General features: G+C 37.5%; 59 protein-coding genes and 1 riboswitch (2 of these 60 running past the window's edge). Of the genes, 9 read left to right on the top strand and 50 right to left on the bottom strand.

All coding sequences use genetic code 11. The features are described 5' to 3' along the window. The 4 genes from JF53_RS01330 to JF53_RS01345 form a co-directional block, all read right to left on the bottom strand. A protein-coding gene (locus JF53_RS01330) for a replication initiation and membrane attachment family protein (protein ID WP_047981627.1) crosses the window boundary here: on the bottom strand, positions 1-772 show its 5' portion. The gene continues 587 nt to the left of window position 1, outside the view; 772 of the gene's 1,359 nt are visible here — the first part of the coding sequence; it begins with the start codon at positions 770-772; its stop codon lies beyond the left edge, outside the window. 40 nt (positions 773-812) lie between these two features. Further along, a complete protein-coding gene (gene nrdR / locus JF53_RS01335) occupies positions 813-1,280 on the bottom strand; it encodes a transcriptional regulator NrdR (protein WP_047981626.1) in 468 nt (155 codons plus the stop codon). A 25-nt stretch (positions 1,281-1,305) separates the two neighbouring features. Continuing rightward, positions 1,306-1,695, bottom strand: coding sequence for a hypothetical protein (locus JF53_RS01340; RefSeq protein ID WP_047981625.1), 390 nt, complete (start codon positions 1,693-1,695; stop codon positions 1,306-1,308). A gap of 135 nt (positions 1,696-1,830) precedes the next feature. After that, a complete protein-coding gene (locus JF53_RS01345; protein WP_047981624.1) occupies positions 1,831-2,199 on the bottom strand; it encodes a winged helix-turn-helix transcriptional regulator in 369 nt (122 codons plus the stop codon). Positions 2,200-2,317: 118 nt separating this feature from the next. Between JF53_RS01345 and JF53_RS01350 the strand changes: the two genes are divergently transcribed. Beyond that, the gene (locus tag JF53_RS01350) at positions 2,318-2,668 is read left to right on the top strand and encodes a DoxX family protein (protein ID WP_047981623.1); all 351 of its coding nucleotides are present in this window, start codon (positions 2,318-2,320) and stop codon (positions 2,666-2,668) included. 169 nt (positions 2,669-2,837) lie between these two features. Here JF53_RS01350 and JF53_RS01355 read toward each other — a convergent pair whose 3' ends face one another. The 9 genes from JF53_RS01355 to citZ form a co-directional block, all read right to left on the bottom strand. Then, positions 2,838-3,866: a glyceraldehyde-3-phosphate dehydrogenase gene (locus JF53_RS01355; protein WP_047981622.1), complete on the bottom strand. Its 1,029-nt coding sequence runs from the start codon at positions 3,864-3,866 to the stop codon at positions 2,838-2,840. 119 nt (positions 3,867-3,985) lie between these two features. After that, positions 3,986-4,591 carry a dephospho-CoA kinase gene (gene coaE, locus JF53_RS01360; RefSeq protein WP_047981621.1) on the bottom strand — a complete coding sequence of 202 codons (606 nt, stop codon included), beginning with the start codon at positions 4,589-4,591 and terminating at the stop codon, positions 3,986-3,988. Positions 4,592-4,604: 13 nt separating this feature from the next. Next, the gene (gene mutM, locus JF53_RS01365; RefSeq protein ID WP_047981620.1) at positions 4,605-5,432 is read right to left on the bottom strand and encodes a DNA-formamidopyrimidine glycosylase; all 828 of its coding nucleotides are present in this window, start codon (positions 5,430-5,432) and stop codon (positions 4,605-4,607) included. 12 nt (positions 5,433-5,444) lie between these two features. Next, entirely contained in the window at positions 5,445-8,084 is a 2,640-nt protein-coding gene (gene polA / locus JF53_RS01370) for a DNA polymerase I (protein ID WP_047981619.1), read from the bottom strand. A 241-nt stretch (positions 8,085-8,325) separates the two neighbouring features. Then, positions 8,326-9,690 (bottom strand): two-component system histidine kinase PnpS, encoded by a 1,365-nt coding sequence (gene pnpS, locus JF53_RS01375; protein ID WP_047981618.1) that lies wholly within the window; start codon positions 9,688-9,690, stop codon positions 8,326-8,328. Further along, entirely contained in the window at positions 9,687-10,379 is a 693-nt protein-coding gene (locus JF53_RS01380) for a response regulator transcription factor (protein WP_047981617.1), read from the bottom strand. The genes pnpS and JF53_RS01380 overlap by 4 nt, the downstream gene beginning before the upstream one ends. Before the next feature lie 182 nt (positions 10,380-10,561). Then, positions 10,562-11,500, bottom strand: a complete 939-nt coding sequence (gene mdh / locus JF53_RS01385; protein WP_047981616.1) for a malate dehydrogenase — start codon at positions 11,498-11,500, stop codon at positions 10,562-10,564. A 19-nt stretch (positions 11,501-11,519) separates the two neighbouring features. Further along, on the bottom strand, positions 11,520-12,791 hold the full coding sequence (gene icd, locus JF53_RS01390; RefSeq protein ID WP_047981615.1) for an NADP-dependent isocitrate dehydrogenase: 1,272 nt from the start codon (positions 12,789-12,791) through the stop codon (positions 11,520-11,522). A gap of 80 nt (positions 12,792-12,871) precedes the next feature. Next, positions 12,872-13,987 (bottom strand): citrate synthase, encoded by a 1,116-nt coding sequence (citZ, locus tag JF53_RS01395; protein WP_047981614.1) that lies wholly within the window; start codon positions 13,985-13,987, stop codon positions 12,872-12,874. Between the two features lie 330 nt (positions 13,988-14,317). Between citZ and ytvI the strand changes: the two genes are divergently transcribed. Beyond that, on the top strand, positions 14,318-15,424 hold the full coding sequence (gene ytvI / locus JF53_RS01400; RefSeq protein ID WP_047981613.1) for a sporulation integral membrane protein YtvI: 1,107 nt from the start codon (positions 14,318-14,320) through the stop codon (positions 15,422-15,424). Positions 15,425-15,430: 6 nt separating this feature from the next. Here ytvI and JF53_RS01405 read toward each other — a convergent pair whose 3' ends face one another. The 8 genes from JF53_RS01405 to dnaE form a co-directional block, all read right to left on the bottom strand. Beyond that, positions 15,431-15,820: an FxsA family protein gene (locus JF53_RS01405; RefSeq protein WP_047981612.1), complete on the bottom strand. Its 390-nt coding sequence runs from the start codon at positions 15,818-15,820 to the stop codon at positions 15,431-15,433. 88 nt (positions 15,821-15,908) lie between these two features. Further along, positions 15,909-17,669, bottom strand: coding sequence for a pyruvate kinase (pyk, locus tag JF53_RS01410; RefSeq protein WP_047981611.1), 1,761 nt, complete (start codon positions 17,667-17,669; stop codon positions 15,909-15,911). A 169-nt stretch (positions 17,670-17,838) separates the two neighbouring features. Further along, positions 17,839-18,798, bottom strand: coding sequence for a 6-phosphofructokinase (gene pfkA / locus JF53_RS01415; protein WP_047981610.1), 960 nt, complete (start codon positions 18,796-18,798; stop codon positions 17,839-17,841). Between the two features lie 414 nt (positions 18,799-19,212). Then, positions 19,213-20,169 (bottom strand): acetyl-CoA carboxylase carboxyl transferase subunit alpha, encoded by a 957-nt coding sequence (gene accA / locus JF53_RS01420; protein WP_047981609.1) that lies wholly within the window; start codon positions 20,167-20,169, stop codon positions 19,213-19,215. Then, positions 20,166-21,026: an acetyl-CoA carboxylase, carboxyltransferase subunit beta gene (gene accD / locus JF53_RS01425; RefSeq protein WP_047981608.1), complete on the bottom strand. Its 861-nt coding sequence runs from the start codon at positions 21,024-21,026 to the stop codon at positions 20,166-20,168. The genes accA and accD overlap by 4 nt, the downstream gene beginning before the upstream one ends. A gap of 174 nt (positions 21,027-21,200) precedes the next feature. Next, positions 21,201-21,830 carry a FadR/GntR family transcriptional regulator gene (locus tag JF53_RS01430; protein ID WP_236686891.1) on the bottom strand — a complete coding sequence of 210 codons (630 nt, stop codon included), beginning with the start codon at positions 21,828-21,830 and terminating at the stop codon, positions 21,201-21,203. A 55-nt stretch (positions 21,831-21,885) separates the two neighbouring features. Further along, a complete protein-coding gene (locus JF53_RS01435) occupies positions 21,886-23,112 on the bottom strand; it encodes an NAD(P)-dependent malic enzyme (protein ID WP_169750776.1) in 1,227 nt (408 codons plus the stop codon). A gap of 100 nt (positions 23,113-23,212) precedes the next feature. Then, positions 23,213-26,566, bottom strand: coding sequence for a DNA polymerase III subunit alpha (dnaE, locus tag JF53_RS01440; protein ID WP_047981606.1), 3,354 nt, complete (start codon positions 26,564-26,566; stop codon positions 23,213-23,215). 131 nt (positions 26,567-26,697) lie between these two features. On the opposite strand from dnaE, the gene JF53_RS01445 reads away from it, so the two are divergent. The 3 genes from JF53_RS01445 (at position 26,698) to JF53_RS01455 (ending at position 27,975) form a co-directional block, all read left to right on the top strand. Continuing rightward, entirely contained in the window at positions 26,698-27,030 is a 333-nt protein-coding gene (locus tag JF53_RS01445) for a YtrH family sporulation protein (protein ID WP_047981605.1), read from the top strand. After that, on the top strand, positions 27,030-27,533 hold the full coding sequence (gene ytrI, locus JF53_RS01450; RefSeq protein WP_047981604.1) for a sporulation membrane protein YtrI: 504 nt from the start codon (positions 27,030-27,032) through the stop codon (positions 27,531-27,533). The genes JF53_RS01445 and ytrI overlap by 1 nt, the downstream gene beginning before the upstream one ends. Before the next feature lie 241 nt (positions 27,534-27,774). Then, positions 27,775-27,975, top strand: a complete 201-nt coding sequence (locus JF53_RS01455; protein ID WP_047981603.1) for a hypothetical protein — start codon at positions 27,775-27,777, stop codon at positions 27,973-27,975. Positions 27,976-28,174: 199 nt separating this feature from the next. Here the strand turns inward: JF53_RS01455 and JF53_RS01460 are convergent, their stop codons facing one another. Continuing rightward, the gene (locus tag JF53_RS01460) at positions 28,175-29,116 is read right to left on the bottom strand and encodes a DHH family phosphoesterase (RefSeq protein ID WP_047981602.1); all 942 of its coding nucleotides are present in this window, start codon (positions 29,114-29,116) and stop codon (positions 28,175-28,177) included. Positions 29,117-29,230: 114 nt separating this feature from the next. On the opposite strand from JF53_RS01460, the gene JF53_RS01465 reads away from it, so the two are divergent. Next, entirely contained in the window at positions 29,231-29,527 is a 297-nt protein-coding gene (locus JF53_RS01465) for a YtpI family protein (RefSeq protein WP_047981601.1), read from the top strand. Positions 29,528-29,572: 45 nt separating this feature from the next. Here the strand turns inward: JF53_RS01465 and JF53_RS01470 are convergent, their stop codons facing one another. From JF53_RS01470 to JF53_RS01540, 15 genes are all read right to left on the bottom strand, one after another. Continuing rightward, on the bottom strand, positions 29,573-30,880 hold the full coding sequence (locus JF53_RS01470) for a DRTGG domain-containing protein (RefSeq protein WP_047981600.1): 1,308 nt from the start codon (positions 30,878-30,880) through the stop codon (positions 29,573-29,575). Between the two features lie 76 nt (positions 30,881-30,956). Continuing rightward, on the bottom strand, positions 30,957-31,181 hold the full coding sequence (locus JF53_RS01475) for a hypothetical protein (protein WP_047981599.1): 225 nt from the start codon (positions 31,179-31,181) through the stop codon (positions 30,957-30,959). An 82-nt stretch (positions 31,182-31,263) separates the two neighbouring features. After that, positions 31,264-31,779: a hypothetical protein gene (locus JF53_RS01480; RefSeq protein WP_047981598.1), complete on the bottom strand. Its 516-nt coding sequence runs from the start codon at positions 31,777-31,779 to the stop codon at positions 31,264-31,266. Continuing rightward, a complete protein-coding gene (locus JF53_RS01485) occupies positions 31,760-32,308 on the bottom strand; it encodes a hypothetical protein (protein ID WP_047981597.1) in 549 nt (182 codons plus the stop codon). The genes JF53_RS01480 and JF53_RS01485 overlap by 20 nt, the downstream gene beginning before the upstream one ends. Positions 32,309-32,323: 15 nt before the next feature. Next, on the bottom strand, positions 32,324-33,238 hold the full coding sequence (pilM, locus tag JF53_RS01490) for a type IV pilus biogenesis protein PilM (RefSeq protein WP_047981596.1): 915 nt from the start codon (positions 33,236-33,238) through the stop codon (positions 32,324-32,326). Between the two features lie 12 nt (positions 33,239-33,250). Next, entirely contained in the window at positions 33,251-33,997 is a 747-nt protein-coding gene (locus JF53_RS01495; protein ID WP_047981595.1) for a prepilin peptidase, read from the bottom strand. 84 nt (positions 33,998-34,081) lie between these two features. Beyond that, positions 34,082-34,432 (bottom strand): prepilin-type N-terminal cleavage/methylation domain-containing protein, encoded by a 351-nt coding sequence (locus tag JF53_RS01500; protein ID WP_047981594.1) that lies wholly within the window; start codon positions 34,430-34,432, stop codon positions 34,082-34,084. Positions 34,433-34,469: 37 nt separating this feature from the next. Beyond that, positions 34,470-34,553: riboswitch (cyclic di-GMP riboswitch) on the bottom strand. Positions 34,554-34,598: 45 nt separating this feature from the next. After that, entirely contained in the window at positions 34,599-35,798 is a 1,200-nt protein-coding gene (locus tag JF53_RS01505; protein WP_053071933.1) for a type II secretion system F family protein, read from the bottom strand. Between the two features lie 3 nt (positions 35,799-35,801). Further along, positions 35,802-36,842, bottom strand: a complete 1,041-nt coding sequence (locus JF53_RS01510) for a type IV pilus twitching motility protein PilT (protein WP_047981593.1) — start codon at positions 36,840-36,842, stop codon at positions 35,802-35,804. Between the two features lie 12 nt (positions 36,843-36,854). Beyond that, on the bottom strand, positions 36,855-38,480 hold the full coding sequence (locus tag JF53_RS01515; RefSeq protein WP_047981592.1) for a GspE/PulE family protein: 1,626 nt from the start codon (positions 38,478-38,480) through the stop codon (positions 36,855-36,857). A 1-nt stretch (position 38,481) separates the two neighbouring features. Beyond that, a complete protein-coding gene (locus tag JF53_RS01520) occupies positions 38,482-38,916 on the bottom strand; it encodes a hypothetical protein (RefSeq protein WP_047981591.1) in 435 nt (144 codons plus the stop codon). Beyond that, positions 38,913-39,323, bottom strand: a complete 411-nt coding sequence (locus JF53_RS01525) for a type II secretion system protein (protein ID WP_047981590.1) — start codon at positions 39,321-39,323, stop codon at positions 38,913-38,915. Before JF53_RS01525 ends, JF53_RS01520 begins: the two co-directional genes overlap by 4 nt. Before the next feature lie 108 nt (positions 39,324-39,431). Continuing rightward, a complete protein-coding gene (locus tag JF53_RS01530; RefSeq protein ID WP_047981589.1) occupies positions 39,432-40,769 on the bottom strand; it encodes a prepilin-type N-terminal cleavage/methylation domain-containing protein in 1,338 nt (445 codons plus the stop codon). 202 nt (positions 40,770-40,971) lie between these two features. After that, on the bottom strand, positions 40,972-41,655 hold the full coding sequence (locus JF53_RS01535) for a metal-dependent hydrolase (protein WP_053351191.1): 684 nt from the start codon (positions 41,653-41,655) through the stop codon (positions 40,972-40,974). A 123-nt stretch (positions 41,656-41,778) separates the two neighbouring features. Further along, positions 41,779-42,444, bottom strand: a complete 666-nt coding sequence (locus tag JF53_RS01540; protein ID WP_047981588.1) for a PspA/IM30 family protein — start codon at positions 42,442-42,444, stop codon at positions 41,779-41,781. A 153-nt stretch (positions 42,445-42,597) separates the two neighbouring features. Between JF53_RS01540 and JF53_RS01545 the strand changes: the two genes are divergently transcribed. Further along, complete coding sequence (locus tag JF53_RS01545; RefSeq protein ID WP_047981587.1) at positions 42,598-43,698, top strand: M24 family metallopeptidase; 1,101 nt, start codon at positions 42,598-42,600, stop codon at positions 43,696-43,698. A 47-nt stretch (positions 43,699-43,745) separates the two neighbouring features. On the opposite strand, the gene ald is transcribed toward JF53_RS01545, so the two are convergent. Together ald and JF53_RS17665 are read right to left on the bottom strand one after the other, a co-directional pair. Next, positions 43,746-44,864, bottom strand: a complete 1,119-nt coding sequence (gene ald, locus JF53_RS01550) for an alanine dehydrogenase (protein WP_047981586.1) — start codon at positions 44,862-44,864, stop codon at positions 43,746-43,748. Between the two features lie 145 nt (positions 44,865-45,009). Continuing rightward, on the bottom strand, positions 45,010-45,165 hold the full coding sequence (locus JF53_RS17665) for a hypothetical protein (protein ID WP_169750777.1): 156 nt from the start codon (positions 45,163-45,165) through the stop codon (positions 45,010-45,012). 118 nt (positions 45,166-45,283) lie between these two features. Here JF53_RS17665 and JF53_RS01555 point away from each other — a divergent pair, with 118 nt between their 5' ends. Next, positions 45,284-45,718 carry a universal stress protein gene (locus tag JF53_RS01555; protein ID WP_047981585.1) on the top strand — a complete coding sequence of 145 codons (435 nt, stop codon included), beginning with the start codon at positions 45,284-45,286 and terminating at the stop codon, positions 45,716-45,718. 52 nt (positions 45,719-45,770) lie between these two features. Here the strand turns inward: JF53_RS01555 and JF53_RS01560 are convergent, their stop codons facing one another. The 10 genes from JF53_RS01560 to refZ all read right to left on the bottom strand — a co-directional run bounded on the left by JF53_RS01560 (position 45,771) and on the right by refZ (position 55,404). After that, complete coding sequence (locus JF53_RS01560) at positions 45,771-46,958, bottom strand: acetate kinase (RefSeq protein WP_047981584.1); 1,188 nt, start codon at positions 46,956-46,958, stop codon at positions 45,771-45,773. A 20-nt stretch (positions 46,959-46,978) separates the two neighbouring features. Continuing rightward, positions 46,979-47,965 carry a class I SAM-dependent methyltransferase gene (locus JF53_RS01565; protein ID WP_047981583.1) on the bottom strand — a complete coding sequence of 329 codons (987 nt, stop codon included), beginning with the start codon at positions 47,963-47,965 and terminating at the stop codon, positions 46,979-46,981. Between the two features lie 137 nt (positions 47,966-48,102). Then, complete coding sequence (gene tpx, locus JF53_RS01570) at positions 48,103-48,603, bottom strand: thiol peroxidase (RefSeq protein ID WP_047981582.1); 501 nt, start codon at positions 48,601-48,603, stop codon at positions 48,103-48,105. A gap of 87 nt (positions 48,604-48,690) precedes the next feature. Continuing rightward, positions 48,691-49,224 (bottom strand): GerW family sporulation protein, encoded by a 534-nt coding sequence (gene ytfJ, locus JF53_RS01575; protein ID WP_047981581.1) that lies wholly within the window; start codon positions 49,222-49,224, stop codon positions 48,691-48,693. A 26-nt stretch (positions 49,225-49,250) separates the two neighbouring features. Continuing rightward, a complete protein-coding gene (locus tag JF53_RS01580; protein WP_047981580.1) occupies positions 49,251-49,865 on the bottom strand; it encodes a DUF2953 domain-containing protein in 615 nt (204 codons plus the stop codon). A 130-nt stretch (positions 49,866-49,995) separates the two neighbouring features. Further along, on the bottom strand, positions 49,996-50,199 hold the full coding sequence (locus JF53_RS01585; protein WP_047981579.1) for an alpha/beta-type small acid-soluble spore protein: 204 nt from the start codon (positions 50,197-50,199) through the stop codon (positions 49,996-49,998). A 90-nt stretch (positions 50,200-50,289) separates the two neighbouring features. Continuing rightward, the gene (thiI, locus tag JF53_RS01590; RefSeq protein ID WP_047981578.1) at positions 50,290-51,492 is read right to left on the bottom strand and encodes a tRNA uracil 4-sulfurtransferase ThiI; all 1,203 of its coding nucleotides are present in this window, start codon (positions 51,490-51,492) and stop codon (positions 50,290-50,292) included. A 2-nt stretch (positions 51,493-51,494) separates the two neighbouring features. After that, positions 51,495-52,637, bottom strand: coding sequence for a cysteine desulfurase family protein (locus tag JF53_RS01595; RefSeq protein ID WP_047981577.1), 1,143 nt, complete (start codon positions 52,635-52,637; stop codon positions 51,495-51,497). Between the two features lie 120 nt (positions 52,638-52,757). Further along, positions 52,758-54,446 (bottom strand): septation ring formation regulator EzrA, encoded by a 1,689-nt coding sequence (ezrA, locus tag JF53_RS01600; protein WP_047981576.1) that lies wholly within the window; start codon positions 54,444-54,446, stop codon positions 52,758-52,760. Between the two features lie 346 nt (positions 54,447-54,792). Continuing rightward, entirely contained in the window at positions 54,793-55,404 is a 612-nt protein-coding gene (gene refZ / locus JF53_RS01605) for a forespore capture DNA-binding protein RefZ (protein WP_047981575.1), read from the bottom strand. Between the two features lie 130 nt (positions 55,405-55,534). Between refZ and JF53_RS01610 the strand changes: the two genes are divergently transcribed. Continuing rightward, on the top strand, positions 55,535-56,014 hold the full coding sequence (locus tag JF53_RS01610) for a GAF domain-containing protein (protein ID WP_047981574.1): 480 nt from the start codon (positions 55,535-55,537) through the stop codon (positions 56,012-56,014). A 66-nt stretch (positions 56,015-56,080) separates the two neighbouring features. Here JF53_RS01610 and JF53_RS01615 read toward each other — a convergent pair whose 3' ends face one another. Continuing rightward, a protein-coding gene (locus JF53_RS01615) for a sensor domain-containing diguanylate cyclase (RefSeq protein WP_053071931.1) crosses the window boundary here: on the bottom strand, positions 56,081-57,671 show its 3' portion. Its footprint extends 329 nt past the window's final position; 1,591 of the gene's 1,920 nt are visible here — the last part of the coding sequence; its start codon lies beyond the right edge, outside the window; it ends in the stop codon at positions 56,081-56,083.

Consider the following 57,671-nt stretch of genomic DNA (forward strand, 5'->3'; position numbering starts at 1 on the left):
ACACATCATGACAAGCGTCTTTAAACTCATCAATGTCAAGTGTATTCTCATCTGTCAGTGCCCATAATACACATTTTTCTACTTCGTATTCCGCTAATCCATATAGCTGCATCATTTGAGTAATAAGACGTTTATTATCCTTCGAAAGTACTCGTTTGTACGGAATCATTCGAGATTTCAACGCTTGCTCCATCCAAGAAAAATCGATTGAATCGAGTTGGGGGCCAGCGTTCTCTGTTACACGTTGAATCGATCTATCTTGCTGTAGATCTGGTTGTACCGTATGAAACACATCACCAAACGTTGCTGTAATATTTTGACCTAGTGGTTGTGTATTTGCTTTTGAATTAACATAGTGCGCTTTAATCTGCTTATACTTTTCATTACCAATATGATGGTAAAGTAGCTGTGATAGCATAGCATCTTGGAAAAAGTTACGAGGTGAAAACGGACATTGAAGTACATAATGATATAAAGTTTGTTCTGCTGTTTTATGCTCATAGGTTTTTAAAAGACCTATTGCTTCTAGCTTTAAGCGTGCTTCATAGATTTCATCTAATGGTATATTTAAATAGTTCATTAAGGTATGATGCGTTTGAATATCAGAATCCATATCCATTTCATGTAACAATGTTTGATAAAGCATAACAGCCTTCATACCTAGCAATGGTTGATACAGATGGGTTAACGATTTTGGATAATCAACAGGTAGATTACCATATAATATAACTGTATAACCATCAACGGGCAATATTTTCCCAATGTAATTCATCGTAACCCTTCCTTCTTAAATTACCTTCCACGAGAACTTGCTATGAGTTCTTTTTATCGGTATGAATGAGATCCTTTAATTCATCAAGAAATACATTGATGTCTTTAAACTGACGATAAACGGAAGCGAAACGCACATAAGCAACATCATCTACCTTCGAAAGTCGTTCCATCACCATTTCTCCAATTTCATCACTGTCAATTTCAGATGCACCAGTATTTCGTAATTCCTTTTCCACTTCTAACGCAATGGATTCAATTTGTTCAATTGAAACCGGTCTTTTTTCACATGCCTTGATTAAGCCTCTAATAAGCTTTTCACGACTATATTCCTGTCTTGTCCCATCTTTTTTCACGACAATTAATGGAACTTCTTCTATCCGCTCAAAGGTTGTGAAGCGATAGCCGCATTTTTCACATTCCCGTCTTCTGCGAATAGAGCGCCCTTCTTCGGTAGGCCGCGAATCCAATACCTTAGTATTTTTATATTGACAATTTGAACATCTCATTTATTAAACTCCATTCACTAAGCAACTATTTAATCTTCTCAACCAGTTGTAATGATTGATCTATTTTTTCATATAACCGTTTGATTAGTTTTGAACTATAGCCAAAATCAAATGGGATAAGTGATTCCGTTGTAACGGTAAAATCAATCGCCGTTTGATATGGGCGAACCATAATAACTGTTCCAATGATAAACGCTTTTTTCCCTTTTTGGACATGGAAACTAATTTCACCATGCTCCTGTGAAATAGAATTAATTTGAAATTGGTTAGATCCTTTGATTAGTTCTTCTAATGTAGCTAAGCCCTTATCTTTTGTTGTTTTATAATAATGGGTTCGTAGTTCGTTATCCCAATGATTCTCCGCTGTTTCGGCTTGATTATTTAAAAGCAGTGCTACTTTATTGCGAAACCCCATGATAATTCAACTCCCATTTACATACACGATACAATTAACTGTATTTATTTTAACATGTTTTATAGAATTACCCTAGTATAAATTTAATTGAAGACAGTAGAGATACGTGATAGCTACAAAAAATATCCGCCAGTACTATTGACGGATATTTTTTTCTTTATATTGATAGTTCTCTCCATATAACTCATGTAAATGTTGTAGATGACTTAACCCCCACTTATGCATGGTTGAAAGTAATGGGAGTAGGCTTTTGCCATATTCCGTAATGGAATATTCAACCTTAGGTGGAACTTGTGGATAAACTTTTCGGTGGACAATATCATGATACTCCAACTCTCGTAATTGGGAGGTTAACATTTTCTTTGTAATTTCCGGTATTAACCGTTGTAATTCACTAAAACGAAGAACGTCATTTTCAATGATATGAAAGAGTATCACAGGCTTCCATTTTCCAATTAGAATATCAAGTGCTGTTTCAATTCCGCCATTACAGTTATCTGCCATATATATCCCCCTAGGTTTCATTTTGTATACTATGTCACATTAATGTGCCTACTTCTTTTTATTTATCCTAGGGTATATTATAACCTTAGTCTTCAAAATGAAACAAGGAGGAAATACGATGAATATTGTACTATGGGTATTACAAGCATTATTAGCATTGATGTTTATTAGTGCAGGTTCCACTAAATTGCAGTATGAAAAAGCGGGAAAATCCTTACCATGGGTAAAGGATTATTCTAAAGGCTATATTGCATTTATTGGATTGGCAGAAGTTCTTGGAGGTATTGGTCTGATTATTCCACTTGCTTTGGGCATTGCACCAATTTTAACTCCAATCGCAGCATTAGGTCTTGCTTTGATTATGGTTCTTGCCATTATTTTTCATATTAAACGCGGTGAATTCAAAGCACTTGGCATGAATATCATTATTCTTGCAATAGCACTGTTTATTGCAATTAATCGTTTTTAATTTATAGTATGAACTAAAAAGCCGGGACTCAAGACTCGTAGGGAATGATATAAGTAAAGTTGCCGCACATAACCTATTGGAAACTATGCTTTAACTTCTTATACGACACGAATATCCTGACGTCCCGAGCTTTTTAAAGTTTCATCTACTACACTGCTGCAGGTTATCCTCAAACCGAAATTTTTTTCTTCGCTAGGAAAGAACCAACATAGTTAACTAGATCAATCACTCTGGCAGAATATCCCCATTCATTGTCGTACCATGCAAGTACTTTAATTTTATGATCATCCATTACCATCGTAGACAATCCATCAACAATCGCCGAGTAATCCGTTGTCGTATAATCAATAGAGACTAGTGGTTCTTCACTATACTTAAGAATTCCCATTAACTCGTTAGTGGCAGCCGTTTTAAATGCTTGATTCACTAGTTCCTCTGTTACTGACTGTTCTACATCCACCACTAAATCTACTAAAGAAACATTTGGAGTAGGCACTCGTAATGCCATTCCGTGCAATTTACCAGTTAAATGTGGCATTACTTCGCCCAATGCTTTCGCAGCTCCTGTTGTAGTCGGAATGATGGATTGTGTACATCCTCTTGCACGACGCAGGTCCTTGTGTGGATTATCCAAATTCTTTTGATCGTTAGTAAAAGCGTGTACCGTTGTCATGAGACCGTTTACAATTTTAAAGTTATCATCCAGTATCTTAACAACAGGCGCAAGGCAATTTGTCGTACAGGATGCATTGGAAATGACGTCATCTACTTCTTCCACATACGTATCATGATTCACACCCATTACAATCGTTCTATCGACCTGTCTTCCTGGAGCCGTAATCACAACCTTTTTTGCACCTGCGATTAGATGTAAGCCTGCATCTTGTTTTGTTTTAAATTTTCCCGTTGCATCAATGACAACATCAACATCAAGTTGCTTCCATGGTAATTTATCCGGTTCCCGAAAGTTCACTAATTCAATATAAGTACCATCTACCTCTATGCCATTTCGAAGCGCTCTCACTTCGCTGTCATAAATTCCATGAATACTATCATACTTAATTAAGTGAACCAATGTTTCTGGTGGGTAACTTGCATTAATTGCCACAACCTCTAAGTGTTGATTTTTCATAGCCTGCCTAAACACCATTCGTCCAATTCGGCCAAATCCACTAATGGCAATTCGCGTAGCTCGCATGAATCTTCCTCCTAAATGTGATATACTAATTATCATTAATTTACATAAAGTATAACACATTTAAAGAAAAATGTAACTAAATAATTAAAAAACTCAAAGGAAATAAAAATCCTTTGAGTCTAAACGTAGCTAATATTCCACTGTTTGAGTATGTCCTTTAATTGTTGATAGCTGTCTTGTATTGTTCCATTATTATTTATGACTGCGTCAGCCTGCTTCACCTTTTCCTTCACAGGAATTTGGGAATCAATTCGTTCCATTGCCGCTTCTATTGTTGATCCATCTCGATTCATTAAACGTTCTAGTTGGACAGATTCATCCACATACACGACTAGCACTTTATCAACTAAATGTGTCAGGTTACTTTCATATAATAGCGGGATATCCATGACAATACATGTCTTATTTGCAGCAAGGTATTGCTCCTTTTCATACAGCATTTGACTGCGAACTACTGGATGGACGATTGCATTGAGAGCCTCTCGCTTTTCCTTGTCAGCAAAAATAATCGAACCGAGCTTTTTTCGATCAATCGTTTTGTCAGCAAGTAGAATGTCTTCTCCGAATTCGGCTACGATTTGGTGATAAGCAGCTTCACCTGGTACAACAACATCTCTAGCAATCTGGTCTGCATCGATAACCGGAATGTTTAGCTTCTTAAACATTCCAGAAACGGTGCTTTTGCCACTCGCTATACTTCCTGTTAATCCAATCACAACTCCCATTCTTGTATCACCCTTACAGCTTCTGACATTTCAAGCAGACATGTGTACCCCGACCGCCAACCTTCATTTTGGTAATTGGGGCACCACAATTTTTACACTCCTTGTTTTCTTGTCCGTAAACGGATAGCTCTTGTTGAAACATTCCCATTTCGCCTTGACTATTCACATAGGACCGAATCGTTGTTCCACCTTGTGCTACCGCTTCCTCCAAGGTTAAAATCGCCTGTTTGCGTATTTCTTGTACTTCTTTTTTTGTTAACTTATCTGCTTTCCTCAAAGGGTGTACACGGGCTTTAAACAATGTCTCATCTACATAAATATTGCCTAAACCAGCGACAATCGTTTGATCAAGCAGTACGGATTTAATAAATCGATTCGTGCTTTTTAATTTCTTATAGAAGTAATCCAACGTGAATTCCTTATCAAACGGATCCGGTCCGAGTTGATTTAAAGGTTTCTGTTGAAATTCCTCCCCCTTCTTGACGATGTGCATCGTACCAAATTTCCGCACATCGTTATAGCGTAATTGTTCGTCGGTAGTAAAGGAAAAAATAACATGGGTATGTTTTTTTACTGGTTCATCCTTATAATGAACACTATATTTTCCTTCCATCCGTAAATGGGAAATCATTGTATAGTCATCGAGTTCAAATAAGAGAAATTTTCCTTTTCGTTTAATATCATGGATTGTTTGGCCAATCAATAGCTGTTTAAAATGCTCTACATCATCCGGTTGCTTGATGATTTTCCCCCAATATACGGATACATCATTTATCGTACGATTTAACACAAATCGCTTCAATGTATTTCGTATTGTTTCTACTTCTGGTAATTCTGGCATTCTTTTGACTCCTTATTTGGCATCATACCAGCTATCGCCATAGGCATACTCCGCCTTTAGCGGTACACTCAATTCTACTGTGTTTTCCATCATTGCTGGTACAATTTCAATTAATTTATCCAACTCTTCTTTCGGTGCTTCGATAATCAATTCATCGTGTACTTGAAGTAGCATACGTGCTGAAAGCTTTTCTTCTTTCAACTTCTCATATAAATCAATCATTGCTTTCTTGATGATATCTGCAGCGGTACCTTGAATCGGTGTATTCATTGCTGTTCTTTCTGCAAAGCTTCTTAGGTTAAAGTTTCTACTCGTAATATCTGGTAAATAGCGTCTTCGATTCATCAATGTCGTAACATAGCCAAGCTGCTTCGCTTCCTGAACGATATCGTCCATATAAGCTTTTACCCCTGGGTAGCTATCCAAATAACGGTCAATGAATTTCTTTGCTTCCTTCCGCGTGATACCTAGATTTTGTGAAAGCCCATAATCACTAATACCATAGACAATACCAAAGTTTACTGCTTTAGCTTGCCTACGCATATTCGATGTAACTTCCTCTGCCTCTACATGGAAAACATCCATCGCTGTTTGGGTATGAATATCAAGTCCGTTATTAAAAGCAGCAATTAACTTCTCATCATTCGCAATATGTGCTAAGACACGTAGTTCAATTTGCGAATAATCCGCTGCAAACATAATCCAATCTTTTTCAGCAGGAACAAATGCTTGTCTTATTTTACGTCCTTCTTCCAAACGGATTGGGATATTTTGTAGGTTTGGATCAATCGAACTTAATCTTCCTGTTTGGGTTAGTGCTTGGTTGTATCGTGTATGAATCTTACTCGTTTGTTGATCCACAACTTTTAATAACCCTTCAATATATGTTGATTGGAGCTTTCCTAATTGACGATATAGGAGGATTTTAGGAATAATTTCATGTTCATTCGCAAGTTGTTCTAATACATCTGCAGCAGTGGAATAACCTGTTTTGGTCTTTTTAATAACAGGTAGCCCAAGCTTTTCAAATAAGATTGGACCTAACTGCTTAGGTGAATTTAAATTAAATGTTTCCCCTGCAACCTCATAGATTTCGGTTTCAATTTCATCTAAGCGTCGCTTTAAATCCGTTCCCATATCCTCTAATCTACTTTTATCTACACGTACACCAGTATGTTCCATTTCCCCTAAGATTAAGGCTAGTGGCATTTCCAATTCCTTTAATAATTCATATAACTGATTCTCACGAAGTAGTTCGGCCATTTTCCCTTGCAGATCAAGTAAAACTTTTGCCTTTCGTACAACATGGTCAGCTAGAATAGCTTGTTCTGGAACTTTTAGCTTAGCTCCTTTTCCGTACACCTCTTCATCATACAATACGGATTGTAATCCCATCCGATGACCAATGGCGGGAATATCATGATTATTCTCCGAAGGGTCTAGTAGGTAGGATGCAAGTAGAACGTCAAATTTCATACCCTTTACATGGATACCCTTATTCAGTAAGGACACTAATGACTTTTTGGCATCGAAAACTACTTTTTCCTGTTTTTCATCCTCTGCCCACGCCCGGAACGCTTCGGAGTTAGCTGCAACTTCTGTCGGTATAAAATAGGCATTTTCTTGGTTTACAATTCCAATCCCCTCAATTGGAGCTGTATGATAACTATCGGAAATCATCTCTATATTTAATGCCTCTTGCCCACTAAACATATCCGCTGTCACGTGATCAACTATCGTGTAGGATATATCTTCTAGTGCTTGTGAGGACACTTCCGACTCTACATCGTCAGATCCAATTCTAGTTAACAAGGACTGAAAGCCTAGCTCTTTAAATAAGGCCGCCACATTTTGATTGGCATAGCCAGTGTAGGTTAGGTCATTTAACGTTATCTCAATTGGAGAATCGCAATTTATCGTAGCGAGCTCTTTACTCATAAAGGCATCGTTCTTATGATTCGTTAAATTCTCTAACAGTTTCTTGCCACTAACTTCATCTAAATGTTCATAGAGATTTTCTAGGGTCTCATATTGTTTTAATAGTTTTGTCGCAGTTTTTTCCCCTACACCCGGAACACCTGGAATGTTATCTGAGCTATCACCCATTAAAGCCTTCAAATCGATAATTTGTTCTGGGCTAATTTCCATCTTATCCAGTAAATAAGCTGGTGTATAAGCCTCTACCTCACTAATTCCTTTTTTCGTTACATTAACAGTGACCTTATCGGAAACCAACTGGAGCATATCCTTATCACCTGAAATAACCGCTACTTCCCAATCTTCTTTCTTTCCTTGCTGTGCCAATGTACCGATGATATCATCTGCTTCATATTGGTCTAGCTGATAATGACGAATATGAAATGCATCTAACAATTCCTTCACAAGCGGAAATTGTTCCGAAAGCTCTGGTGGTGTTTTTTGACGCCCACCTTTATATTCTTTATACGTACTATGTCTAAAGGTTGTTTTTCCAGCATCAAAAGCCACTAGTAAATGTGTTGGCTTTTGTTCTTCCAGTATTCTAAGTAGCATTGTTGTAAAACCGTAGACAGCATTCGTATATACACCTTTATCGTTATTTAATAACGGCAACGCAAAAAAGGCGCGGTACGTAATACTATTTCCATCGATTAGTACTAATTTATTAGCCATTTGGTACTTCCTCCTTACACCCTACTCGTTTTATCTATTTTACCATTTAAGGAACCTTCCGTAAAAAATTAATCGATTCAGTATCACTTTTTATCTAAATAGGAAAAAGGCTGGAGCATAAGTGTTGATGGAGATAAAATCCAAACATTCGCTGCACAGTACCCGCTCTGAGAGTATACCTCACTAAAAAAAGTGCAATGTTCGTCATTTTATCTACTCATTTTACTTATGTGCCAACCTCTTACAATTTGGGAAAAAACACATGAAAGCTTGTTCCTTTGCCTAACTCGCTTTCAACGGTAATATTTCCTTTATGAAGTTCAACAATGTGCTTGACAATGGCTAGACCAAGTCCGGTTCCACCAGTATTACGGCTCCTTGCCTTATCAACCCGATAAAACCGCTCGAAAATCCTAGTCTGTGCTTCTTTTGGTATACCGATTCCTGTGTCCTGCACGGTTAGGTGAATCTTATCCTTTTCCTCTACAACACGCAATGTTACTCGACCATGCTCAGGTGTGTAATTTATAGCATTTGCTAATAAATTTATTATAACCTGTTTAACACCATTTTGATCTGCAGTAATAGTAAGATCATTCTCTGCTTCCACTTGTAGCTCAACGCCTGATTGCTCTGCTTGATGTCTTACAATCGGTAACACTTCCTCCAGCAATAGCGAGACTTTTACCGGAACTAACGAAAGACTAGAATCTTCTTTTTCGAGCTTCGATAACGTTAATAAGTCCTCAATTAAGACTTGAAGTCGTTTGCTCTCTTCATTAATAATTCCTAGAAACTGTCTTGCGGTATCAATATCTTGGAGGTCATCATCTAATAAAGTTTCCGAAAATCCACGTATCGATGTAATTGGTGTTTTTAACTCATGTGAAACATTGGCTACAAAGTCCTTTCGCATTGCCTCTAGTTTTTTTAACTCGGTAATATCATAAAGCACTAATACCGCACCTTTTAATAGATTTCGCTCGTCGAATATTGGTGCGCCGATTACTTCAAAATACTGTTTTGTCTCATTTGCAACACTAACAGAATGCTTTACATTCTCTTCATATAAAAAGGTTTGTTGTATCGTTTTATGAATTTTTTCGTTTTCTAGGACATCGTAATATAAATAGCCAACATAATCTCTCTCCGCTTTCCCAAAAATGGACAGAAATTTTTTATTCACAAGATGGATATACCCTTTTTCATCAATTAATACTAATCCACTTTGGATATTTTCTATAACGGTTGATAACTGCTCTGCTTGCATCTTCTCATGTATCGAAAGTTCACTTAAGCTACGAGCAAGTGAATTAATTTTCATTAATAAAGCCGCCATACTTCCTGTTGCAGGATGGTACATTCGAGCACGAAAATTTCCTTTTACTAATTCATCTAGTGTATTCGTTGCTTTTTGAATAGGTTTGACATATTTATCAAACACATAATGTACAATCATCATTAAAATAATGTATTCCGTTAATAGCACAAGTACTAGAATTATATAATTGCTCATAAATTGGCTGAAAATAATACCAGTAGCTATTTCAATACATAAGATTACGATTGCATATAATAGCAACGGTTTGGATAAAAAAAACTTCACGTTGGGTCCTCCATTTTATAGCCAAGACCACGAATCGTTTTAATATAAATTGGTTTCTTTGTATTTGGCTCTATTTTCTCACGTAGGTGACTTACATGAACATCTACAATCCTAGTGTCGCCAACAAAGTCGTAATCCCATACTGCACTTAATAATTGATCTCTCGATAGTACCTTGTCTTTATGATTTGCTAGATAATATAACAGCTCAAATTCTTTTCTAGTAAACGTTAATAATTCATCATTCTTCTCTGCTTCATATCGCTCCGGGAAGATGGTCAAGTCACCAATTTTAATCGTCTTTATTTGATTGTCTACTGTGATATTAGTCCTTCTTAAAATCGCCTTTATGCGTGCGATTACTTCTTTCGGGCTAAACGGTTTTGTTAAATAATCATCTGCCCCTATTTCTAAACCAAGAACTTTATCAAATTCTTCATCTCTTGCTGTTAACATTAAAACCGGGGTATCAATTTGATTTCTTCTTAAATGCTTACAGACTTCAATTCCGTCCATTTCTGGAAGCATAAGATCCAGGATGATAAAATCATAGCTGTGTTTATCTGCTTTTCGAATTGCTTCTAATCCGTCATACGCAACATCTGTTGTGAATCCCGCTTTTTCTAAATTAAATTTTAGCAATGTTACAATTGACATCTCATCATCTACAATTAGAATTTTTTCATTCATGCAATCAATTCCCCATTTCTAATAAACTGGCAGCATAGTCTAGTTATATACTTATCTTACAACGAAACTTGTATAAAGAAAATATAAGATACCATTTGTAAAGAAAACTTTATAAAAACTGTGTGAATTTAACTATATAAAAAGCCTCACCCTGCAGCTAGCAGAATGAAGCTTTGGATTTATTATTCTAATACGTTAAGAACACTTTTAACAGATTCAGCAGACTTATCAAGCGCTGCCTTTTCCTCCGTTGTTAATTCGAGTTCAATAATTTCTTCAATGCCGTTTCCACCTAAGACAGTAGGTACTCCTAGATAAATATCATTATAACCATATTCACCTTCTAAATAGGCAATGGAAGGAAGAATGCGGCGCTGATCTTTTAGAATTGCTTCTGCCATTACGGTTAACGATGCGGCTGGAGCATAGTACGCACTGCCATTCCCTAGTAGGTTGACAATTTCACCACCACCAGTACGAGTACGTGCTACAATTGCATCTAAACGATCCTTCGATATTAATTTTTCTAACGGAATACCGCCAGCATATGAATAGCGAATAAGTGGCACCATATCATCACCATGGCCACCTAATACGAATCCTGAGACATCTTTAACGGAAACATTTAATTCTTGTGCAACAAAGGTACAGAATCGCGCAGTATCCAATACGCCAGATTGACCAATTACCCGTTCTTTTGGAAATCCTGATTCCTTATATACCGTGTAGGTCATCGCATCAACTGGATTCGTCAAGACAATAATGGTCGTGTCAGGAGAATAGCTGACTACTTCTTGTGTGACGGACTTCATTATTTTAGCGTTTGTAATTACTAAATCATCTCGGCTCATTCCCGGTTTTCTTGCTATACCTGCTGTGATAATAACTAAATCAGAATCTTTTGTATCTGCATAGCTTGATGTTCCGATAATGGTTGCATCAAATCCTTGAACTGGACTAGCCTCTAGCATATCCAATGCTTTTCCTTTCGTTGGATTTTCCATGTTAGGAATATCCACTAACACAACATCTCCAAGCTCTTTTTGTCCAAGCATGAAAGCAGTTGTTGCCCCGGTGAAGCCCGATCCGATAACGGAGATTTTTTTACGTTTGTTGCCCATTTTAAAGTCCCCCTTAACATTAGTCCATGTTCTTAATTAGTTCATCACCAAACTCAGAACATTTCACTTCTGTAGCACCATCCATTAGTCGCGCAAAATCATACGTTACCACTTTTGAAGCAATTGTTTTATCCATTGACTTCGTGATTAAATCCGCTGCTTCTCTCCAACCAAGATGTTCAAGCATCAAGACACCAGAAAGAATAACTGATGAAGGGTTAACTTTATCTAATCCAGCATATTTCGGTGCTGTACCATGAGTTGCCTCAAAAATAGCATGGCCAGTATTATAATTAATGTTAGCTCCTGGTGCAATACCAATACCACCTACTTGTGCTGCAAGCGCATCGGAGATATAGTCTCCGTTTAAGTTCATCGTTGCAACAACATCAAACTCATTTGGACGAGTTAATATTTGCTGTAAGAAGATATCTGCAATAGAGTCCTTAATGAGGATTTTACCAGCAGCTAGAGCAGTATCTTGTGCTTTATTCGCAGCATCCTTGCCCTCTTTTTCTACAATGCGGTCATATTCAGCCCATGTAAATACTTGATCACCGAACTCTTGTTCAGCAACTTCATATCCCCACGCTTTAAATGCACCTTCTGTGAATTTCATAATGTTTCCTTTGTGAACTAGCGTAACACTGCTTCTGCCTTCTGTAATAGCATACTCAATCGCAGAACGAACTAAACGCTTTGTACCTTCCTCAGATACTGGTTTAATACCAATTCCAGAAGTTTCAGGGAAACGGATTTTATGTACACCCATTTCATTCTTTAAGAAATCAATGACCTTTTTCACTTCATCTGAACCCTTTTGCCATTCAATACCTGCATAGATATCTTCTGTATTTTCACGGAAAATAACCATGTCAACATCTTCAGGTCGCTTAACAGGAGAAGGAACTCCTTCAAAATAGCGGACAGGTCGCAGGCAAGTAAATAAGTCTAGTTCTTGACGCAATGCAACGTTTAAAGAACGAATACCGCCACCAATTGGCGTTGTTAGCGGACCTTTAATTGCAATTTTGTATTCATCAATTTTGTCTAATGTATCTTGTGGTAACCATTCACCAGTCTTATCAAAAGCTTTTTGACCAGCGTATACTTCTAACCATTCAATTTTCTTCGTACCATTATAGGCTTTCTCAACTGCAGCTTCTAAAACTCGACTAGCTGCTGCCCAGATATCAGGACCAGTACCGTCTCCTTCAATAAATGGAATCACTGGTTGATTTGGAACATTTAATTTACCATTTTCTACTACAATTTTTTCGCCTTTTGCCATTGTATTATTCCTCCTAGATTCTAGTAGCTTATCATAATAATAGCCGGTTATCCGGCTATTAAAACTAACATCATTGATTTCTAGCGATTTTCGATTGGTACGTATTCTTGTGTGCTTGGTCCAACGTATTCTGCACGTGGACGAATTAATCTATTATTAGAATATTGTTCTAGTATATGAGCAATCCAACCAGAAACACGACTCATAGCAAAAATCGGTGTGAATAAATCATGATCTATTCCTAAACTATCATATACAGATGCAGAATAGAAATCAACATTCGCTGGTAATCCTTTTTCTTGCTTAATATATTCTTCAATTTGTACAGACATATTGTACCATTTTTCTTGTCCAGTGAGTGTAGTTAATTCCTTGGACATTTTTTGAAGGTGCTTAGCTCTTGGATCACCATTACGATAAACACGATGGCCCATACCCATGATTTTTTCCTTATTTGCTAGTTTTTCTTTTATATAAGGTAATGCATTTTCCTCTGTGCCAATTTCTGTTAGCATCTTCATCACGCGCTCATTTGCTCCACCATGAAGTGGACCTTTTAAGGCACCAATTGCTGCTGTGATGCCTGAATACATATCAGAAAGTGTAGCAACACAAACTCTAGCAGTGAAGGTAGACGCATTCAGTTCATGGTCTGCATGTAACACTAATGCTTTATTAATCGCTTCCACTTCAATGGCACTTGGTGTTTTACCATTTAACATATATAAAAAGTTTTCAGCGTAGCTAACGTCTTTTTTTGGTTTTATTGGGTCTTTCCCTTGTCTAATTCTTGAAAATGCCGCCACAATCGTGGAGATTTTTGCTTGAAGACGAACAGCTTTACGTCGATTTGCTTCCTCTTCCATAACGTCCGCTTCTTCATCATATAGCCCTAATAGAGAAATAGAAGTTCTAAGAGCCGCCATAGGATGCACGTTGCTTAAATCATAAGAACGCATTTGGTCCATAACTGCATCTGGAACATCCATATTATTTGCTAATTCCTTCTTAAAGGACTCTAATTCACTTTTAGTCGGTAATTTAAGATTCCATAGTAAATATACTACTTCCTCAAAACTGGAATTCTCAGCTAAATCATCAATACGATAGCCCACATAGGTTAGCTGGTCATCAATGATGGAACTAACGGACGATTGTGTTGCAACTACCCCTTCAAGACCTTTCGTTGCTGTCATAGTCAAACCCTCTCCTTTTTCTATAAAGTTCTAACATTAGGATTATTATAATGTTATTTATATTTACGACAATACCTTAGAAAAATGATAGGTTATTGCCATCCCCAACCTCAATTATAATGTATTCTTCTAGTAATGTGAAATGAAACCGTTTAAATTTCCATAAATTTTTATAGTCGGAATTCTTTAAACGCAATATTTTTCAATAATGGCACTACTGAAGTTAAAGACTTAAAGGTAGCTAGAAGCAGTCCTGAGGTTCTAATCTTCTACTGGATTGCATAACGTTATATAGGGGGCTCAGATTTTATAATAAATGGGGTTGTTCCGTTGTACAAGCTATTATTTGAACGAATACTTAGAGGTGTTATGGTTGTAGCATTAATCATCGTGGCATATTACATCATCCAATTTTCCTTTCTTTATATTTATCCATTTCTCTTGTCATTTCTATTGGCTGCATGGTTGAACCCCTCTGTCAGCTATCTCCAGAATCGATGGAAAATTCCTAGAGGGTTTGCTACTATTATTGTTATTTTAACGATCTTTCTGCTTGTTATTGGACTAATAATTTTATTGATTACTGAAATTGTACAAGGTAGTAATTATCTAGCAGAACGAATACCAGTTTATTTCGATTCATTTGTAAAAGTAGCAGAGTTAATTCTTGTTGAACATATCTTACCATTATATGAGACGCTAACCTCTTATTTTCAAGCATTGGACACGTCCCATCAGGCAACGATACTGGAAAATTTCAAACAATTTTTAGAAACTATTTCCTCATCAGTGCGTAATTTCATACAATCGTTAGTATTTCGTATCCCTTCCATTGTTGGTTTCTTTCCAGGAGCGCTAACTACTATGATTTTTATTCTGCTAGCAACGTTTATGATGACGAATGATTGGGATTATATAACGAAGCGATTAAAACGTTTTGTTCCTGAAACAGTATTATTTTATTTTGATGATTTTCGCAAAGGCATTAAACAAGGATTTTCCGGCTATGTAAAAGCACAGCTTATTTTAATCTTCATAACTGCCTTTATTATTTTAGTAGGGCTACTAATACTTGGCATCAATCACGCGTTAACTATTGCGCTAATCTCGGCAATTGTAGATTTATTGCCCTTTATCGGTACTGGTATTATCTTTGTTCCATGGATTGTTTATGCCTTTATCACTGCCAATTATTCCTTAACGATCGGAATTACTTGTTTATACATGACCGTTATTATTGTACGGCAACTAATCGAACCAAAAATCATCTCCGCTAATATCGGGATTAACCCGTTAGTCAGTTTAATGATTTTATTTATTTCGTTGCAGCTATGGGGTATTATCGGTGTAATATTCGCACCCTTTATATTAATCAGCTGTTACGTCCTATTTCGATCAGGAATTTTACTAAAAATCCTTCAGTTTATTAAAGGATAGCACTACTTACCATCTTCGAAACGTCACGACATTCGAATCAATCATCTTTTTCATGATCTTTTGTAAGAAAAGCTTCATGATGTCCCTAGTCCATGGTAATACCAAGAGAAATCCCGTTATATCGGTAATAAATCCTGGCGAAAACAAAAATACACCTCCAATAAATATGCATATTCCATCTAAAATTTCTCTTGTTGGAACCTGTCCATATTGCATTGCTTGTTGGGCACGGTTCCATGTTTGAACACCTTCCTTTTTAGCAAGGGTAACACCTATTAATCCTGTCAATAAAATTAGAAATACAACCCACCACGGTCCTATAATGCCGCCCGCCCAAATAAATACAGCGATCTCAGCAGCTGGAATAATTAAAAATGCTAAGAGCAACCATCTCATAAATTTACCTCTCCCTTTCTTAATATAGGAAAAAAGAAGGGAAAAATTTCCCTCCTTTTGTACTAGTTCTATGTTGTATGATTTTTACTTATAGAACGCCTGCATGACCTTTATAAATGTCACCCTTTGTTCCATCTATCGTAATATCTCCACCATCTTGTATCAATTCAAGCGCACGCTCTACACCAACGATTACTGGAATTCCTAGGCTTAAACCAACAACAGCAGCATGTGACGTTAATCCGCCTTCTTGTGTAATGATTCCGGCAGCTTTTTCAATGGCAGGCATCATATCACGATCCGTACCATAGGTTACGATAATGTCACCTTCATTGACTTTTTGTAATGCATCCTCAGCATTCTTTACAAGTACTGCTTTACCATAGGCGTTTTTTTTTCCGATTCCTTGGCCCTTTGCAATTACATCACCGATAATATGAACCTTCATAAGGTTTGTCGTACCAGATTCTCCGACTGGAACACCTGCAGTAATGATGACACGGTCACCACGCTTCAATAAGCCCGAATTCAAGCCACGCTCAATTGCAACATCAAGCATTTCATCGGTAGAATTCGCTTTACCACCAGTAACGGCATGAACTCCCCATACTAGTGATAGCTGACGATTAACCACTTCATTATAAGTTACCGCAACGATTGGTGCTTTTGGACGATATTTAGAAATCATTCGTGCCGTATGACCACTTTCAGTTGGTGTAATAATAGCACTTACGGAAAGATTCATTGCTGTATGTGTAACCGATTGACTGATTGCATCGGTAATTGTCATATCAACTGCTTCTGAGCGATCTTTCAAAATTGCTTGATGATCTAGTGCAGTTTCTGCTTTTAGTGCAATGTTATTCATTGTTTTTACAGACTCTACTGGATAGTTCCCGGCAGCTGTTTCACCAGAAAGCATAATCGCATCAGTACCATCAAAAATTGCGTTAGCAACGTCAGATGCTTCTGCTCTTGTTGGGCGTGGGTTACGTTGCATAGAATCTAACATTTGTGTTGCGGTAATAACTGGTTTACCAGCTGTATTACACTTGCGAATCAATGCTTTTTGTACTAATGGCACATCTTCCGCTGGGATTTCTACACCTAAATCACCACGAGCAACCATTAATCCGTCACTCACTTCTAAGATGCTATCGATGTTGTCTACACCTTCTTGGTTTTCAATCTTAGGAATGATTTGAATATGTGTAGCATCATGTTTTTCTAGTAACTCTCTTATTTCTAAAATGTCTGATGCACGACGAACAAAAGATGCAGCGATAAAATCGATACCTTGTGAAATACCAAACTCAATATCCTTTGCATCTTTATCTGTAATACCTGGTAATTTCACAGAAACGTTTGGTACGTTCACACCTTTTTTGTTTTTAATTAAACCTGAGTTAAGTGCTACCGTTTTTAATTCTTTATTAGCGTGGTCTATCTCTGTAACTTCTAGCTCAATAAGTCCATCATCTAATAAGATACGAGATCCAACATGAACATCCTCTATTAATCCAGGATAGGAAATTGAAAAACGTTCTGCAGTTCCTTCTACTTCATTCATAGCAATATAAACGGTATTACCTTGGACAAGTTCCGCTTGTCCATCTTTGAAATTATTCGTTCTAATCTCTGGACCTTTTGTATCTAATAAAATCGCAACTGTTTTACCTGTCTTTTCAGCTGCTTGTCTAATATTCTTAATACGAGCACCATGCTCCTCGAAATCACCATGGGAAAAATTCAGACGTGCTACATTCATTCCAGCTTCTATTAATTTTTCTAATGTCTCTACAGCTTCTGAAGCTGGTCCTATCGTACAAACAATTTTTGATCTTCTCATTTCCAATATCCTCCTATTACGTGAAACAACATTCCCAGAATGGTTTCTCACTCGATGTTAGTATACGAACCAATCGACCTATAGTAGTGTAACACTACGGTTCGATTTGGTCACCCTTGATGCCTTAAAGTGAAGCAATACTTGCTCATGTACAAGAATAGCAATTATATTAAATTGATAATTCCTTTGATAGCTGATACATATCCTCGTCAATGGAATGACTAAGTGCAAGCATTTCGATTATATCGTGATCCACTAGCTTATTTTTCTGAATACCAACCATTCTTCCTGCTTTTCCTTCTAGTAGTAAGTCAACCGCTTTTGCTCCTAATCGACTTGCTAGAACGCGATCATTCGCTGTCGGGGATCCACCACGTTGAATATGGCCTAGTACCGTCACACGAGTTTCTAAATTAGTTGCTTCATGGATTCTATCACCATACTCAAATCCACTTCCAACACCTTCAGCTAAAATGATGATACTATGTTTCTTCCCACGTTCATGACCTCGCTTCAAACGTGTAATTACTTCATTAAAATCATCCTGTTTTTCTGGTATTAAAATACTTTCTGCTCCGTCAGCTAAACCAGCCCATAAAGCAAGATCACCTGCATTTCTTCCCATTACTTCGATTATGTATGTACGTTCATGAGAAGTAGCAGTATCTCTAATTTTATCAATCGCTTCAATGATAGTATTAAGTGCCGTATCAAAACCAATCGTAAAGTCTGTCCCCGGGATATCGTTATCAATAGTTCCAGGCACACCAATACAAGGATAACCTTTTTCGGTTAGTTTTTGGGCGCCTTGAAAGCTTCCATCTCCACCGATAACAATTAATCCTTCAATTCCAAACTTCTTCAGTTGTTCGATACCCTTAAGTTGCCCTGCTTCTGTCTTAAATTCTTCACATCGAGCAGAGTAGAGCATCGTTCCACCACGCTGAATGATATCACCTACAGATCCAACATCCATCTTTTCAATATTTCCTTCAATTAAACCTTGGTATCCATTTTTAATTCCATATATTTCAACATCATGATAAATACACTTACGAACAACGGCACGAATAGCAGCATTCATACCTGGTGCATCGCCACCACTGGTTAAAACTCCTAGTCTTTTCATTTAACTATTCACCTCTACTTTACGTTTTCACTGTTAGTATGTACTTGATTAATTTAAATTACTACCATATCAAAATTCCAAATCAGAGATATAAGTTTTAAAAAACTGTCTACCTCCTATTACAAGATAAGGCTTCAGACCTAAAATATCAATCAAAAAGTATAAAAAAAGCAACTTATTTTTAATGTGTTTTACTTATTATTTATCTTTCCGCCTAAAAGTAAAACACATTTCAAATAAGTTATACTGTTATTAGCCTGTCTCAAAAAAATCATAGAGACAGAATCTAAAGTGTTAACGGTAGATAAAATCCGAACAATCGTGCACTTATACCCGCTCCGGGAACATACTAAGTTAGTGCATGATTCTTCTTTATACCTACTCATTGTACTTTTGACCCGGCCTCCATGAATGTTAGAGTTCTTTATAATCGCCGATTTTCTTGTACTTTTCCCATCGCTGCTCCAGTAAATCATCAGTAGACAATTGGTTTAGTTCTTCTAATGATTTTGATAGTACGTTATCGATATTCTCAGCTTGTAGCGCGAGATCACGATGAGCACCACCTTTTGGTTCTGGAATAATTTCATCGATAATGCCAAGCGTACGCAGATCATAAGACGTGATTTTCATCGATTCTGCAGCCTGCTGGGCAAGGTTGGAATCCTTCCAAAGGATAGAGGCGGCGCCCTCAGGAGAAATTACTGAGTAAGTCGAATTCTCTAGCATGTGAATTCGGTCCCCTACGCCTAGTGCAAGTGCCCCACCACTTCCACCTTCTCCAATTACAATACAAATAATTGGAACCGTAAGCCCTGCCATCTCCATTAAATTTCGGGCGATTGCCTCACTTTGTCCACGTTCTTCTGCTGCCTTACCAGGATAAGCACCCTTCGTATCAATAAAGCATATAATTGGTCGATTAAATTTCTCCGCCTGTTTCATATGACGAAGTGCTTTACGATACCCTTCTGGATGTGGCATGCCGAAATTTCTCCGGATGTTTTCTTTTGTATCCTTCCCGCGCTGATGCCCAATTACCGTCACAGGGCTTTCTTTATAATATGCGATACCCGAAACGATTGCTTCATCATCACCATAATAGCGGTCACCATGAAACTCCAGAAAATCCGTAAACAACGCTGCAATATAATCCAATGAGGTAGGTCGATCCTGATGTCTTGCCATTTGAACGCGTTGCCATGGTTTAAGATTTCCATAAATATCATCTTCAAGCACTGATAGACGCATTTCTAACGTTGCAATTTCATCGGTTAAGTCTAGTTCACTTTCATTCGTTATTTTCTTTAACTCTGCTATCTTTTCCTTTAGATTTACAATTGGTTTCTCAAAATCTAGTACTTGCTTCATTCCGGACTTCCACCCTTCTGATGCATCTTCAGTAGTGTTCCGAGAACATATGGTAAGTCATGTCGGTGTACAACTTGATCTAACTGTCCATGCTTTAATAAGAACTCCGCAGTTTGGAAGTCTTCAGGAAGTTTTTCCCGAATGGTTTGCTCAATGATTCGTCTACCCGCAAAGCCAATTAATGCCCCAGGCTCGGCAAAATTATAATCACCGAGAGAAGCAAAGCTAGCCGATACACCACCTGTTGTAGGGTGAGTCATCACGGAAATCATTAATCCGCCTGCCTTGGAAAAACGGTTGATTGCAACAGAGGTTTTGGACATTTGCATTAGACTAATAACCCCTTCTTGCATACGTGCTCCACCAGAAGCGGTGAAAATGATAAATGGTAACGATTCTATTCTGGCATTTTCAATAGCTCTCGCAATCTTTTCTCCAACAACCGAACCCATACTTCCCATTCGGAAGCTAGCATCCATGACAGCGAACGCGGTAGGTTGTCCAGCAATTGTTCCTTTACCAGTAATTATTCCCTCATTTAAGCCTGTTTTCACACGGTCTTTTTCTAGCTTTTCCTCATATCCAGGAAATTGAAGTGGATTTGAGGATATCATATTCTGATCCCATTCTGTGAACGTATCTTCATCAAATAAGCTATTAATTCTCTCCCAAGCTGTTAGCTGATGGTGATGGCCACAATTGGGACAAACATTCAAGTTATTGTTCATTTCTTTACGATAAAAGATTTTATAGCATTTATCACATTTTTTCATTAATCCTTCAGGAATATCTACTTTCGATTGCTCACTAGGTATAGAAGCATATTTCTTCTTCTTATTAAAAAGATCTTTAATCAAAATAAGTCCCCCTTTTCTTAAATCCAATCCCAACAGAAAACAAGAAGGATTCAAGATTACGTCATCTTCACAATGTAGACTTGATTCCATTACTATACAGCAAGTCTAACCAAAAAAGCTGTCATTAATAGTCGAAGAAATATAAAAATATTAGTTTATTAAAAGAATAGATAATTACAATGTTTCAATCATTTTTTCTTCGCTAAACAACTGTTCAATTGATGCGTAATGTTGGTTTTTATAAGCTAAAATCAACTTTTGATAAAATTCTCTTGAATAATGACCACCCACTTTATGTGCATAATCATTAATCAACCCCCATATGCGTGCAAATAAGAGATTTTCAGTACACTCAAATATCGTACTGAAAAAAGCGAAATGCTGGTCCTTCATCGATACGGATGGAATCGTTAAATTTTGTTCTAGCTTTTCCAATTTCTTTGCATCGATATGTGCATAAGCAAGTTTAACAGCCTCTTTTTCTAGTAGCTTTTTCACGGTAAGTAATTCAAGTCTTGTTGTGTTTTCTTTTAAAACAAAAGAGGATAATAGTTCAACAGTTTGATATGGTCGATATTTGCTTAAAAAAGTTCCTTCACCATGTCTTGTTTCAATTAAACCTATTAATTCCATTGCCCGTAATGCTTCACGTACAGATGATCTTCCTGCCGCTAGCTTTTCAGATAGCTCACGCTCAGATGGAAGCTTATCACCTGGTCTGAGATTCTCTAGCTCAATATAATTACGAATTTCTTGTAAAACACCTTGATATACCTTTTGCTTTGGTGACATGGTCACTGCCATGTTTCACTCCTTTATATACGCTATACCCGCTCACCCGGTACCCGTCTACATTCCGTTAAATTTTTGCTAATATTCTCGTCTTTTCCGCGACCTCTTCAGGGTCTACCTGTATACGAGCTACACCAGATTCCATTGCCGCTTTGGCAACACTTGAAGCAACTAGTGGTGCCACTCGCGCATCAAATGGTCGGGGGATAACATAATCCTCATTTAATTCTTCATCTGTAATTAACGATGCAATCGCTTCTGCCGCTGCAACCTTCATCTTCTCGTTGATTCGAGTTGCTCGCACATCCAATGCACCACGGAAGATACCAGGAAATGCTAATACATTATTTACTTGGTTCGGAAAATCTGAACGACCTGTCCCTATTACCTTCGCGCCTGCCGCTTTAGCTTCTTGTGGCATGATTTCCGGATCTGGATTTGCCATTGCAAATATGATCGGATCGGAATTCATTTTTTTCACCATTTCCGCAGTTAATGCACCGCCTACAGAAACACCAATAAACACATCTGCCTCTTCAAGCATTTCTTCTAAGGAGCCCTCTTTTTTATCCAAGTTCGTAAACTTCGCAACCGTATCCTTCACTTGGTTCATCCCATAAGGACGTCCTTCAAAAATCGCACCTCTTGAATCACACATCACCATATCACGGACACCAAAGTTATACAATAATTTAATAATGGCTATTCCAGCGGCACCTGCTCCATTGGCAACTACTTTAATTTCAGAGAATGATTTTCCAACTAGCTTTAGTGCGTTAATTAATCCCGCAACGGTTACAATCGCAGTACCATGCTGATCATCGTGGAAGATTGGAATATTCGTCTCTTTCTTTAAACGTTCTTCGATAATAAAGCAATTAGGAGCTGCAATATCTTCTAAATTCACCCCACCAAAAGTAGGCTCCATTAGCTTAACAGTACGCACAATTTCCTCTACATCATGTGTATCTAAACAAATTGGAAAAGAATCGACACCTGCAAAGCTTTTAAATAATACTGCCTTCCCTTCCATTACTGGAAGAGCAGCTTCTGGTCCAATATTCCCAAGACCTAAAACAGCAGAACCGTCACTAACAACTGCAACCATATTTCCCTTCATCGTATAATCATAAACAAGCTCCTTACGATCATGGATTTCCTTACATGGCTCTGCAACACCAGGTGAATATGCAAGACTTAAATCTTTTGCGTTTCGTACTGGAACCTTTGCAACAGTCTCTAGCTTCCCTTTATTTACTTTGTGCATATGCAACGCTTCATCTCTTAAATTCACTTTCATTTCGCTCCTTTTTGCAGCTCGTGATCTGAGTGGTCAGACCACTTAACTACTCCATTATAACAAATTGACTTATACTGTAAAGTTTCGTTTTGCTTTATTGGTTGTTGTAAACTACATTTGATTTTCCAAAATATTGACGTAAAGCATCCAAGCTTTCCTTATTTACCGCAACAAAATATTCCTTTGCTAGCTGATAGGTTCGCTTTTGCTCTTCGTGGTAAACAATTACTGGGGTCGTCCCAGGACTTTTTCTGGCAATAGACAGAATTACTTCTAATGCTTCTTTACTTGTCTGCTCAGTAGACCTAATAAATAGTCTCGCATTCGTCTGCGGCTGAAGCTTATTTTCGTCAAATGGTTCAATTGCTGACAATAACCACTGTAGTTTTCCATTTCTTCTTTCAATTTTACCTGAGATCATCACAAATGTTTCTTCCACAAAAAGCCTTTTTTCATTTCGATATAGCTCAGGGAATACAACCGCATCCATATCCCCCGTCTCATCACTTACTGTAACAAACGCCATAGGCTCTCCACGTTTCGTGCGTATCGTCTTAATCGCTTGGATAATTACTGCACTTTTAGTATGTTTCTTTCCTTCGACATAGGAAGCTTGATTTAATGCAATATAACCACTTGCACGTAAATCATCTCGATATTCCATTAATGGATGACTAGAGATATACATCCCTAAAAGTTCCTTTTCCTCAGCGAGCTTCCTGATCTGACTAAAATCTTCAATCTCTACATAGGCAGGAGCTAAATCGAGTTGATCATGAAATAGCGTTGGTTGATCCGAGAACTCCCGAAACAGTTCTCCTTGCTCCATCGCTTGATCAATTGACGCTAATAAACTAGCTCTATTATCATATGATTCATCAAATGCACCAACAAGTATTAACGATTCAATGGTTGCACGATTGACAAGCTTAGGTGATACACGCAAACAAAAGTCAAATAGGTTTTTAAACGGACCTTGTTTTCTTGCCTGTAAAATCTCTTGAACAGCTTGCTTTCCAATCCCTTTAATAGACTGGAGTCCGATACGAATACAGCCTTTTTCAACAGAAAATTTTCCAAAACTTTTATTGATTGAAGGTTGTCCAATTGGAATATTTAGTTCCTTTATTTCCTTGATATACACGTGTAGCTTATCGTGCTGATTCCCAATAGAACTTAGTAATTCTGCATAAAAGTGCATTGGAAATTGAGCCTTTAAATAAGCTAACTGATAGGATATTTTACTATATGCCACCGCATGACTCTTAGGAAAACCGTAATTGGAGAACTTAACGATCCAAGCAAATATTTCTTCACCCACTGTTTGGTCATAGCCGTTTTTCATGCAGCCACGAATAAACGCTTCTTTCTGTTCATCCATAATTGCTTGGTTCTTCTTACTTACCGCTCGGCGCAATACATCCGCTTGTCCCAATGAATATCCTGCAATTCGATTAGCAATTTGCATAATTTGTTCTTGGTAAATCAACACTCCATACGTGTTTTCTAAAATTGGTTGTAAATCTTTATGCGGATAAGTTACTGATTTTTTTCCATGCTTTCGATCAATATATGTTGGGATGAATTCCATTGGACCAGGACGATAGAGTGCATTTACGGCTACGATATCGGCAAAACTAGTAGGCTTCAACCGTTGTAAGACTTGTTTCATTCCATCTGACTCAAGCTGAAAAATACCATTCGTCTTCCCTTTTTTTAATAAATCAAAGGTTTTTAGATCCTGTTCTGGTATATCATGTAGTGCTAAATCTTTACCATCTTTAAAGCGAATCGATTGTAAAATCCGCTCCATTAGCGTTAAATTTCGCAAACCTAAAAAGTCAATCTTCAATAATCCAATGGATTCTAAATCAGTCATCGAATACTGGGTTAATTGGGTTTCGGTCGCTCCGATGGTAACTGGAACATGTTCAACTAACGGTTCTTCACTGATGACTACTCCAGCAGCATGTGTTGACGTATGTCTCGGAATCCCCTCTAACACATTAGCCACTTGGAACAATATCTTCAGACTCTCGGATTGCTGAACATAGTTTGCTAGTTCCTGCGACTTTTCAAGAATACTCGCTAAGCTAGATGAATGTTGAGTCGGTATTTGCTTCAAAATAAAATAAATATCCTGTTTATCTATTGCCAATGTTTTCCCTAGCTCACGAATAATGGAGCGAGCTGCAAAAGTTCCAAAAGTAATAATTTGAGCAACATGTTCTCTCCCATACTTCTCACGTACATAGGCAATAACCTCATCTCTACGTTGATCTGAAAAATCAATATCGATATCAGGCATTGTTATTCGTTCAGGATTCAGGAACCGTTCGAATACTAAATCATGTTTAATCGGATCAACATCCGTTATTCCTAGTGTATAAGCAACTAAAGACCCTGCAGATGATCCCCTTCCAGGCCCAACCATAATTGCATGTTCTTTTGCATATTTAATAAAATCCCAAACGATAAGGAAATAGTCACTAAAATTCATCGATTTAATGATTGATAGCTCATGCTCAAGCCTTGTTTTAATCTCATCGGTAACTTCTGGATATTTTGTTGCGACATTCTCCCAACAAATCTTCTCCAAATATAAATCAGCAGTAGTATGTTCAGGCAATGGATATGACGGTATCATTCTTGCGCCAAAATCCATGGTCACAGTACATTTTTCGTTGATTGTTTTAGTCGCTAACAAAACCTCTGGCCAATCGGAGAGTGATTGAGACATCTCCGCTTCTGAGCGAATATGATGCTGCTTTTTGGTTGGAGATTGCGTATGTACATTCCAATTTTTACCTTGCTTCATCGCTTGTAAACAATCAAATGCTACCGCATCTTCTTCCTCGAGATAACGTACATCATTTACAGCAACAACATTCGTTTTATACGATTCATGATATGCACGTACACCGTTTATTATGAAATTGTCCTGTTCCGTACCATGGTTCTTCACACCTAAATAAAAATCTTCAAAGGCAAACAAAGCTCGCCACGATTCTAAATAGCTGTCTAGACCTTCATGTGATGTATTCAGCACTAGCTTGGTGAGGTTCGTAGAATAAACCGGCAAAATGCCAACTAAATGCTCGGTATAGTGAGCAAGTTCATCCAAGGCAATACCATCTTCCTCACTCATTTGGATGGTAGTGCTTAACTTGACAAGGTTCTTATAACCAGTGTTATTTTTTGCTAGTAGAATAAGGCTTTCCGGTTCACCATCGGACTGTAATACCGTTGTAGTCATTCCTATAATTGGCTTTATTCCATTTTGTAAACATGTCTTGTAGAACGGAATAACCCCATATAACACATTCTCATCCGTTATGCTAAGCGCATCAAACTTTAATTGCCTTGCTTTATTCACTAATTTGTCTATGGTAATGGTGCTATTAAAAAAACTATAGCCTGTTTTAATTTGTAAATGCGTAAATGACATCCTATCCCGCCTCTACTTTCTCTTATTCTATTATAGCCAAAATTAATGCCATCTGTATATCTACAAACATAACTCGTCCAATTTCATCATACAATGAAAGGAAAACGACTATCTGCTAAGGAGCATCCACTATGGAAGAAAGATTTTTCGCACAATTTATCCATTGCTTTTTCATCGCTTTCGGGGTCATTCTTGGGGGAACACTTATCGGAAGCGTTGGCGCGTTTGCTACTGGTGATGCACCGTTTACCGAAATGGCCAGACTTGCTAGAAAACTGGGTATCTGGGGTATTGTAGCTGCGATTGGTGGAACCTTTGATGCCATCGAAAATTTACAAAAGGGGTTAATAGACGGTTCTTCTATTGATCTTTTAAAGCAAGGATTACTAATCCTTTCCGCCATGGGAGGAGCCAAAATGGCGATGGTGATTATCGGATGGCTAATCCAGGAGGATGTAACCTAATGCATGTACCACCTTATCATAGAAGACCAGGCTGGCAGCGGTTTTTCGTAGGTGTATTATTCGGAGCACTACTTGCCTATTGGATTGTTATCTTTATGTATGGAACGATGTATGAACGGTTACTTGCCGAAAATAGTAGTATCCAGAAAGAACTCCATGACGCGCAGCTTAAAATTGAAGCATTAGAAAAAGATAAAGAAGATCTAAACGAAAAAAACAAGCAATCCATAACGGTTGAAGAAATTGACTTAGAAATTCTAAATGCGGATGATTTAAAGATTGATAAACTATTACAGAACCAGTTAGAGGAATTAATTAAAGAAGAAATTAAAGAGATATTAGGGAGCAACGTCGACACAATCGCCGAGAACGACGTTTTATTGTTATCCTCCATTGAGAATAAAACATTTCGAGTGGACGATTTCACCTATAGCTTTGAAATAAAACGATTAATCATCTCTAAGACTGTCAAAATTGTAACCGAAGCAAAAATTTCTGATTAACTAACAGACACTATCCCCTTACCCTTAGCATAAGTTTAAGGGTAAGGGCTTTTTTTCTTTTCCTTAATTGTGTGAACGTTTCATGAAACAACACGCCAACCAATAGGAATTTTAGTTACTTTCCAGTAAAATAAAGCTAGAGATAAATCGCTACTCCATGCAAAACAGAAAAGCTCATAAACGAACTGCAACACATAATGTTAAATTTTATTCCCATCTTTTAAGAAAGGGGAGGATTCACATGTTAATCATGAATGAAAGACGAATTCGTGACCGTAAGCTTGAACAATTGAGAAATGGTCGTACTGCCTATGCAGAATCGAAAGAACTGATCCGCTTAATTAAGAGGGACATTGAAAAATTCGGGCTAGAGGTTTATTACGACGAAACACCAGCAGGATGTTGGTTTATACCCGTAATAAAGAAGAGTAAAAGCAGTTAAACTAAGCCTGGGACAAAAAGTGATGATGGTAAGTTACAGTCCGACTGTTGGTGCACAACACTCGCTTAGGCAGTAGTAGATCGATGCAGAAAAAGAGATTGTCTTTTTCAAAGAGTCTATTACGCTACATGACTGCAAGGTCCATCTATTTACCTACTCACTTTCCGTATGTCCCAGCTACAAATTTTAGTATGTTTGGTTAGTTCTTATATGCTTGAATTACATGGTGTAAATCCTTCACCACTTCTGCGGCCTCGTCCCAAGAATACACAGATGCGCCTGATGCTAATGGATGTCCTCCACCATTATAGGCTGCAGCAACTTCATTTATTACTGGTCCTTTAGAACGAAGACGAACACGGATTTGATCATCTTCTTCGATGAAGAATACCCATACTAATATACCTTCTACATCCCCAAGTGTACCGACCAGCTGCCCTGTCTCCATCACACTAACCTGAAATTGCTCCAAAATAGGCTTTGTTAATTTGATGACACTCAGCCCATCCTGTTCCAATGTAAAGTTCTGAAGAATATAACCGCGCAATCTGGCCAGATTGTCTTTTACATTGTAGATACCATCATATAGCTGTGAACGATCAAAGTCATATGCGACTAACTCTGCGGCATACTGAAGGGTTTTCTTTGTTGTGCTAGGAAATAGGAAGCGACCTGTATCACCTACTATTCCAGCATAGAGTAGCCTCGCTGCTGCCTCGTTCATTTCCATTTCTTCTGCCTTCGTAAATAATTCATATATCATCTCACTAGTTGAACTAGCCGTCGTATCCACCCAGCTAATATCACCATATGGATCGACATTCGGATGATGGTCAATTTTAATAATCTTATCACCTGATGTATAACGCGAATCATCAATTCGAGCCGTATTTGCAGTATCACAAATGATAATGAGCGCATTTTCAAAAACAGCATCGTCAATTTGATCCATTTTGACTAAAAACGTTAAGGAAGGATCATCTTCCCCTACTACATAGACCTTTTTGTCCGGATAGGTTGCTTGAATTAATTCCCGCAAGCCCGCCTGTGAACCTAGCGCATCTGGGTCTGGGCGTACATGACGATGAATAATAATCGTGTTGTATTCTTTAATTGCTGCTTGGATTGCTTGAATAGACATGCGTGTTCTCCTTTTTTAAGTATCTAAATCTACCTAATAACTAGCTAATATTACTGTTAAGATGCTACAATATGGGTTGAAATGGTTAACATATAAAATTAGGAGTAGATACCTATGATTATTTTTCCTATCGTGATTGTGCTTTCCATTGTAATGTATTTATATTACAAGGTAGCTATTTTAAAAACTAAGGATGGTTTGACACAAGCATACTTTAATGCAAAAGCAAGAATTTGCCTTGGTGCTTTCATCCTATTTTTTGGAATAAACCAATACATATTTTATCAGACTCGCATTTCACTTTTTATCGGTATCATATTTATTGTACTCGGTGTCTTACAGCTTGTACGAGGATTTAAAGAAACGAAGCACTACCGTAGTGAATGGAGACGTTTGAACCCTGCTGACTAGGTTTCACTAGTCAGCTTTTTCTTTATGTACTGCTAATTAAGTAATCTAACGGTCCATAATATGTGCCATTAGCAGTGCTTTACCGACTAGATTTTTCTCATTAAACACTTCCACATCAATCTTCGCATAAATTCGTCCTGCCTCTAATAATTGTGGCTTAATGATTAACGTAGAATCAATCGGAACAGGCTTCATAAAGTATACGGTCAGATTTTCCACTACTAAATCACCTTTTTTCAACTGAAGCAATAATCGGTTACTTGCCTCCGTAACTAGTGTGGTAAAGACACCATGGGATAGTGTTCCTAATTGATTCGTCATCTGGGGAATAACCTTTGCTTGAAAAATCGTCTTATCCTCTTCTAGCGAATCAATATTCTTTTTCACGATATCATCAATCGTTTCCCCGATTTGTGGCTGACGTTGTATTTGCTGAAGTGCTTTTAACACATCTTGTCTCGACACAATTCCTATTAAGCTTGATGTTTCATCAACTACAGGTACAACTTCAATGCCTTCCCAAACCATCATATGAGCTACGTACGCTAATGACGTTTTTGATTGAACCACAATGGGGTGCTTGGTCATAACCTTCTCAATCGGAAAATCACTGTCCTTCCCGATAATATCCTTTGATGTTACAATTCCGACAACACGATTTCGCTCATCAAGAACTGGGAACCTCGAGTGAGTGGAATGCTCATTTATCGTATACCATTCCCTTACACTGTCACCAATTTTCAAATAATGTGCTTGCTCAATAGGTGTACAGATATCGCCAACAAACACGATTTCCTTCTTGATTAGTTGATCATAGATAGCACGATTTATCATTGCAGCAACCGTAAACGTATCATAGCTCGTCGAGATGATCGGAAGCTGTTTTTCATCTGCTAGCCGCTTAATATAATCCTCCGTATCAAATCCACCAGTAATGAGCACTGCTGCGCCTTCACTAAGCGCTAATTCATGTGCTTTTACGCGGTTTCCCACGATTAATAAAGAATCTGCTTCCGTGTAGCGCATCATCGCATCGAGCTGCATCGCACCGATAACAAACTTATTTAAGGTTTTATGTAGTCCTTCTCGTCCACCTAGCACTTGACCATCCACAATATTGATTACTTCTGCAAAAGTAAGTCGTTCAAAGTTTTCCTTTTTCTTCCGTTCAATTCGAATGGTTCCCACTCGTTCAATCGTGCTAACAAGGCCAATATTTTCCGCTTCCTTTATTGCACGATAAGCGGTGCCTTCACTAACATTTAAGCCTTTTGCAATTTGTCTTACTGAAATTTTACTCCCAACATTTAATGAAACAATGTGTTGGATAATTTGTTCATGTTTTGTTGCCAATTGTTCACCGACTTTCAACTGTACTAGTCATATTACGTAACTATAGTATACAGATGAATGGCTATCTGCTCAATGTTTAAGAATCTGTTTGTCTAATTCGCTCATAATTCTGTTCCATAACTGGTGGTTCAGATAATTGAAGTAGTGTTGCAAAATTTGCCCCTACTACTAGAACCAAAAAACCTAACCAGCTCGCCCAAAAAATCATCTCCACTTGTGATTTTGCTGCAGGAATAAGTGGCCAAGCGAAATATAAAAAAAATGCAGCTAACAATAAGCGTAATATCGCATAATGTCTCATCAAATCCCCCCTTAACCTATTAGTAGTATGTTTATGAACAAGCTAGGGTAAACAGAACTTACTTCCCAACAATCATCAAAAGCTAATTCGTATAATAAGTTGTAAAGGTTATAATGGCATGGACCCCCACCTCAGACCGGCGAACATCCAGCATATCCACTGTTATAAATCGTTCATTGTGGAGTATTGCTTCCAGAAAATTAGTGACTGCTATACCTTCCGCAGCATCCACTTCCACGAAATAGGATGCTGCTTGTACTTGAATATTGTTTTTTTCTAAATCACGCGCGTCCATATACGTAATCGTTACGTTCGATTGTTTTGCTACTTGTTCAAGTTGTTCTACGACACTAGCAGTTGCTTTTTCAGTAGGAATTTGCTGGTGAATGGTTGGTGCGGCAAAATCATTCTTATCATTTGGTATATCTTCTAACTCGGTTGCAGATTTTTCATACATCGCTAGCTCTTGATCTAATCTACTTTCTTCCATTGCTAACGGTCTGATGAGCCCAACATGTAGACTACCATATAGAAGTCCCGCTCCAATAAAACTAGCAACGAATAGTAACGTATAGCTTCTAGTCCATTTCTGATTCATATTCACGCAACTCCTCTTTGGCAGCGTTAGAATTAAGTATGACGGTTAGAGTAGCATCATATCCTTCATCGGTTAGATTGACAGCTGTTAATTGAACGTCATTCACATAAGACTTACTATCCACCTCAGAAATATATTGGGCCACATGTGCTAAGCTTGAAAAATGAGCTTCAATAATAAGTTGGTTCTCCTCTGTATGCTGATACGAAATAAACGAACTATCAGGCTGTACAGGCTCTAACAAATCATTGTACAATCGCACTGTTGGCTGTGTTTCTTGCATTAATGTTGCTAGTATAGATTGTACATTTATAGCATTTTCATTTATAATATCTGCTTGTTTTGAACTAACTATTTCCAGCTGTGTCAACACTTCTCTTTTCTCCGTAACTGATTTTTCTAATGTATATCTTTGAACGAAAACAGTAGCAAGTATTGTTAGTACGCAAAGAAGTACTAGGATTCCAACCAAATATGGAGCAAGGTTTTTTTTCGTTTTCTTTTGAAGAAAATTTATTTCTACATTCATGGATTGTTCCCCTTTTTATACTTCTTGTTTTAAGGCTAAACCTAATACGTCCACATATTTAACCTCTTGTACAATATCAGTAAATGTTAGAACTTCCATTGGCAATGTTTCACGTAACGACTTCCAAATTCTAGGAAGATAGGGGACGTCCCCCGACAATAAAACTAAATTGATGGAGGCTTGTCCCTTTGAAATCGAGAATTGGTAAAAATCAATTATCCGTCTTACTTCTATTAAGTACTCATTCATTAGCCGCTCTGTACTCTGCTCCGTCATTTCCTCCTGTCGTTCACTTACTGTCACTTTAATATATCGTGTAAAAATTGCCTTATGATTTTGAAAAGCCGTTACCACTAATGCGTCCGTATTCCACTGTATATGTAACACATGATCATGTTCCATTCTGATTCGTTTATAATAGAGACGATATACTGATAAAGAAGTTAAATCTGCTACCACTGGCTTTAGTCCAGCCTGCCGAAACACTTCTTCAAAAGCCACTATCTTCTCATTGGGATATGCGTATAGCAGAATATTTCGTAATTGATTCTCTTCCTCTAAGAATTCAATTGCCAGTGAAGGATTGGCAAACGGCAAGTAAAAACTGTGCCCTAATTGCGTGGATACATAGTGTAAAGACTCTTCCTCAGTTAATACAGCGGGAATTTGTAGATTTCGAATTACGACCGTATCATCAGGTAAACAGAAGTAGAGCGGTTTTCCCTTCCAGTTTTTCTTTTTAACCAAGGTTGAAACAGCTTTCAAAAATGCAGCTCTGTTTACAATCGCCCCATCTTTAATAACTTCATGTGGCAGGTTAAGCTCTCCTTTATCAAGTAAGCCTTCTGGAGAAGAACTATTATGTAAAGAATATCGCAGTACCCGATTGGTAATAACGATATTCACTCTATTTTTCTGCAATAGTTTCATGCTTCCACCTTCTTAAACTATGTTTGATAAATACCAATCTAAGATTGGATCACCATAGAAATACGCTAAGATTGTACCAATAATAATATATGGCCCAAACGCAACGGGTTGCTTACGCTCAACTACCTTAAATAGCAGTAGGACTGCCCCAACCATAGCACCTGTAATACAAGAGAGAAAGAATGCTAATAAGACCTTGTTTAGCCCTAAAATAACTCCTAATACTGCAAAAAGCTTCATATCACCTGCTCCCATTCCGCCACGACTAACAATAATAATTATCGCAATAATTACAAATCCTACAAGGGAACCGATAATCGGTGAGTACCACGGATCAAATGGCTCTATGATTCGGATTAAACAAAATAATGGTAAGAAGAAAAGTAAAATCTTATTAGGGATAATCATATAGGAAATATCTGAAACCAAGATAATCGTTAACATCGAAACGAGTAATAAGCTAGCAGCCAATTCCAAACGAATACCAAACTGCAGATAACTTAACACAAATAAACAGCCCGTTAATAGTTCCACTACAGGATACATAACCGAAATCCGTTTTCTGCACTGACGGCACTTCCCGCCTAGCAGCACAAAAGATACTACTGGAATAAGCTCATACCAGGTTAGTGTTTGGTGACAACTAGGGCACTCTGACCGCTCATTCGCAAATGGTTTATTTAGTGGTAACCTCATCCCAACAACATTAAAAAACGAGCCAAAGATGAGCCCAAGTATAAAAAAGAAAACCACATTCATCTCCTAGCCTCCCCGCATCCTAACGTTGTCGTGAAAAAGCCCTGCAAGTAAAATGCAAGGCTAAGAATAATTTCATTACTCTATTTATTTCTCGTCTTCAACATATTGATATGTACTATCTTGCTTCTTGACCGTACCACTGTATGTTTCACCGTCTGCTCCCGGTTTATCTGGAATTCCTTCCAAAAATCCAATTTCTACTAATTCATTCAATGTAATGCTGTCATCATCGCCAAATTCACCAGATACATCTGCTAATCTAGCAGCATTCTCAAACAATTTATGATTGGCATCATTGGCATCTTCTTTGGAGTTTGCAATAACATTTCCGATTGCCGGTACTGCGATAGCTAAAATAATTGCTAATATAGCAATAACTGCAAGTAATTCTACTAATGTAAAACCTTTATCCTTTTTCCATAAACGCTTTAACATGTATTCCCCCACCTTTTACTATAATTTATACCGTATAAACATAGTCGGTCGGTTGCACTACTTACTCCTAACTATCCAAGTGCCCACATACAGATAGTTAATCATTGTATCCTACTTTAGTCCCTGGTCCTATTATACGTGATACTCTGACAATTATCTACACAATTTATTGTAAATTTTCAAAAAGTGCAAACATTGGAATTACAACTGCTGCAATAATACTTCCGACGATAAATGTTAAGATAATAATCATCAATGGTTCAATTAACGTTTTCATTCGGTTCGATAATTGCACTACTTCTTCCTCGTAAAATTCTGCCGCCTTTAATAGCATCTGATCTAACGTACCGGTTTTTTCACCGATTTGCATCATTTGAATGATTAATGGCGGAATTGTCCAATGCGCTTTCATCGGAATAGTCATTGAGTCTCCATCCGCCAATGACTTTCGTACGTCTTTTAAAACAGCTTTTAATACTCGATTCCCTACGACAGATTCTGTAATCTCTACTGCTTGCAAAATTGGTACCGCACTGTTCACAAGTGTACTTAACGTCGTAGTCATCCGTACAAGCTCGCCTTTAAGTACAAGTGTACCGATTAACGGAAATCTTAGCTTTCTATCATCTACCTTGTATGAAAATGCGTCTCGTTTTAGCAAAAATGAAAAAAGAATGATGATCCCGATACAAACAATAAGCATCATCCACCAGAAATTTGCCACAAAAGTACTAACCGCTAATACAAAGTGAGTAAATGCGGGTATCTCTTGTCCAAAGGAATCAAACATGCCAACAAATTGGGGCACGATAAACACTAATAAAAAGACACTTAAAATTAGTGTAATCATACCTACGACACTTGGATAAAGAAGCGCAGATATAATTCGCTGCCTGTTTCGATATTCCCTTTCAAAATAATCGGCCATCTCTACTAAAATCTCGTCTAATTTACCACTTGCTTCTCCAGCTTTAATCATATTCACTAAAAGACTTGGGAAGACCTTCGGATGCTTGGAGACAGCCTTAGATAGTGCTTCTCCGCTTTCTAATTGTTTATCAATATCGGTTAACGTAGATTTCAATACTCTATTATCTGTTTGCTCAGCCATCGTCTTAGTCGCACCCGAAATTGGAATTCCAGCATGAATCAATGTAGCATATTGTCGTAAAAACAAGACAAATTCTTTTCGATTTACACGCTTCGTTAACGTGATATCCTTGTTCCATAACGTCGTCTCCTGAAGCTTTAGCACAAATAACTTTTCTTTCTCAAGTGTGTTAATTGCCGCTTCTTTCGATTCAGCCTCCAGCTTTCCAGTAACCTGCTCACCAGCCATATTTTTAGCAAGATATTGATAGTTCAAAACTTAATATCCCCTTTCTTGTAAAAAAGGAGCTGCTGTTTCATAGGCTATTTCATTCGCCTCAATTAATCGCTTCACATCCATTTCCATTGTGTGCATTCCTTGTTCTTTAGATGTTTGTAACACACTCTGAATTTGGTGCAGCTTTTCATTCCGGATAAGATTTTTTACTCCAGAGTTATTAAGCAACACCTCGGTTGCAACACGTCTACCAGTATTATTCTTTGTAATTAAGAGTCGCTGTGAAATAACCGCCCGCAAAATTGCGGATAATTGAATTCGAATTTGATCCTGCTGTTCGGACGGAAACACATCAATTATTCGTTCAATCGTGGAAACAGCATCTGTTGTATGTAAAGTCCCAAGCACTAAATGCCCTGTTTCTGCGGCAGTTATCGCCGTTGAGATGGTTTCTAAATCACGCATTTCTCCAACTAAAATCACATCCGGATCTTGTCTTAAACATGCTCGAAGACCACCAGCAAAACTATTCGTATCAAAGCCTACCTCCCGCTGATCAATTACAGACTGCTGATGTGTATGCATATACTCGATTGGATCCTCTAATGTGATAATATGCTTTTTCATCGTTTGATTCATATAGTCCACCATTGCTGCTAAGGTCGTACTTTTTCCACTTCCTGTAGGACCGGTGACCAGAACAAGACCATGTGTATACTGGACAAGCCGCTTCACTACAAATGGTAAATAGAGCTCCTCCATGGAGGGAATCACTGTTGGGACTAGTCGGATAGCTAAGGAAAGTTCCCCTCTTTGGTAGTAAGTATTAATGCGAAAGCGAGCAACACCACTTATCCCATAGGAGAAATCTAATTCACGTTTACGCTCTAATTGATTCCATAATTCCTCTGGTAAAATATCCTGCACAATGATTTTAGTTATCGAGGGAGAGATCTTTTCCTTGTTCTGTTCTATTAATCTCCCATTTATTCGAAAAATCGGTGCCTTGCCAATCGTCAAATGTACATCTGAAGCATTCGAGTGGTATGCCTCTGTTAACCACTGATTGAATTGATCTTTCATCGTTATCCCCCCTTAAATACTAATTGATATTTGCATAATTTCTTCCATAGTCGTTAATCCAGCACTGACCTTTTCTAAACCATCCTGTAATAGCGAACGCATACCTTGTGATCTGGTATAGGATTTAATCTCCTGTACCGATATATTATTTAGTAACATCCCTTTTACATAATCATCTAGCACAAGTACCTCATGTACAGCTACTCTTCCCCGGTATCCTTGTTGATGACAGCTGCTACACCCTTTGCCGTAAAATACATGTTCTACCGCGACATCATTTTTAGCAAAAATTTCTTCTTCCATCACAGTTACCTCCCGCTTTTCCAGACAATCCCGACATATTTTCCGTACGAGACGCTGGGCTACAACACCGTTTAAGGAGGATACTACTAAATAAGGTTCTATTCCCATATCGATTAAACGTGGAACTGTATCAATCGCACTATTGGTATGTAAGGTACTAAACACGATATGACCGGTTAAGGACGCACGTATCGCTATTTCTGCTGTTTCCTGATCACGTATTTCACCAACCATAATGATATTAGGGTCTTGTCTTAGAATCGACCGTAACCCACTAGCAAATGTTAAGCCTATGGAACTATGTACCTGCACCTGATTAATTCCACGCAATGGAAGTTCTACTGGATCCTCAATTGTGACGATATTAACCTGCTCTTTATTCAAATGATTAATAGATGCATATAATGTTGACGTTTTACCAGAGCCTGTCGGACCCGTTAATAAGACCAATCCAGATGGTTGCGAAATTAATTGGCGATATTTTTGATGATTATCCCGCGAAAAATTCAATTCACTTAGCTGCATTAATGCATTATTTAAATCTAATATTCGGATGACAATTTTTTCTCCATGCACTGTAGGCAAACAGGATATACGTAGGTCGACCGGTGTTGTATCCACCATCATTTTGATACGGCCGTCCTGTGGTAATCTTGTCTGAGTAATGTTTAAGTCGGCGAGAATTTTTATTCTGGCTACTAATGAATTCTGTAATGATTTGGGCAGTATATTGTCCGATTGGAGTCTCCCGTCAATCCGGTACCGAATCAACATGTTATCCTCCTGGGGATCTATATGAAGATCACTTGCTTTTAATTGCACTGCAGTATTTAATAATTGATCTAATAAGCGTATGACGGGTGCTTCATCATTACTATCTGCCATATCGAAATGAATGCTTTGTTCATCGTTAACGTAGTGTTTATTAATGGCATACGAAATATCGTCTTTTGTGGAAATCACTGGTGAGATTGTAAGACCAGTTGATAGTTCTAAATCATCAATAACATAGTAATCCATCGGGTCCTTCATAGCGATTACGAGTGAGCTGTCTTGAATTTTTAATGGCATAATAAAATTTCGTTGTGCTACTTCTCTCGGAATGTAGCCTAATACCTGCTGATCAACGGGATATTGATATAGTGAAACTTGTGGAATACCTAATTGAAATTCTAACACCTCGATTAATTGTCGCTCGGTAATATAACCCCGCTCTAATAAGGCATCTCCAAGCTTTTGGTCGGGCTTTTTAAATTCTAGTGTTTCATTAATTTGTTCATTTGTAACGATACCAGCATCGATTAACAAGTCCCCAAGACGTTTACGTGCAACCATATTATTCACCACTTTCAATTGTTATTTTGATGGAGGATTCCGTCTCCGTTATTTCTCCAAATGCTTGTCCCACGCTAGTAAAATGAATCATCATTTCCGATTCAGATAGTTCCTGTAAAGAATGGCTTTTGATCCAAAAGGAAACATTTCCTTGCCCATCATCTAAAATGAATTTCTCTAGAAGTGGAAAATCTGGTAATGCTATCGCTTCATTCGACTCCAGTTCCCTAGGCATATGATCCTCTGTATAAGCTCGGTAGTAGTCCACTCCCATTGCTGCAATTTGCTCGGACATGGTTATTTGTTCCGTCTTATTGATCTGCTGCGTGGTGTTAGCTAACTGTGAAAATAGCGCCATAATACACAATAAAACGATGGTAATAATCCCAAGCGTCAACACTAACGTAGCTCCTGACTCATTCTGTATCGGTTTCATTTTTGTCCCCCAATCGGAACATAGGTATAGGATTCACGTAAGAGCTGATTCGTGCTAGAAAATAGCTGAATAGTTGTCCGCACTAAATCAACTTGTTCTTCCTGACAGGCTAATAAATCTACCTGGTAAACTTTTTCATCAATTGCATAAGAATGGTAGGTTTTTTTAAACGAATTACCGCTCTGGCAATAAGGGATATCAGAAGCATTGAATACTTCCGAATCGACTTTTAACTCCTGTGACACTTTTCCTAATAAGTTACTAGCGATTAGCTCCTCATCTGCCTGATCAGACCATTTCATAATAGTCGAAAATATTGGGATAAAAAAAGTTACAACAGTAGCTAATATGACGATGGAGGCTAGTAATTCTATTAACGTATAGCCATAACTATTACTCTGTTTCATCTGATTTCACTCCCCGCCTAAGCCTTTAACCTATTAAACACTCTATTAATCAGTAGGAACTTATGAAGGACAATACTTCCTTCCAAATGAATAGTCCTGTGTGAAAAATTAATCAACAAGTGGAAAATCTTCTGCATTCCTGAAGTAGTCACCTAACTGCTGAAAATCTACTTGTGTTCCTCCGCTTCTAACAAAAAAACCATCCCGCGCAATGACAATTCCCTCGAAAGTTTCACCATTAAAGGTTACTTTCCCATTCGGAGCGATAACAACCCCTGAAAATTTCCGTACCCTACTTTTTGTACCAATTTGAATGTCTCCTTTACTAACGATAATAAAATCAGTAAAGCTATCCACATATTGACCGTTTGCAGCATCGTTATAGCTATCTAGTTGGACATTATCTCCGATTATTTTTCCAGCTTGATTTCCTGAAATCTTTTCGGTATAACCATTCGCATCAAACCACTCATCCGCCTTTAAATCTGGTATTTCATTTGTTGGAAAACGCTCTTGAGCCACACTTTCCTGCCGAATTACCTTCTTTAGAATTTGGTTACTATAATTAGCCGGATGTGATAAATTTCCTATGTAAAAAATCGAGGACTCTCCTGATAAGGAAGGTGTCCAGCCTAATTCTACGTTCCCATTAACATAGACATTTCCATGAATCTCTGCATCCTTCAGCCGGAGGTCACCATTAACAAACATATTACCGTAAATAGCCCGGCGTCCAGACCAGAAGGTAGCATTTCCATTTACAACTATATTTCCTGGTGAAATGCTAGAACCTAGTCCCGCACTACCACCATCAAAGAAAACATCCCCATCTATGTACAGATTCGAAGTATTTGTTAATGCCCCTCCATTCAATTGACTACCATTCCAATCCCCTTTTATAACGATAGACGCGTTTGGTCCATTTACACGACTCCCTTCAAACACAAACTGTGAACCATGCACAAATACATTCTCCTGTAGTAGATAATCATAAAAATTTTGACGACCATTTTTTCGTTTAAGTACAAGTGTTTCATCAGTTTTTCCTTCAATGGTTGTTTCAATAGCAATAGAATTATTGTCAGAATCATACAGGGTTAGCTGGACAGCTAAATCCTGCTTAGGGTCAATCTGTTCCACGCATTGATTAGTATTATTGATAATCGTTGTATTTAAAGATAATTGCATCTGTAGGTTTTCGTTCCATAATAGATCTCCATAACAAATACGATAAGGACTATCCCCTTGATGAGTATGTTTAATGTCGCTGATCACACTGTTTGCCTCCTGCTTTAAACTAATAGCAGCTTGGCTTTTTTCATTATATTGAATGACAGAAAATAAAACGTGATAAGCTATTCCAAATACAATGGTAACAATCGCAAGAACACCTAATAATTCAATTAATGTGAAACCTCTTTCTGCCGTCAAAATTCTTTTTACCATATAGTCACCACTTCTTAAAGTAGATAGTTTATTGGAATTTACTGAATTATCTCTATTATACCACGAAAAGACCTAAGTCAAATGACTTAAGTCTTTTATCATAGTTTTATGAAAAATATACTAGAATACAGTGGTTAACGATCGTTACCTAACCAGCCCCGTCTCTCTCCACCAGATTCCTTCCAAGGTACTTGGGTCTCACTTATACTAATTCAATTACTTCACCGATTTTCATAACCTTGCCGATACCTGTTTTAACACGTTCGGCGAATAAATCTGGGTCTTGTTTTATAACCGGAAACGTGTTGTAGTGAATTGGAACGACGGTTTTTGTTTTAATCCAATCTGCGGCAACTAACGCATCATCTGGCCCCATTGTAAAATTATCTCCGATTGGAATAAATGCAACATCTATCTCGTTCATATCCCCATACATTTTTAAATCCGTAAATAACGCGGTGTCTCCTAGATGATAAATGGTCTTCCCTTCTATTGTTAGGATAATTCCAGCAGGCATACCAGTATAGATAGTCGTATTATCATCTTCCGTATAGGAAGAACCATGGAATGCTTGTGTAAGCTTTACTTTCCCAAAATCAAACAAATGGGAGCCGCCGATATGCATCGGATGTGTTGTAATACCTTTCGTTGCTAAGTAGTTTGCTAGTTCATTCGGAGCAACTACTAAGGCATTGTTTCGTTTAGCAATCTCCACCGTATCGCCTACATGGTCATTATGTCCGTGTGTAAGCAGTATGTAATCTGCCTTTACTGTATCTGGATTTAAATCACAGTTACTATTTCCTGTTAGAAACGGATCAATTATTATCGTGTGTTTCTCTGCTTCCACCTTCACTACAGAGTGGCCATGATAAGATACCTTCATTACACTCATCCCTTTCATATTTATACTTCTACTATACTAATTCTACGTTAAAATAAAAAATCCTTTCCACACGAAAAAAAAGACAGCATTTAGTAAAATGCCGCCATCATTGGTTAGATTACGTTATTCTTTTCCCATTGCTTTCTTGAGTTCTGCTAGTTCGTCATCTACATGTGAATCAAATTTTTTAAACTCATCATCTAGCGTACGACTTTGTACCGATAAATCCTCACTAGTCTCTGCCTCAGCTTCAAAGCGCAATACCTTTTCTTCCATTCGTTCAAATCCTCTACGTGATTCATCACTACCAATGGAAGACATGGTGCGATTGATTTTCGTTCTGGTCTTAGCGGATTCTGCGCGCGCTTTTAAGGAATCCTTTTTTAAATTCATTTCTTGATATTCTTTTTTCATCTCTTCTAATTTGCTCTTAAGTACTTGGGAGTCATTTTTTGCTTGCTCGTAGGAATCGGTTAATAAAGTAGCTTGTTTTTCATATTCATTCTTTTCCTGTAAAGCACGTCTTGCGAGGTCATCTTCACTAGCTAGAACTGCTTTTTCTGCTTGTAATTGGCGCTTTTCAACCATAGCTTGTGCATCTTCCAGCTTCCTTTTTAAGATTTTTTCATTCGCAATTTGCTTTGCAACAGCAGCTTCGACCTCTTGAATTTCCTCTCCCATCTCTCGGAGAAATTGATCAAGCATTTTAATTGGGTCCTCTGCTTTATCCAACATGGCATTTAATTCTGAATGGACAATGGTCTTCATTCGTTTAAATAATTTAAACATAAGTAACCTCCATATTTTTTAAATTTTACAACACTTTTCTAATTAGTAGTACGAACGGGAAATAAAAAGGTTTCAACAAATCGTAAAATTACTTCGTTGTACACGAATTATTAAAACGTTTATAATAATAGGTAATAAAATGAGGTGAATAATATGTCTACAAGAATTGAAGGATTATTACAAGCGTTACAGGAAAATAAATTAGAAAGTATACTTATTTCATCGCCAGCTAACGTATATTATATGAGCAATTATTATACAGACCCACATGAGCGTGTTGTTGCAGTTTATGTAAGTAGCGAACATGAGCCTGTTATGATTCTCCCTGCAATGGAAACACAGGATGCAAAGGCTGCTGGATGGGCGCATGACATCATCGATTATCATGATCATGAGGATCCATGGGAATTATTTCTAGCATTTCTAACAAACAAAGGAAAAATACCTACAACAATCGGTGTTGAGGAAGATTATTTAACCTTAAACCGATATACGACTATTCAACAAATCTTACCAAACACTGAAATCAAGCATGCCCAAGAAATTGTAGCCACACTCCGTGTTATCAAAAATCAACACGAATATGATTTACTGAAACAAGCTGCCGAGTTAGCGGACTTTGGTGTTCAAACTGGAATAAATGCGTTAAAAGAAGGCATAAGTGAGTTCGAAGTTATTGCAACTATTGAATATGAACTTAAGAAAAAAGGTGTACAAGGGATGTCCTTTTCTACAATGGCTCTCTTTGGAGATAAAACCGCTTCACCACATGGAACTCCAGGAACTCGTAAGCTAGCCAAGGGAGATATGGTTTTATTTGATCTTGGTGTAATCTATGAAGGTTACTGCTCGGATATAACAAGAACCGTTGTCTTTGACTCCATAACAGAAGAACAAAAAACAATTTACAACACCGTACTAGAGGGACAACTAAAAGCAATTGAAGCATCTACACTTGGTAGCGAAGTCGGTCAAATCGATAAAGCAGCTCGTGACCATATTGAGGCAAGTGGATATGGTAGCTACTTTAATCACCGTGTCGGCCATGGTTTAGGCATTGAAACACATGAATATCCTTCCATTCACGGGAATAACAAACTAGCGTTACGGACAGGCATGTGTTTTACAATCGAGCCCGGCATTTATGTACCAGGCGTTGCAGGAGTTCGAATTGAAGACATGATCTTTATGACAGAAAATGGCGCGGAAACTTTAACGAAGTTTCCAAAAGAATTACAAATAATTAAGAAATAAAAAGTTGGGACTTAAGTAAAGTAAAAAATACTTAAGTCCCAACTTTTTTAGTGTTCTAAAAGTGCTACTGGTGAACGATACTCTAAGCCATGAGCTTGTGCAACTGCTTCATATGTGACATATCCATCCACAGTATTTAACCCTTTTTGTAGGGCCTGATTACCTAAACATGCTGCTTGATAGCCCTTCTTAGCAATTTGCAGGGCGTATGGAACCGTCACATTCGTTAAACCAATCGTAGAAGTTCGCGGTACTCCCCCAGGCATATTGGCAACAGAGTAGTGAACAACACCATGTTTTGTATAAGTCGGATTATCATGCGTGGTAATTCGATCACTTGTCTCAAAAATTCCACCTTGATCTATTGCTACATCTACAATAACAGATCCTTCTGACATCTGTTTTACCATTTCTTCTGTTACTAGCTTCGGAGCCTTTGCCCCTGGAATTAATACCGCACCAATGACTAGATCTGAATCAGCAATCGAATCAGCAATATTCATTGGATTTGACATCATTGTGTTAATAGAAGAGCCGAAAATATCATCTAAATAGCGTAATCTTTCGGGATTAAGGTCAAGAATCGTGACATTTGCTCCCAATCCAATAGCTATTTTAGCCGCATTTGCTCCGACTACACCACCACCAATAATAGTAACTTTCGCACGTTTAACCCCTGGAATACCCGCAAGTAATATTCCCTTACCACCTTCAGGTTTTTCTAAAAATTGTGCACCGATTTGAGCAGCCATTCTTCCTGCAACCTCACTCATTGGAGTCAATAACGGCAAGGAGCCGTTCTGCAATTGAACCGTTTCATATGCAATGCCAACGACTTTATTTTCAATTAATGCTCGTGTTAAAGAAGCTTCTGCCGCAAGATGCAGATATGTAAACAAAATCATCCCTTCGTAGAAATAACCATATTCCTCTGGAAGTGGTTCCTTTACTTTCATGACCATTTGTTGTGACCATGCTTGCGCCGCAGAATCAACAATCTTCGCTCCTGCTTGTTGATACTGTTCATCAGTAAAACCTGATCCAAGACCAGCAGTAGTTTCAATAAACACATGATGCCCTGCATTCGTTAAGGTTAGTACCCCAGCTGGTGTGATGGCTACTCTGTTTTCATTGTTTTTAATTTCTCTCGGAATCCCGATATTCATTTGGAACACCTTCCCCACTATAATGTAAGCACTTTCATTGTACCAAAAATTATTCATAATAAATACTATAATATGAGCATATCTGAAAAATTAAAAACAATCTACCCCCAATTTTGAGGGTAGACCGTCTTAGAAGGTTAATGCATTAAGCCTTTCGATTATTAAATGTCCAGATACCGCGATTGTTGTGTAATTGGTCTTCCACAACTCCACTTTGATAGCTTTCAAATAACTGGTTTTGTACCGCGGCAACTCCTTGATGGTCTTCTTCTAGAACATGTTTATTCTTTTTCTTAGCCATTATGCTCACCTCCATAGTTTAGTTTGTACATTAATTTGTAACAAAAGCCTGTCTACTTTTACCAAATGTAAGCGTTTTTATTGTATACTATAAGTAGATAATGAAAGGGGAGAAGAACATGAGATTTGAATACAAAAATATCGTAGTAGCAATTGATGGATCTGAAGCTTCTGAGAAAGCCTTTAATAAAGCTCTTGATATTGTAAAACGTAATAATGCCCATATGATTCTGGCACATGTAGTAGATTCTCGCACATTTGCTACTGCCGAAGCCTATGATCGCACACTTGCAGACCATGCCGATGACTATGCTAAAGACTTAGTTGATAGCTATGTTGAGAATGCAAAAGAAGTAGGCATCTCAAAAATCTCCCGCTGTATTGAATATGGATCTCCACGAGTTAAAATTGCGAAAGATATTGCTGCCACCTTTCAAGCTGATTTAATCATTTGTGGTGCAACCGGTATGAATGCAGTAGAGCGATTTCTAATTGGAAGTGTTTCTGAAAGCATTACACGACACGCTACATGTGATGTGCTAGTGATACGTTAATAAAAAAAGGTTGAGACATACGTATTATACCTATGTCTCAACCTCTTACTTTTTAATTAGAAAGACGCACTGTATCGCGAGCAATCATAACTTCTTCATTTGTTGGAATAACAAGAACTTTCACCGGTGAATGTGGATAGCTGATAACAGCTTCTTTCCCTATTGCAGCGTGGTTAAGTGCAGGATCCCAATAAATACCCATGAATTCTAATCCATTTAATACTTTGGCACGGATAATATCACTATTTTCACCAACACCAGCAGTGAAAATAACTGCATCAACACCAGACATTTTCGCAGCGTAAGAACCAATATATTTATGAATTCTTCCGGCAAACACATCAAGCGCAAGATCTGCACGCTTATTTACCCCTGCTTGCTCTTTAATATCACGAAGATCACTAGAGAAACCAGATAAAGCAAGCATACCACTTTCTTTGTTTAGAACGTTTAGTACTTCCTCAACTGTTTTGTTCGTTTTTTCCATGATATACGGGATTAAAGCCGGATCAATATTTCCCGAGCGTGTACCCATAGTAACACCAGCTAGCGGTGTGAATCCCATCGAAGTATCTAGTGATTCGCCGCCTTTTATTGCAGCAATACTTGCACCATTTCCTAAATGACAAGAAATAAGGCGTAAATCCTCTAAAGGCTTGTCCAAAAGCTCTGCTGCTCTTTCTGATACATATTTATGTGATGTACCATGGAAACCATATTTACGAATACCATATTTCTCATAATATTCATATGGAAGGCTATATAAATAAGATTGCGGTGGCATTGTTTGATGGAATGCTGTATCAAATACTGCGACCATAGGTACAGTTGGTAACACTTCCTGGAAAGCACGAATACCAGTTAGATTTGCAGGATTGTGTAATGGCGCTAATTCTGAAATATCTTCAATTTCTTTTAGTACTTGTTCGGTAATTAATACAGAATCATTAAACTTCTCACCACCATGCACCACACGATGTCCAACAGCATCGATTTCATCTAATGATTTAATAACACCTGAAGTAGTTAATCTTTCTAGTAATAATTTCACGGCAACTTCATGATTCGGAATATCTGTTACCGTTTTATCTTTTTTACCGTCAACTTCAATACCAAAAACCGCTTCCGGAAGACCGATTCTCTCAACAAGTCCTTTTGCTACAACCGTTTCCTTTGGCATTTTAATAAGCTGGAATTTTAATGATGAACTACCTGCATTAATTGCTAATACATTACTCATGATTGTTTCACTCCTAGTTGTTATTTAACATTATAATTTTTGAACCAATTGTTCATTTTTCCTAGAATATCTTCCATTGCTTTCGTATTTTTCAGGGAAGGAAGTTGTACCAATAATGGTTGTTTCGGTCCTTCTGTATGTTTCCCTTTCTTCCTCAGGATTAAAATACTTTTTGCATTTTTCTCTGATTTAAAAGCACTTTCCGGTAATTGTAGCATTCCAATTATATGGGCATACTTTTGTAGATAAGCATGTAGCTTATCAGAACCAGCACCATCAAAAATAAAATTCGGAACTAGTAGAATTAAATAGCCCCCATCATGTGTATAATTCATACTTTGTTCGATAAATAAATGATGCGCATAGGAATGCCCTTCATCTGCTTTTAATTCATACGTGCTTGCCCGAATATCGTCTGGATAATATCCAACCGGTAAATCTGAAACAATTAGATCAACTGGATCTAACAAAAATGGACGCAAGCTATCTTGATGGAAAAATTCAATTTCTATTTTTTGAAGGTTTGCACTGACTACCGCTAATTGAATTAACGTTTGATCAACTTCACTCGCATAGGCATTAACTGTTTTACCTAGCTGAGAGCTTACGGTTGTTACCAAATTCCCGGTTCCGCTTGCTGGATCAAATAAGCGAATTTTCTCCTGGTGATTTGTTAGCTTTTGAGCAAGGTACCCAACAATTAAAGCAATTGCTTCTGGTGTCATCATATGCTGTTGTTGCGTGGTATCCTTCATTCCCTTCAGAACTGAGAACTGAATTGCTTTACGAATCTCATCAGGCTGATAATTCCCAATGGTCACTTGTTTTAAGGCAGTATGTAATTTATGCGAAAGAATGTCATCCATTGATTCGTCTGCACCGTCATAGAACAATGTTTCTAGTGTAAGAATTAAACTATCCAAATAAGGTTCGTTCATGTGTTGCTCAATGATTTGGGTCGTTTCATCCATCCACTCAAACAATGTTTCCACATTTGATTTTTCCATAATTAATCCTCCGTTCTATTAGACCCGTTATATTGTACCAAATGCGCCCCCATCTGTACAAAATAATGAATTGGTGGGAAGATTTCCACAATACAAAGCCCCCATTTTTCGTGTAACTATGGGGGCTATTATTTGTCTTATTCAGCTTTTTCCGCTTCTTCAAGCGCTTTATCATAGTCCGGATGTTCGCTAACTTCATGAACATATTCTACGTAGGTTACTTTATCATTGGAATCTATTACAAAAATGGACCGGGCTAATAATCGTAATTCTTTTATTAGGACACCATATTTTTCACCAAAATCAGCGTCCCGATGGTCTGATAACAACTCTAAATCTTCCACATTATTGACTTCTCGCCAACGTTTTTGAGCAAATGGCAAGTCCATACTAACAGTAATGACGCTCACATTTTCTAATTCCTTAGCTTCTTCATTAAATCGATTTGTTTGGATGGAACACACGCCAGTATCGATTGATGGAACAACACTGATTAATTTTATCTTCCCTTGGTAATCTGCCAGTGATTTTATTCCTAGGTCATTCGTTAACACATTAAAATCTGGCGCGTTATCGCCAACCTTCACTTCATTTCCTACTAATGTAACTGGATCTTGATGGAATGTAACCTTTACCATAATCATTCCTCCTCATCATTATACTCACTAGTAATTATGATAAAAATAAATGGCGATGTCCAATAATTAAGACTCGCCAGTCATTGGTTATATGTCATAAATGGAAGAAGATGATTCGGATGCAGAGTCATCATCCCCCGATTGTTTATTCTCAGATTTAGTATTTTCCTTGGCTTTTGGATCGTTTTTAGCTTCTGAATCCTTTTTTTCTTTCTTACTTCCTTTTCCTAAATCACTTTCTTTTAATAACTGTTGGATTTTCTCGACAGCTTTTGGTGCAAAATCTAGCATTTTTTCATAAATATGTGTATTTTCATCTAGATGTACCATCTTAATACCCTTTTGACTAACAATTAGAAACGCGACAGGTGTAATGGAAACTCCACCGCCACTACCACCACCGAAAGGAAAAACAGCTTCACTACTACTATCACTTTGAGTGTTTCCGGATACGAATTCACTACCACCTGCAGCAAATCCAAAACCTAGTTTCGACACTGGGATAATAACACTACCATCAGGGGATTCAACAGGATCACCGATAATTGTATTTACTTCAATCATATCCTTCAGGTTTTCCATTGCGGTTGTCATTAATCCTTGAATCGGATGCTCCTCCATTTTGATACTCCTCCTTCATTACAAAATTAAGTATAAATTGCTTTTTTTACACCATGTCGTTGCATTTGCATAATGGTGTGTATAGCTTTTCCCAAACGGATCGAAACCATGCAATCAATTTCTGATTGATAGCCTTTTTGTTGAAAATATGGGATGACAGAAAGCTTGGGTTCACAGTTCATTGTTGCTAATTCAGAAAGCAACCCAAGAACCGTCCCTTTTACCATCCATAACCCTCCTGCTACTAAACCAGCACTACTCGCCTCGCCAGTTCCGAATGTCGTCTTCCAGACAAGCTGTTTAATCGTAAGATGCCTGCATGCCATTTTCACCATATATTTCGTAGTTTTCAGCTGCTCTACCACTGTATGCATCAGTTGGCTAAAATTATTTAATTCAATATCTTGCTCAAGCCCCTTCCATAAATCTGCTAAGTGTGATGTCTGATTGTGAGTCTGTTGTTGTTTTAGATTTATTTTTTTCTCCAACATACGAAAACGAGCTAAATGAACCGTGAGCTTAAGGTAATGGGAATCTTTTTGATAATAATAGTTCACACTAATCGTCAATCGTTGTAAAAAAAGCACGATTATAATCACCATAATGAACCCAATTAAACTACATACGATAATCCAACCCATTTACGCATCTCCAAATATTAGTAGTTACTATAGGTTGCCACAACTTTCCAATTTTATCCTAATTTATGCAAAAAAATGGGGACTATCCGCAAAGCGAATAGTCCCTAGCCATTTATGCTATTAAATTGTCTTAACCTTTGATTCCACCAAATTGTTGTTCAGCCATTTGAACTAAACGCTTCGTAATTTCTCCACCAACAGAACCGTTAGCACGAGAAGTTGTGTCAGCACCAAGTTGAACACCAAATTCTGTTGCAATTTCATACTTCATTTGATCTAATGCTTGTTGTGCACCAGGAACTACCAACTGATTTGAACTATTGTTGTTTGCCATGGTATTTCACCTCCTTGGTACGCTTATAATGTGCCAAAAGGAGGTGCCTCATTCACAATTTTAATTGGTAAGTGTTACTAGATTATCCAATTAGAACAACCCTTCAAATGCATCTTCAACTTTTTTCTGATCAGTAATTGTTACTACTTCTATTCCTTCGATTGCTTCTTTTAGAAGCTCATCATAATTGTAGGTTGACTCATAATAATTCACTCGATCACGCTTCGGCTTTGTTTTTGGTGCTTTAGGAACAAATATTGTACAACAATCTTCATACGGACGGATCGAAATATCAAACGTATCAATCGCCTTGGAAATTTCTATAATTTCATCTTTATCCATTGTAATTAGTGGTCTAATGATTGGATAATTGGTTACTTCATTAATTGTATTCATACTTGTCATAGTCTGACTTGCTACCTGACCTAAGTTCTCACCTGTCGTCAACGAAAGAATGCCTTCCTTCCGACAAACTTGTTCACTAATACGTAGCATCATACGTCGCATCACAGTCATTCCGTAGCCGTCTGGTGTCTCTTGAAAAATTCGTTGTTGTAATTTTGTAAAAGGTACTAGATGAATTTTAATTTTTGAACCATAGCTCGTTAATTTTTCCGCTAAATCAAACACTTTTTGCTTCGCACGATCGTTTGTGAAAGGTGGTGAATGAAAATGTATCGCTTCTATTTCTACCCCACGTTTCATCGCTAGGTAACCTGCAACTGGACTATCAATCCCGCCAGATAATAGCAGAAGCGTCTTGTCAGAAGTGCCAACTGGCAGTCCACCTGCACCACGAACGACACTTGACGTTATATAAGTTGCCTCCTGACGAATTTCTACTTTTACTTCGACATCAGGACGATGAACATCTACTGTAATATTCTCGGTATTTGCGAGTAAATGTCCACCCAATAGTTGATTTAATTCCTGAGAACGATTTGGAAAACCTTTATTTATCCGTTTTACCGACACTTTAAAGGTGTTTACATTCTCTGCATTTTGCAAAGCGTATAAAGCAGCTGATTTAATTTCCTCCAGCTCATTCTCAACCTTAATCGCTAAACTAAAACTATGGATACCAAAAACATGTTTACATTTTTCTATAATAGCATGTGGATCATGCCCATTTAGTAACACAAACATTCTTCCTTGTGTTCTTTTCACACGAACATCAGGAAACTCCATTAGTTTATGCCGAATATTTTGTTGTAGTTTTTCCACAAACTTCTTTTGATTCTTTCCTTTTAACGCTAATTCTCCATAACGAATCAATATATGATCAAATTGCATAATTATCTCTCCATAACATCTGATAGTTGTAATAGTGCTTCTTTTAATGTGTGTAAGAACGTTTTAAGTTCTTCAATAGTATTATCATAGGATAAGCTAACTCTTAGTGCTGATTTTGCTCTTGCTTGGTTGTACCCACACGCCTTTATGATTCTACTTTCATCTAAATCCTTTGATGAACATGCTGATTTTGTCGAAATAAAGATTCCTTGTTTTCCTAACGTATGAATCATCACTTCGGGTTTTAATCCAGGTATAGAAAAGTTCATAATATGAGGCGCTCCGTCCTCTGGTGAATTCATCATGACAGCTGGAATGCTTTGCAATTCATTGCGTAGAAATTGCTGCATCTGCTGTAGCTTTGTCGCCTCTGTTGCTTCACGATTTTTAATAAATCGTAATGCTTTTACAAAGGCAACTGCACCCGCTAAATTTTCTGTGCCTGAACGAATATTTCGTTCCTGCTCGCCACCATGAAATAAAGGACATAGCTTTATTCCTTTTCGAATATACAAAATGCCTGTTCCTTTTACACCATGGATTTTATGACCTGACATAGTACATAGATCAATGCCACTATTTGCAAGTGTAAGTGGAATTTTACCCAGACCTTGCACATGGTCTACATGAAAGAAGAGCTTTGGATAGTTTTTGGCTAATTGGCCAATTTCTTGAATTGGTTGTATCGAACCAATTTCATTATTGACATGCATGATACTTATTAAAATTGTGTCATTACGGATTGCCTGACGGACATCCTCTACTGATACTACACCATTTTGATTCACTGGTAAATAAGTTATCTCGAATCCCAGCGACTCAAGACTCTTACATGCTTCAAATACAGATGGATGCTCAATCTCGGAGGTGATAATATGTTTTCCTCTACCTTGGTGCTCAAGCGCAATTCCTTTCATCGCAATATTATTTCCTTCTGTACCACCAGAAGTGAAAATAATCTCTTCTTCATGTACCGCTAATAACTTTGCCGCCTGTTGTTTTGATTGAATAAGCAGCTTCTCCGTTTCTCCCCCGAGCTGGTGGATGGAAGATGGATTAGCAAAAAAGCGACTAGATACTTGTAGAAAGCTTTCTAACACCTCAGGATGTGGTTTTGTCGTAGCACTATTATCAAGATATATCATAGAATAATTCCCCTTTACCGAAAACTTACATTACATGTATAAAGACAAAACGGAAGGCTGACTTTAAGAGAATAATATATCCTCTAAAGCAGCCCCCTTAGTTCTATCATGTAATCATTCTTATCGTATCATTTGATTTGCTTCAATTCGTTTTAAAGCACCCGGTTCAACTTCTTCAATGGCACTTGCTGCTTGCTCTAATGCAAGCTCATATTCATAATTACGGAAAAGCGATTCAGCCTCAGCTAATTTAGCAGCAAGTAATGGATATTTACTTCGATAACGGTTAGCATACTGAATCACTTGCTCTGTTAATCGCGCCTGATCAAGCATAATTTCCGTTTGCTCCATTACAAGTTCAACTGCTGACTCTGCATCATAAAGTGCACGTTGCACTTCTGCAATATCCAATGGACTTTTATCTAATGTTTTTAAAACATGATTGCTTTTTTCTGTTGCTTCCTCCATTGTATTCCAAATAAAGCTCGGAACACCAGGAATATTGCTTTTCTTAATTTTTCGATTTGCTTCATTAATCTGTTCACGAATAGCTGATAAAGTTTCTTTTGCTTCCAATTCATCTTTCCGGAGGTTATACACACTTATTTTAAAGTCATGATGTTTTTCGGAAATTTCTTGAAGCTGATTAAAGCCTAACTCTAGCTGTAATCGCAATTCAGAATGTGGCATTTTTTCGTCTTCAATACCTTCTGTTAGTTCTTCATATATCTTTTGCAGCTGTGTAATTTGCTTATCAAGTGATAAGTATTTTTCCATATCTTGATCATCAAAATAATACGTTTGCTTCAGTGTTTCTACTTCTACCTTCGTCTCTTCAAAAGCAGCCGCAACTTCTTTGATGGATTGTTGATAGCCAGTAATTTGTGTTTCCATGAAGTTTTTTGCAATCGCTTCTTTTTCCAACAATTGGTACATTTCTTGAATTCGTTCTGTTACCTCATTCGTTAAAGCTTTCGCCTCAGATGCATTTCCTTTTTCCAACGCATTGACACAATCTAACAGACGTTGCTGATATCCCTGCAATTCCTTTTCAAATCCAAGATGATCAATTCGGAACCCTTCTTCTTTCATTTCTTTAATCCCGGAGTAAAGATCATCAATTTGGGATGGAATTTCTTGTTTACAAGCACGGTAAATTTCTGGAAATTCCTCGACTTCTGCTTCTAAGTCGTCCAGTCGATCTTTTAACGACTCTACTAAGGTTTTGGCTTCAATATAATTACCAGAATCTACTAGATCATGATAATTTGTAAGCATTTCGTTTAACTCATCTATTTCTACTTCAAATCTAACCTCGGCTTTACCGTATTGGAAACGATTTTGTGCTACTTTTTTACGTAATGCCTTTATTGCAGGTTGTATATATTCTACTTCTTTACGACTTGATTCTTCGGATTCCACTAGTTCATCTAACTCGGATATAATTTTTTCAATATCCTTTTCAATTGATTGTAGAACCTGTTCCGTTTTTCGTAAGGTCTTTTTAGCTCTCGTAAAACGAAACTTATCTGCCGCTTCCTCTGCATCAAATAAATATTCCTCAATATCTGGTAATTCCTTAGAAAGAATAAATTCCCAGCGTTCTTTCCAAGATTCGAATCGTTCTTGTGTTTCACCAGATAAATTTAACGTCTTAATCCTCGATAATTGTGATGTAACATTCCGGTTCATGATATCAAGTTTCCAGCTCTCCAGGCGATCCACAAAATCATAAACTCTTTTTCTCATAATAAGGCTGGTAATAATGAGTGCAATAATCACAAGTATAATTCCAATAACATAAACCATATTAAAAGCCCCCTAATTAAGTCCAACAACCATAATCTCTTCTATATTATCGCTTCATTTATCGAAATCGTTTAGATCGTTTAGATATAGATATTTTATATAATCCTTATGATACCATGTGCGGGTGATTTTTGGCTAAAAAAATCCAAATAAATAGCAGATTTTTTAATTTCCGTGTCGCAATTTGTAGATTTTACCAATGGAATGGTTTTCCCTTATAAAAAAAGTGGGATAGTAGTATTTTGGTAAGATAAAATCGACTATTCGTCCACAATACCCGAGTATAGTGAATTGTTCGTCTTATGCTTATCAAAGTTACTTTTATCCCAGCTAAAAACAATGCGACTTACTCCGTTATAAAATCCAACCAAGTATGAATGGTTTGAACGTACTTATTAATGAATAGTGAATGCGAGTAATCCCCGACTACTTGGTTACGCCATTCGTTATGTAATACATAAGGTGTCACAATCATTCCTTTTAATTGCATTAATAAAAATTGTCGGTCTAATTTCTTCTTATCCGCATTAACCTCTTTAAAAATTGCTGAAAATGCATTTCCGATAATGTAATTTTCCTTTGCTAAATACGTGACTGCCATTTCTCGTACAAACACAGAATCCATTGACAATTCGCGATGAATGAAACAGGAAAATTGTAGCTTCGAATGCTTATATTGTATAATTGTATAAATCAATTGTTTAAATCGTTCGATTGGTTCTTTTTCACGGGATTCATTAAGAGTTGTTTCCATGATGGCAAGATAATCTTCATAGTAAGTAGAGATTGCATATTCCAAAAGCCCTTGTTTTCCTTTAAAATAATAACTAATTGAGGAAACATTCACAGCAGCTTTTTCTGCAATATCACGTACAGAGGTTCCATGAAACCCTTTTTGATAAAAAAGAGATGATGCAGCCTCAACTACTTTCCGCTTCGTAGGGGAGGTATCTTCCATTGATATCAACTCCTTATCTAAAATATAACACTATTATTTCTTTTATATCATACTTATGATGAATATTGGAAATATCCTGCAAAAATTGTGTCATATAACCCGAGATTTTTCATAGAGAGGATGAAATCTTATGTTTCAAACGAGCCTATACTCTGGCGATAAAGCGAAAGACTATGAACTAGTCATCAAGCAATTATCTGCCCTATTAGATGGTGAATCAGATACTGTTGCCAATTTATCCAATGCATCTGCCCTATTAAATCAATTCCTTGATGCCATTAACTGGGTTGGTTTCTATTTATGGAAGGATGACCAGCTAGTTCTTGGACCATTCCAAGGATTACCTGCTTGTATTCGAATTCCATATGGTAAGGGTGTTTGCGGGACCGCTGTAAAAGAACGAAAAACGCAACGAATTGAAGATGTGGATCAATTCCCTGGACACATCGCCTGTGATAGTGCCAGCAAGTCTGAAATCGTCGTACCGCTTATCCGTGACGGTGAAATACTTGGAGTGTTGGACATTGATAGTCCAGTCTTAAATCGATTTGACGAAACCGACCAGATTTACTTAGAAAAGTTTGTTGAGGAATTGTTAAAGCACATGTAATAGATGTTAGGAAATTGATAGCTTCCCACACGAGTGAAAATTCACACGAGTGGGAAGCTTTTTAAGTTATAGCAACCTCGTTTCGTCTGCTTCTTCCACTTTTTGTTCTTTTCTACCGTATTTCACAACACAATTTTTCCCAAAGCTCTTTGCTTCGTATAATGCTTTATCTGCTCGAACAAAGAAATCTTTTGCAGAATCTGCTTCTTCCATAGACCAGGAAGATACACCAGCTGATAAGGTAACCCGTGGCTCGGTAAAATTTTCTACTTGATTATTTATATTCCTTGCTACATGTACCCCCTCATTCAAATCGGTACTTGGTAAATAAATAGCCAGTTCTTCACCACCCCACCTAGCTGGAACATCCTGTTCCCCAATGCTAGACATAATGATATCTGCTACCTGCTTGATGACCCCATCCCCGATATAATGACCATATGTATCATTAACTTTTTTGAAATCATCAATGTCAAAAAGTATTAACGTCCCCATCTCACCAGTCCCCATATGCTGCATGATTTTCTCATCTAAATAACTTCTTGAAAACAACTGCGTCAAATAGTCTGTTGCTGCTGCTTTTTGGAGCTGCTCTTTCAATATCGTATTAACAAATGCTAATGTCGAGTGACGAATTATGGACTGTAACAATTTAAATGTATCAAACGTAAAGGAATAAGGATTCTGACCAAGTACAATTACCAGACCATTAACCAATCCAGAATTTTCCATTGGAATCACCATAACGGAGCGAAACGGAAGGGAAATATGACTATTATTATAGTCGCCTGAGAAAATCGACTCTTTCTTTGCTAATGCTTCTTCTACCAATAAGCGGACAAATCCTCTTCCTTCAACAGATTGAAAGAAAGCTGTACTGCCTTCTAATACTTCAAATTGATTGGTTATTTCCTGCATCCGATAAACAAATCCAATTTCACTTGCATTACACATCTGGATAATTTGATGTTTTACTAAATTCGTAATCCCTGTCAATTCAAGATTAGAGTTTAATTGATGCGTTATATCATTTAATAATTTTAGATCGGATACTAAATGGGTAGAATTTTGATATAATGTTGTATTCTCAATTGCTTTCCCAGCAGCATTAGCAAATTTCGAAATAAAGTCGATTTCTTTCGAAGGAAATTCAACAAATGTTTGGGATACAATTTGTATAACACCATACACGCCTTGTAGCCCCTTTAATGGTGCATAGACACACGTACTTTGGTCATGAAGGCGATCTTCTATTTGTACTGTCCCATTAATGAACGCTTGCGAACTGACTAACTTTGTTGACTCATCACCATACTTTAACGATTTAATCGGTAGTCCGGGTACCTCATCATGGTCCTGTGATAATAATAAATAAAACCGAAAGCTTGGATAAATGTCACGCAATGACGCAATAATTTTCATTAATATATCTGTTTTATTATTTAGCATAAAGAATGTGGACGTAATTTCAAATAAATATTGATTCTTTTCCAAATGCCAATTGCTTTCATCCAATAGAAATACATATGACAATACTTTTTCTGTCTCCTGTTTAATGAACACACAATTTTCCCAAGTCACATCCGCAGCTTCATACCCCAAAACAAGCAATCCAGCTGGTCCTTCGGCAGGTTTTAGTGTAATAACCTTGTAGTTT

The sequence above is a fragment of the Ornithinibacillus contaminans genome (genome assembly GCF_001038425.2).
Lineage (GTDB): Bacteria > Bacillota > Bacilli > Bacillales > Amphibacillaceae > Ornithinibacillus > Ornithinibacillus contaminans.

Excerpts from the sequence above, each read along its gene's own strand:
- nrdR (WP_047981626.1), bottom strand. The coding sequence starts at position 1,280 with ATGAGATGTTCAAATTGTCAATATAAAAATACTAAGGTATTGGATTCG.
- JF53_RS01340 (WP_047981625.1), bottom strand. The coding sequence starts at position 1,695 with ATGGGGTTTCGCAATAAAGTAGCACTGCTTTTAAATAATCAAGCCGAA.
- JF53_RS01345 (WP_047981624.1), bottom strand. The coding sequence starts at position 2,199 with ATGGCAGATAACTGTAATGGCGGAATTGAAACAGCACTTGATATTCTA.
- JF53_RS01350 (WP_047981623.1), top strand. The coding sequence starts at position 2,318 with ATGAATATTGTACTATGGGTATTACAAGCATTATTAGCATTGATGTTT.
- JF53_RS01355 (WP_047981622.1), bottom strand. The coding sequence starts at position 3,866 with ATGCGAGCTACGCGAATTGCCATTAGTGGATTTGGCCGAATTGGACGA.
- coaE (WP_047981621.1), bottom strand. The coding sequence starts at position 4,591 with ATGGGAGTTGTGATTGGATTAACAGGAAGTATAGCGAGTGGCAAAAGC.
- mutM (WP_047981620.1), bottom strand. The coding sequence starts at position 5,432 with ATGCCAGAATTACCAGAAGTAGAAACAATACGAAATACATTGAAGCGA.
- polA (WP_047981619.1), bottom strand. The coding sequence starts at position 8,084 with ATGGCTAATAAATTAGTACTAATCGATGGAAATAGTATTACGTACCGC.
- JF53_RS01380 (WP_047981617.1), bottom strand. The coding sequence starts at position 10,379 with ATGAATGAAAAAATTCTAATTGTAGATGATGAGATGTCAATTGTAACA.
- mdh (WP_047981616.1), bottom strand. The coding sequence starts at position 11,500 with ATGGGCAACAAACGTAAAAAAATCTCCGTTATCGGATCGGGCTTCACC.
- icd (WP_047981615.1), bottom strand. The coding sequence starts at position 12,791 with ATGGCAAAAGGCGAAAAAATTGTAGTAGAAAATGGTAAATTAAATGTT.
- citZ (WP_047981614.1), bottom strand. The coding sequence starts at position 13,987 with ATGACAGCAACGAAAGGTCTTGAAGGGGTAGTTGCAACACAATCGTCC.
- JF53_RS01405 (WP_047981612.1), bottom strand. The coding sequence starts at position 15,820 with ATGAGATGGTTGCTCTTAGCATTTTTAATTATTCCAGCTGCTGAGATC.
- pyk (WP_047981611.1), bottom strand. The coding sequence starts at position 17,669 with ATGAGAAGATCAAAAATTGTTTGTACGATAGGACCAGCTTCAGAAGCT.
- pfkA (WP_047981610.1), bottom strand. The coding sequence starts at position 18,798 with ATGAAAAGACTAGGAGTTTTAACCAGTGGTGGCGATGCACCAGGTATG.
- accA (WP_047981609.1), bottom strand. The coding sequence starts at position 20,169 with ATGAAGCAAGTACTAGATTTTGAGAAACCAATTGTAAATCTAAAGGAA.
- JF53_RS01430 (WP_236686891.1), bottom strand. The coding sequence starts at position 21,830 with ATGGCAGTGACCATGTCACCAAAGCAAAAGGTATATCAAGGTGTTTTA.
- dnaE (WP_047981606.1), bottom strand. The coding sequence starts at position 26,566 with ATGTCATTTACGCATTTACAAATTAAAACAGGCTATAGTTTTTTTAAT.
- JF53_RS01445 (WP_047981605.1), top strand. The coding sequence starts at position 26,698 with ATGGAAGAAAGATTTTTCGCACAATTTATCCATTGCTTTTTCATCGCT.
- ytrI (WP_047981604.1), top strand. The coding sequence starts at position 27,030 with ATGCATGTACCACCTTATCATAGAAGACCAGGCTGGCAGCGGTTTTTC.
- JF53_RS01455 (WP_047981603.1), top strand. The coding sequence starts at position 27,775 with ATGTTAATCATGAATGAAAGACGAATTCGTGACCGTAAGCTTGAACAA.
- JF53_RS01460 (WP_047981602.1), bottom strand. The coding sequence starts at position 29,116 with ATGTCTATTCAAGCAATCCAAGCAGCAATTAAAGAATACAACACGATT.
- JF53_RS01465 (WP_047981601.1), top strand. The coding sequence starts at position 29,231 with ATGATTATTTTTCCTATCGTGATTGTGCTTTCCATTGTAATGTATTTA.
- JF53_RS01475 (WP_047981599.1), bottom strand. The coding sequence starts at position 31,181 with ATGAGACATTATGCGATATTACGCTTATTGTTAGCTGCATTTTTTTTA.
- JF53_RS01480 (WP_047981598.1), bottom strand. The coding sequence starts at position 31,779 with ATGAATCAGAAATGGACTAGAAGCTATACGTTACTATTCGTTGCTAGT.
- JF53_RS01485 (WP_047981597.1), bottom strand. The coding sequence starts at position 32,308 with ATGAATGTAGAAATAAATTTTCTTCAAAAGAAAACGAAAAAAAACCTT.
- pilM (WP_047981596.1), bottom strand. The coding sequence starts at position 33,238 with ATGAAACTATTGCAGAAAAATAGAGTGAATATCGTTATTACCAATCGG.
- JF53_RS01495 (WP_047981595.1), bottom strand. The coding sequence starts at position 33,997 with ATGAATGTGGTTTTCTTTTTTATACTTGGGCTCATCTTTGGCTCGTTT.
- JF53_RS01500 (WP_047981594.1), bottom strand. The coding sequence starts at position 34,432 with ATGTTAAAGCGTTTATGGAAAAAGGATAAAGGTTTTACATTAGTAGAA.
- JF53_RS01510 (WP_047981593.1), bottom strand. The coding sequence starts at position 36,842 with ATGAAAGATCAATTCAATCAGTGGTTAACAGAGGCATACCACTCGAAT.
- JF53_RS01515 (WP_047981592.1), bottom strand. The coding sequence starts at position 38,480 with ATGGTTGCACGTAAACGTCTTGGGGACTTGTTAATCGATGCTGGTATC.
- JF53_RS01520 (WP_047981591.1), bottom strand. The coding sequence starts at position 38,916 with ATGAAACCGATACAGAATGAGTCAGGAGCTACGTTAGTGTTGACGCTT.
- JF53_RS01525 (WP_047981590.1), bottom strand. The coding sequence starts at position 39,323 with ATGAAACAGAGTAATAGTTATGGCTATACGTTAATAGAATTACTAGCC.
- JF53_RS01530 (WP_047981589.1), bottom strand. The coding sequence starts at position 40,769 with ATGGTAAAAAGAATTTTGACGGCAGAAAGAGGTTTCACATTAATTGAA.
- JF53_RS01535 (WP_053351191.1), bottom strand. The coding sequence starts at position 41,655 with ATGAAGGTATCTTATCATGGCCACTCTGTAGTGAAGGTGGAAGCAGAG.
- JF53_RS01540 (WP_047981588.1), bottom strand. The coding sequence starts at position 42,444 with ATGTTTAAATTATTTAAACGAATGAAGACCATTGTCCATTCAGAATTA.
- JF53_RS01545 (WP_047981587.1), top strand. The coding sequence starts at position 42,598 with ATGTCTACAAGAATTGAAGGATTATTACAAGCGTTACAGGAAAATAAA.
- ald (WP_047981586.1), bottom strand. The coding sequence starts at position 44,864 with ATGAATATCGGGATTCCGAGAGAAATTAAAAACAATGAAAACAGAGTA.
- JF53_RS17665 (WP_169750777.1), bottom strand. The coding sequence starts at position 45,165 with ATGGCTAAGAAAAAGAATAAACATGTTCTAGAAGAAGACCATCAAGGA.
- JF53_RS01555 (WP_047981585.1), top strand. The coding sequence starts at position 45,284 with ATGAGATTTGAATACAAAAATATCGTAGTAGCAATTGATGGATCTGAA.
- JF53_RS01560 (WP_047981584.1), bottom strand. The coding sequence starts at position 46,958 with ATGAGTAATGTATTAGCAATTAATGCAGGTAGTTCATCATTAAAATTC.
- JF53_RS01565 (WP_047981583.1), bottom strand. The coding sequence starts at position 47,965 with ATGGAAAAATCAAATGTGGAAACATTGTTTGAGTGGATGGATGAAACG.
- tpx (WP_047981582.1), bottom strand. The coding sequence starts at position 48,603 with ATGGTAAAGGTTACATTCCATCAAGATCCAGTTACATTAGTAGGAAAT.
- ytfJ (WP_047981581.1), bottom strand. The coding sequence starts at position 49,224 with ATGGAGGAGCATCCGATTCAAGGATTAATGACAACCGCAATGGAAAAC.
- JF53_RS01580 (WP_047981580.1), bottom strand. The coding sequence starts at position 49,865 with ATGGGTTGGATTATCGTATGTAGTTTAATTGGGTTCATTATGGTGATT.
- JF53_RS01585 (WP_047981579.1), bottom strand. The coding sequence starts at position 50,199 with ATGGCAAACAACAATAGTTCAAATCAGTTGGTAGTTCCTGGTGCACAA.
- thiI (WP_047981578.1), bottom strand. The coding sequence starts at position 51,492 with ATGCAATTTGATCATATATTGATTCGTTATGGAGAATTAGCGTTAAAA.
- JF53_RS01595 (WP_047981577.1), bottom strand. The coding sequence starts at position 52,637 with ATGATATATCTTGATAATAGTGCTACGACAAAACCACATCCTGAGGTG.
- ezrA (WP_047981576.1), bottom strand. The coding sequence starts at position 54,446 with ATGGTTTATGTTATTGGAATTATACTTGTGATTATTGCACTCATTATT.
- refZ (WP_047981575.1), bottom strand. The coding sequence starts at position 55,404 with ATGGAAGATACCTCCCCTACGAAGCGGAAAGTAGTTGAGGCTGCATCA.
- JF53_RS01610 (WP_047981574.1), top strand. The coding sequence starts at position 55,535 with ATGTTTCAAACGAGCCTATACTCTGGCGATAAAGCGAAAGACTATGAA.